This window comes from Lysobacter sp. CA196 (assembly GCF_052078695.1).
Classification (GTDB): Bacteria; Pseudomonadota; Gammaproteobacteria; order Xanthomonadales; family Xanthomonadaceae; genus Lysobacter.
This window is the reverse complement of the sequence record NZ_JBQJIN010000016.1, coordinates 55,947-113,617: the sequence shown is the minus strand read 5'-3', so window position 1 is coordinate 113,617 and position 57,671 is coordinate 55,947. Positions and strand designations below refer to the sequence as shown.

30 protein-coding genes (1 of these 30 only partly in view) are annotated in these 57,671 nt (G+C 65.2%); 24 read left to right on the top strand and 6 right to left on the bottom strand.

Going from position 1 to position 57,671, the window contains the following annotated elements; translation table 11 throughout:
• Nucleotide 1: 1 nt before the first annotated feature.
• From ACTOWK_RS15225 to ACTOWK_RS15205, 5 genes are all read left to right on the top strand, one after another.
• Nucleotides 2–220 carry a DUF6289 family protein gene (locus ACTOWK_RS15225; RefSeq protein WP_441330966.1) on the top strand — a complete coding sequence of 73 codons (219 nt, stop codon included), beginning with the start codon at nt 2–4 and terminating at the stop codon, nt 218–220.
• A gap of 201 nt (nt 221–421) precedes the next feature.
• Nucleotides 422–1,288, top strand: a complete 867-nt coding sequence (locus tag ACTOWK_RS15220) for a PhzF family phenazine biosynthesis protein (protein WP_441330965.1) — start codon at nt 422–424, stop codon at nt 1,286–1,288.
• An 872-nt stretch (nt 1,289–2,160) separates the two neighbouring features.
• Nucleotides 2,161–3,237 (top strand): collagen-like triple helix repeat-containing protein, encoded by a 1,077-nt coding sequence (locus ACTOWK_RS15215; protein ID WP_441330964.1) that lies wholly within the window; start codon nt 2,161–2,163, stop codon nt 3,235–3,237.
• 188 nt (nt 3,238–3,425) lie between these two features.
• A complete protein-coding gene (locus ACTOWK_RS15210; RefSeq protein WP_441330963.1) occupies nt 3,426–5,132 on the top strand; it encodes a ShlB/FhaC/HecB family hemolysin secretion/activation protein in 1,707 nt (568 codons plus the stop codon).
• Nucleotides 5,133–5,753: 621 nt separating this feature from the next.
• Nucleotides 5,754–5,888 carry a hypothetical protein gene (locus ACTOWK_RS15205; protein ID WP_441330962.1) on the top strand — a complete coding sequence of 45 codons (135 nt, stop codon included), beginning with the start codon at nt 5,754–5,756 and terminating at the stop codon, nt 5,886–5,888.
• Between the two features lie 468 nt (nt 5,889–6,356).
• Here ACTOWK_RS15205 and recQ read toward each other — a convergent pair whose 3' ends face one another.
• From recQ to ACTOWK_RS15190, 3 genes are all read right to left on the bottom strand, one after another.
• The gene (gene recQ / locus ACTOWK_RS15200; protein ID WP_441330961.1) at nt 6,357–8,171 is read right to left on the bottom strand and encodes a DNA helicase RecQ; all 1,815 of its coding nucleotides are present in this window, start codon (nt 8,169–8,171) and stop codon (nt 6,357–6,359) included.
• Between the two features lie 78 nt (nt 8,172–8,249).
• Complete coding sequence (locus ACTOWK_RS15195) at nt 8,250–8,690, bottom strand: nuclear transport factor 2 family protein (protein WP_441330973.1); 441 nt, start codon at nt 8,688–8,690, stop codon at nt 8,250–8,252.
• Nucleotides 8,691–8,695: 5 nt separating this feature from the next.
• Nucleotides 8,696–9,595 (bottom strand): nuclear transport factor 2 family protein, encoded by a 900-nt coding sequence (locus ACTOWK_RS15190; RefSeq protein WP_441330960.1) that lies wholly within the window; start codon nt 9,593–9,595, stop codon nt 8,696–8,698.
• Between the two features lie 206 nt (nt 9,596–9,801).
• Between ACTOWK_RS15190 and ACTOWK_RS15185 the strand changes: the two genes are divergently transcribed.
• Entirely contained in the window at nt 9,802–10,716 is a 915-nt protein-coding gene (locus ACTOWK_RS15185; protein WP_441330959.1) for a LysR substrate-binding domain-containing protein, read from the top strand.
• 120 nt (nt 10,717–10,836) lie between these two features.
• On the opposite strand, the gene ACTOWK_RS15180 is transcribed toward ACTOWK_RS15185, so the two are convergent.
• Nucleotides 10,837–11,418 carry a Dps family protein gene (locus tag ACTOWK_RS15180; protein WP_441330958.1) on the bottom strand — a complete coding sequence of 194 codons (582 nt, stop codon included), beginning with the start codon at nt 11,416–11,418 and terminating at the stop codon, nt 10,837–10,839.
• A gap of 135 nt (nt 11,419–11,553) precedes the next feature.
• Between ACTOWK_RS15180 and hrpA the strand changes: the two genes are divergently transcribed.
• The 5 genes from hrpA to ACTOWK_RS15155 all read left to right on the top strand — a co-directional run bounded on the left by hrpA (nt 11,554) and on the right by ACTOWK_RS15155 (nt 31,037).
• Complete coding sequence (gene hrpA, locus ACTOWK_RS15175) at nt 11,554–15,657, top strand: ATP-dependent RNA helicase HrpA (RefSeq protein ID WP_441330957.1); 4,104 nt, start codon at nt 11,554–11,556, stop codon at nt 15,655–15,657.
• A 418-nt stretch (nt 15,658–16,075) separates the two neighbouring features.
• Nucleotides 16,076–18,211 (top strand): peptidase domain-containing ABC transporter, encoded by a 2,136-nt coding sequence (locus ACTOWK_RS15170; RefSeq protein WP_441330956.1) that lies wholly within the window; start codon nt 16,076–16,078, stop codon nt 18,209–18,211.
• Nucleotides 18,201–19,586, top strand: coding sequence for an HlyD family type I secretion periplasmic adaptor subunit (locus ACTOWK_RS15165; RefSeq protein ID WP_441330955.1), 1,386 nt, complete (start codon nt 18,201–18,203; stop codon nt 19,584–19,586). Before ACTOWK_RS15170 ends, ACTOWK_RS15165 begins: the two co-directional genes overlap by 11 nt.
• Entirely contained in the window at nt 19,586–21,733 is a 2,148-nt protein-coding gene (locus ACTOWK_RS15160) for a type I secretion system permease/ATPase (RefSeq protein ID WP_441330954.1), read from the top strand. Before ACTOWK_RS15165 ends, ACTOWK_RS15160 begins: the two co-directional genes overlap by 1 nt.
• A gap of 73 nt (nt 21,734–21,806) precedes the next feature.
• Nucleotides 21,807–31,037 (top strand): C80 family cysteine peptidase, encoded by a 9,231-nt coding sequence (locus tag ACTOWK_RS15155; RefSeq protein WP_441330953.1) that lies wholly within the window; start codon nt 21,807–21,809, stop codon nt 31,035–31,037.
• A 49-nt stretch (nt 31,038–31,086) separates the two neighbouring features.
• Here ACTOWK_RS15155 and ACTOWK_RS15150 read toward each other — a convergent pair whose 3' ends face one another.
• Complete coding sequence (locus ACTOWK_RS15150; protein ID WP_441330952.1) at nt 31,087–31,653, bottom strand: hypothetical protein; 567 nt, start codon at nt 31,651–31,653, stop codon at nt 31,087–31,089.
• Nucleotides 31,653–32,177 carry a hypothetical protein gene (locus ACTOWK_RS15145; protein ID WP_441330951.1) on the bottom strand — a complete coding sequence of 175 codons (525 nt, stop codon included), beginning with the start codon at nt 32,175–32,177 and terminating at the stop codon, nt 31,653–31,655. The genes ACTOWK_RS15150 and ACTOWK_RS15145 overlap by 1 nt, the downstream gene beginning before the upstream one ends.
• A gap of 75 nt (nt 32,178–32,252) precedes the next feature.
• Between ACTOWK_RS15145 and ACTOWK_RS15140 the strand changes: the two genes are divergently transcribed.
• From ACTOWK_RS15140 to ACTOWK_RS15080, 13 genes are all read left to right on the top strand, one after another.
• Nucleotides 32,253–34,442, top strand: a complete 2,190-nt coding sequence (locus ACTOWK_RS15140) for a RelA/SpoT family protein (RefSeq protein WP_441330950.1) — start codon at nt 32,253–32,255, stop codon at nt 34,440–34,442.
• 240 nt (nt 34,443–34,682) lie between these two features.
• Entirely contained in the window at nt 34,683–36,305 is a 1,623-nt protein-coding gene (locus ACTOWK_RS15135) for a hypothetical protein (RefSeq protein ID WP_441330949.1), read from the top strand.
• A 262-nt stretch (nt 36,306–36,567) separates the two neighbouring features.
• Nucleotides 36,568–37,575, top strand: coding sequence for a glycosyltransferase family 2 protein (locus tag ACTOWK_RS15130; protein WP_441330948.1), 1,008 nt, complete (start codon nt 36,568–36,570; stop codon nt 37,573–37,575).
• 1 nt (nt 37,576) lies between these two features.
• Nucleotides 37,577–38,512: a glycosyltransferase family 2 protein gene (locus ACTOWK_RS15125; RefSeq protein ID WP_441330947.1), complete on the top strand. Its 936-nt coding sequence runs from the start codon at nt 37,577–37,579 to the stop codon at nt 38,510–38,512.
• Between the two features lie 355 nt (nt 38,513–38,867).
• Nucleotides 38,868–41,270 carry a penicillin-binding protein 1B gene (gene mrcB / locus ACTOWK_RS15120; RefSeq protein WP_441330972.1) on the top strand — a complete coding sequence of 801 codons (2,403 nt, stop codon included), beginning with the start codon at nt 38,868–38,870 and terminating at the stop codon, nt 41,268–41,270.
• 3 nt (nt 41,271–41,273) lie between these two features.
• Nucleotides 41,274–41,906, top strand: coding sequence for a hypothetical protein (locus ACTOWK_RS15115; protein WP_441330946.1), 633 nt, complete (start codon nt 41,274–41,276; stop codon nt 41,904–41,906).
• A 7-nt stretch (nt 41,907–41,913) separates the two neighbouring features.
• On the top strand, nt 41,914–44,037 hold the full coding sequence (locus ACTOWK_RS15110) for an ATP-dependent DNA helicase (RefSeq protein WP_441330945.1): 2,124 nt from the start codon (nt 41,914–41,916) through the stop codon (nt 44,035–44,037).
• Nucleotides 44,038–44,057: 20 nt separating this feature from the next.
• Complete coding sequence (locus tag ACTOWK_RS15105) at nt 44,058–44,489, top strand: VOC family protein (RefSeq protein WP_441330944.1); 432 nt, start codon at nt 44,058–44,060, stop codon at nt 44,487–44,489.
• Between the two features lie 89 nt (nt 44,490–44,578).
• On the top strand, nt 44,579–45,316 hold the full coding sequence (gene tsaB / locus ACTOWK_RS15100) for a tRNA (adenosine(37)-N6)-threonylcarbamoyltransferase complex dimerization subunit type 1 TsaB (RefSeq protein ID WP_441330943.1): 738 nt from the start codon (nt 44,579–44,581) through the stop codon (nt 45,314–45,316).
• Nucleotides 45,317–45,348: 32 nt separating this feature from the next.
• A complete protein-coding gene (locus tag ACTOWK_RS15095; protein WP_441330942.1) occupies nt 45,349–45,840 on the top strand; it encodes a hypothetical protein in 492 nt (163 codons plus the stop codon).
• Nucleotides 45,841–46,152: 312 nt separating this feature from the next.
• Nucleotides 46,153–46,632 carry a hypothetical protein gene (locus ACTOWK_RS15090; protein ID WP_441330941.1) on the top strand — a complete coding sequence of 160 codons (480 nt, stop codon included), beginning with the start codon at nt 46,153–46,155 and terminating at the stop codon, nt 46,630–46,632.
• A gap of 139 nt (nt 46,633–46,771) precedes the next feature.
• The gene (locus ACTOWK_RS15085; RefSeq protein ID WP_441330940.1) at nt 46,772–52,384 is read left to right on the top strand and encodes an IPT/TIG domain-containing protein; all 5,613 of its coding nucleotides are present in this window, start codon (nt 46,772–46,774) and stop codon (nt 52,382–52,384) included.
• A 67-nt stretch (nt 52,385–52,451) separates the two neighbouring features.
• Nucleotides 52,452–57,671, top strand: the 5' portion of a protein-coding gene (locus ACTOWK_RS15080; protein ID WP_441330939.1) for an RHS repeat-associated core domain-containing protein. Its footprint extends 177 nt past the window's final position; only the first 5,220 of its 5,397 coding nucleotides appear in the window; it begins with the start codon at nt 52,452–52,454; its stop codon lies off the right edge, out of view.

The window sequence follows — 57,671 nt, the reverse complement described above, 5'->3', positions numbered from 1 at the left end:
GATGCGTCTTATCGCAACTGCAGTAGCGACGATGATGTTGGGTGCGATGGTCCTGGCCGGCAGCGTCAACGCCTCGCCTCCGGGCCAGGGTTATTCGATTCTGTATTTCAATGACGCCGGCGAAGAAGTCGGCGGCGCCGTCGCCAACTGCGGCGGCCAGTACAGCTCCTGGGGCGAGCGCACCGCGATCTACCAGAAGCGGACCTGGTACTGCGACTGATCGCAGGCCATGACCCAAAGGCGCGGCCCGATGGCCGCGTCTTTGCCTTGCGCGCCTTGCCGCATCGTCGCGACGATCGCGCGGTGGCGCCGGTTTCGGCCGTATGCGCTCGCCGCAAGCGACGGTGACTTCGCCAGACATCGCGTCCATCGCGCCGACGGCACGTGAACATGCGTGCCGCGGCCTGTACGCTCGACATCCATGAGCCTGCGCCGCTTTCTGCAACTCGACGTCTTCGCCCATCGCATCGGTGCGGGCAATCCGCTCGCGGTGGTGTTCGATGCGCAAGGCCTCGACAGCGAGGCGATGCAGTCGTTCGCGGCCTGGATGCATTTGCCGGAAACGATCTTCTTGATGCCGCCCGACCAGGGCGCCGATTACCGGGTGCGCATCTTTACCCCGCGCCAGGAGCTGTCGTTCGCCGGTCATCCCAGCATCGGCGCGGCCTGGGCGGTGCTCGATGCGGGACGCGTGCCGCCGCGCAGCGAAGCCCTGGTGCAACAGTGCGCGGCCGGGCATCTGCCGGTGCGCATCGTCCACGATGCGAACGGCTTGCGGATCAGCATCCGCACCCCGCCTGCGCGGCGTTGCGTCACCGGCGACGATCAGCAGGCCTTGCTCGACGTGGCATTGGCCGGGTTGCCATGGGGCCCGCTGCTGCCGGCGTTGTGGGACAACGGACCGCGCTGGTGGGTGGCCGAACTCGCCGATGCCTCCGCGGTGCGCGGCATGCGCCCCGATCTGGCGGCGATACATGCACTGACCGGCGACGACGCACTCGGCCTGGCGGTATTCGCGCGCACCCAGGAGCCCGGATTCGCTTATGTCGTGCGGGCGTTCTGCCCGAGCGACGGCATCGCCGAAGACCCGGTGACCGGCAGCGCCAATGCGGCGATCGCGACGGCCTTGCTCGAGGCCGGTCGCATCGAGGTCGGCGCGGCCCACCAGATCAGCCAGGGGCGCGAAGTCGGTCGCGATGGCTGCATCGAGATCCGCATCGACGACGAGCGCGAGGTGTGGATCGGCGGACGTGTGCAGGCGGTGGTTCGCGGCACGGTCGAATGGTGAAGTCGGCACGCGTCCAAGTCGTGCATTACGCCGATAACGCTTACCGCGTAACTGTCGGAAGAAAGAAAAACCCACGGCCAAGCTGAGGCGCGCCGCGTCGGCAACGCTTGCGCCGACCCAGGTTGGGTGCCGCAGAGGACACGTTCGAGTGGTGTTTCCGGATTCGCGTTCAGCACACCGAAGGCCATGACCGTACGGTTGCGCAGGGCTTGTCCGTTGTTGCGTCCCATGCGCGTTCCAGCGGCAATCGATGAACGAAAATCACCGTTGCTCACCGATTTAACCGGCCATCGGAAATATGCTTACGTCTCTATATAAACGTGATGAACATCACATTTTATAAACGATGAATCGGAGCAGCCTTGATCCACTACACACCAGAAAGGCAACTGGAAGTGTGATAGGGGAGCTGGCCTGTCGCTTCATCGCGAATGCAGGCGTAGCGACAAAATATCCGGGCACGAGGCAGCTCAGGCTGCATTCGGAGGGACGTAATGGAATCTCAAAGCATTCGTAAAGCCCTTTCCTACAGCCTGCTTGCAGCCTGCATCCTGACGGTTACGGTATCGACCACGGGTTGCTCGGGCTCGGGCGGCGTCAAATCGAGTTTCAATCCTAATCCCGGGGGGGGCGGCGACGGGGGTGGCGGTTCGGGAGGCGGCGGCTCAGGAGGCGGCGGCACGGGTGGTGGAGGTTCCGGTGGCGGCGGCTCGGGTGGCGGCGGTTCTGGCGGTGGCGGTTCCGGTGGTGGAGGCGGCGGCCCGGGCACTCCCGGCGGCCCCGGTACGCCTGGCGGTCCCGGAAATCCTCCCGGCAGCACTACGACCCCGCCCGGTAACGTAATCGGCTCGGTCGGCACGACCGGCGGCGGTTTGCTCACCGGGGTCGGCGGCGCGATCAGCGGCCTCGGCGCGCAAATCCCGAACCAGGTCCTGCTGGGCGGCAATACCCCGACCACGCAAGGTCTCGCCACCGTCGTCGACGACATCGGCGACACCATCACGGCTCTAGGGCAGGCGACCAGCGCCGGCCTCGGCCAGACCGGCAATATCGCCAATCCGGTCGGCACGACTGCGGCCGGCGTCGACAACGTCGTGGTCAATGTCGGCAACACCGTCGACGACCTCGGCAAGACCGTAGCGACCGTGGGCGCCTTCCAGGGCTCGCCGATCCAGCCGTTGACCAGCACCGCCGGTGGCTTGATCTCCACCGTCGGCAACCAGGTCGAAGGCCTGGCGCCGAAGGTCGGCGGTCTGATCGAAGGTCAAACCGGACAAGCGCTGACCGGCGCGGTCAGCAACGTGTTGAACCCGGTTGCGGGTATCGGCCAGGCCAATGGCGGCACTACCGGCGGCAGCGGCGGCAGCAACCTCGTCGCCAATGTCTCGCGCAGCGTGGGCGGTACGACCAGCGGCGTAGCGGCGGCCGGCGGTACGGTCGGCGCGCAGCTCAGCGGCGTTCCGGTTCCGGGCGGCGCGGCCGGCGTGCTCGGTGGCGCGGTACAAAGCGTCAGCGGCAGCCTCGGCACGGTCGGTTCGGGCATCACCGCGGGCATGGGCAATGCCGGCAGCATCGCCAATCCGGTCGGCGTAACTGCGACCGGCGTGACCAGCAGCGTCGCCGGTCTCGGCGGTTCGGTCGGCGGCGTTGGTTCGACATTGACGACCACCGGCGCTAGCACGCCGTTGGCTCCGGTCACCGGCCTGGTCGGTGGCGCGGTGACCAGCGTCGGCGGTGGCGTGGCCACGGTCGGTACGACCGCGACCACGGTGGTCAACGGTCCTTTGCAACCAGTTACCCAGGGGCTGAGCACGGTCGTCAACGGCGTGGCCGGGGCGACCGGGCTCAATGGCACCAGCACCACGACCGGCCTGCTCGGCGGCGCACTGGGCGGCACCACCACCCAGGGCGGTTTGCTCGGTACCAGCCTGCTGAAGAAAGATCCTTGAGCGCAGTTTGTGATGCAACGCGCGGGAACGGGCAAGGCCCCGTTCCCGTCGCACAACAACGGCGTATGGTGACCGCATGAGTCTTGGGGAGGCGCGTTCCGCCGAACGGCGGACGCGCCATTCCAAGGCGGTTGCTCCTAATGGGGATCTTCCTCTGGATGGACCACGCTAAACGCAGGGGCGCGTGCATGCGAACAGGCCTTTCGGGAAAACGCTACTTACTCGCGCTGACGGTCACCGCGCTCTTGTATTCGACCTTGCCGGCGTATTCCCAGGACCGCCTGCCGACCGGCAACCCGCTGCAGACTCTGCCGCAAGCGCCGTTGCCGAAGACCGATCCGAAGGTCAGCACCACGGTCGCGCCGCAACAGAATCCCGAAATGGCCGCCTTGCTCGCCGTGCAGATCACGCCGAGCAAATTCGACGTGTCCGGAGTCAAGGCCATTCCGTTCGAGCAGGTCGCGGGGGTGTTCAGTCCGCTCGCCGGCAAGAACATCACCGTCGCCGAGCTGCTGCAGGCCGCCGAGGCCTGCAGCAAGCTGTATCGCGAACGCGGCTACGCGCTGTCGTTCTGCTATCTGCCCAACCAGGATTTCGCCAACGGCGTGGTCCGCGTGATCGCGGTCGAAGGCTATGTCGCCGAGCTGCGCCTGAGCGGCAAGCCGGGCAAGCTCGAACGCAAGATCCGCGCGATCGCCCAGCACATCCTCGACGATCGGCCGCTGCGCCAGAGCACGTTCGAGCGCTATTCGCAGATCCTGGGTTTCCTGCCCGGGGCGAAGATGGCGATCAACGTGCCCGCGCCGACCACCACCGACGGCGCGACCGCGCTGGAACTCAACGTCAGCGCCAAGCGCTACGACGCCACCTGGGCTCTGGAGTTCAACCATCCCGGCACCCAGGGGCTGATGAATCTGCAGCTCAATGCGCTGACCCCGCTGGCCGAACAATGGACCTTGTCGACCCTGTACCCGGACGGCCGCGGCGACGAGCGTTTCTATGGCGCCGGCTATTCGCAGTTGTTCGGCAGCGACGGCTGGATCGGGCGCGCCGACGGCTCGCGCTATCGCGGCGAACCGGCCAGCCGCACGCCGCTGCCGGATTTTCTCGACCACCGCGTCGAACAGGACCGCATCGCTTTCGGTGCGCGCTATCCCTGGCTGCTGCGCAACGAGCGCTCGATCTTCATCGGCGCCGGCGTCTACGGCGCCGACCAGGTCGACGCCTACCGCAACACCGCGACCGGCGCGACCCTGGAACAACGTTCCAAGACCCGCGTGCTGCAGGCGACCCTGGATTACACCAAAGCCAAGAAGAACAGCGCCCGCCAGATCAGCCTGTCGATCGCGCGCGGCCTGGACGCCTGGGGCGCCTCGGCGAGCACGGTCACCAACGTCGCCGGCGTCGAATTCGCCTCGCCGAACGATGTTTCGTTCCGGCGCTACAACCTCGGTTACGCACAGAGCCGGAGCTGGGCCGAACAACGTTACCTCGCGATCCTGCGCGGCACCGCGCAGTACAGCCGCAACCGCTTGCCTTCGTCCGAGCAGATCAGCTTCGGCTCCTCGCGTTTCGCCCTGGCCTACGACCCCGGCGAAGTATCGGCCGACAAGGGTTGGGGGCTGTCGCTGGAACTCAGCCGCAACTTCCGCCCGCAATCGCGTTGGCTGAAATCGGTATCGCCCTATCTGGTCGTGCAACACGCCCAAGTGTCGATGACCGAAGGCCGCCCGCCGATCGACAAACTCGGCTCGGTCGGGCTCGGCATTCGTTTGTCCGACAACCACCACTACAACGTCGACTTCGCCTACGCCCGTCCGACCGCCGACCTGCCGTTGGAGGCCGACGACCGCAAGGCGCGGTGGAATCTGAGTTTCTCGTATCAGTTGCAGTAGCGGTGTGCGCTGCGGTTGCTCTTGGGTAGGAGCGGCGCAAGCCGCGACCACGTCCTGTCGTGCTCCGGCGCCTCCGGCCGTAGGACAGCGAAGCAACATCAGGAGCAGAGCTTCCGTCCGCTGACGCGGCCGGGTTACTTTCTTTTGCTAAGCCCAAAAGAAAGCTAACCAAAGAAAAGGGCTCTCCTTGCAAGGGCACAAGCCCGCACGAGCGATGCCGACGCAGGGATGCTCCAGACAGGCCATCCATGGCCTGCTTGCGCACGGCCCGCATCCCTGCGGGCCGCCCTACGGGTCTTCATTTGACCGGCAAAGCGGAAAAGCAGACCAAAATCACGGCAACGGCAACATGGTTGCTCTTGGGTAGGAGCGGCGCGAGCCGCGACCGCGCTACGTTGTTCTTGCGGCGTATCTTTCGATCAAGAGCAAAGCTTCCGTCCGCTGACGCGGCCGGGTTACTTTCTTTTGCTGGCCCAAAAGAAAGCTAACCAAAGAAAAGGCCTTCCCTGCAAGGGCACAAGCCCGCGCGATCGGTGCCGACGCAGGGATGCTCCAGACAGGCCATCCATGGCCTGCTTGCGCACGGCCCGCATCCATGCGGGCCGCCCTACGGGTCTTCTCTTGACCGGCAAAGCGACAAGGCAACAAAGCAAAGCAAATCAAAATCTCGGCAACGGCAACGGCAACGGCAACGGCAACGGCAACGGCAACCGCAACGGCAACCGCAACGGCAACGGCAACGGCAACGGCAATTGAAGCTAGAGCTGTTGCTGTTGCTCTGTTTTGCTGTGCGCCGATTTGCATTCGCGAAGACCATCGAAGACCCGGAGGGCGGCGCGCAGGGAGGCGCGCCGTTTTTCATCGGGACAGGGATGTCCAGTATGTAGATCCCTGCGGAGGCATCGAACGTGCGGGTTGGTGATTCAAAACAAAGCAACTTCTTTGGTTACCTCTCTTTTGTTGCTTTAGACAAAAGAAAGTAACCCGCCGCTTTAGTGGCGGAAGCTTTTGGCGTTTGATCTTGCTTGAGAGAGACGCCGCAAGACCGACGCAGCGCGGTCGCGGCTCGCGCCGCTCCTACCCCCGCGTCGGCACCCCGCTTCGATAGGTGTCGTCGGCGTTGTTGATTCTGCGCGTCGCGCGGTTGCGACTCACGTCGCTCCTACATGAGCCCGGCTGAAGCGACGAAGCAAGGCAGCGCCCCCAGACCGCCAAGCTCAGCCTTCACCCCTGATCGAACAAATGCTGCAACACCGCTTCGCCATACCGATCCAACTTGCTGGCGCCGATTCCGGGAATACGCGCGAGCTCATCGAGATCGTCCGGCGCGTGCTCGGCGATGGCGCGCAGGGTGCTGTCGTGGAAGATCACGTAGGCCGGGACGTTCTGCTCGCGCGCGGTGGTCGAACGCCACTCGCGCAAGGCGTTGAAGCGCACCAGCGATTCCGGGTCGAGGTCGATCATCGGCGCCGCGCTTGCGCCGCCGCGCGACTTGCGGGCGCCGCGTGCGGCCTTCGGCGCTTCGGTGCGGAAGCGCAGGCTGCGTTCGCCGCGCAACACCGGGCCGCTGTCTGCGGTCAGGCGCAGGGCGCCGTGACGTTCGATGTCGGCTTCGAGCAAGCCGCCGGCGACCAACTGGCGGAACACGCTGCTCCATTGCTTGGCGTCGAGATCGCTGCCGATGCCGAAGGTGCTGAGCTGTTCGTGATTGAAGCGGGTGATCTTCTCGGTCTCGGCGCCGCGCAATACGTCGATGACGTGGCCGGCGCCGAAGCGCTGGCCGGTGCGGTAGACGCAGGACAGAGCCTTGCGCGCGGCCTCGGTGCCGTCCCAGCTTTGTGGCGGTTCCAGGCAGTTGTCGCAATTGCCGCAGCCGCCCGGGTGCGGTTCGCCGAACCACCCGAGCAGACTCTTGCGCCGGCACTCGGTGGATTCGCAGAACCCCAGCAAGGAGTCCAGCTTGCGCAGTTCCAGCCGTTTGCGCTCTTCGCCGGCTTCGCCTTGTTGGATGAGTTGGCGCAGGTTGACCACGTCGCCGAGGCCGTAGCACAGCCAGGCTTCGGCTGGTTCGCCGTCGCGGCCGGCACGGCCGGTTTCCTGGTAATAGCCCTCGATCGATTTGGGCAGGTCGATGTGGGCGACGAAACGCACGTCGGGTTTGTCGATGCCCATGCCGAAGGCGATGGTCGCGACCATGACCACGCCGTCTTCCTGCAGGAAGCGGCGTTGGTTGCCGGCGCGCAGCGAGGCTTCCATGCCGGCGTGGTAGGGCAGGGCGCGGATGCCGGCGGCGACGAGCTGTTCGGCGACCGACTCGACGCGCTTGCGCGAGAAGGCGTAGACGATGCCGCTGTCGCCGCGATGCGCGCTGAGGAAGTCGAGCAGCTGGCGGGTGCCGTTGTCCTTGTGGACGACGCGATAACGCAGGTTCGGCCGGTCGAAGGAGCTGACGAAGCGGCGCGCGTCCTCCAGATTGAGGCGTTCGGCGATCTCGCGCTGAGTCGGTGCGTCCGCGGTCGCGGTCAGGGCGATGCGCGGGATGTCCGGCCAGCGCTCGTGGAGAATGGTCAGTTCGCGGTATTCGGGGCGGAAGTCGTGGCCCCATTGCGAGACGCAGTGGGCCTCGTCGATCGCGAACAGCGAAATGCGCGCACGGTCGATCAGCGCCAGGCAGCGCGGGCTGAGCAGGCGCTCGGGGGCGACGTAGAGCAGGTCGAGTTCGCCGTCGAGCAGCTGCCGTTCGACCGCCGCGGCCTCGGCGGCGTCGAGGGTGGAGTTGAGGTAGGCCGCGCGCACGCCGAGCTGGCGCATCGCCTCGACCTGGTCCTGCATCAGTGCGATCAGCGGCGAAATGACCAGGCCGCAGCCTTCGCGCACCAGCGAGGGGATCTGGTAGCACAGCGACTTGCCGCCGCCGGTCGGCATCAGCACCAGGGCGTCGCCGCCGTCGATTACGTGTTGGACGATTTGGGCTTGTTCGCCGCGGAACGCGGTATGGCCGAAAACGCGATGGAGGAGTTCGAGTGCGGGCTGCTGCATGCGCCTAGTCTAGCGGCGCGGCGTCGCAGGCGGTCGCGGCGAGGTCGCGGCCGCTGCCATCGCCGCGATGGCGGCCGCTCAGCGCGAGCGCCGCTTGATGTGCCAGACGTTGCAGATCTTGTCGTTGCGGACCTGGTAGACCGTGAGCCCGTCGACGGTCTTGCCGTCGGCGGTGCCGGTGACGCGCTCACGCGCCACCACCATGTCGTCCAGCGACTGCAGGCCGAGGATCTCGACCCGTGGGTGCGGACGTTTGCCGAAAGCGGCGCGGTAGTAGCGCGAACGCGCCTGCGGCGAAGGGTCGGCGATCAGGCGCTGGCCGGGCAGACCCTCGTCGTCGCCGCGGCGCCAGGCGCCGGCATCGGCGGTGGCCTGGGCCAGGAAGGCCTCGGTATCGGCGTCGTTCCAGGCCTGGACGTAGCGGCGGACCACGACTTCCTGGGCGTTGTCGGCGGCGACGATGGCGGCGACGGCGGCGCCCGCCGAGAGCGCCGACAGCGCGATCAACAGGATCGGCATCCGCTTCACGGCCGTGCCCCGGCTGCGGCGACGGCCGCGTCGGCGGGGTGGGCGATCTTCTGCAGCGGCCACAGATCGAGCACCCGGCCGTCGCGGACGCGCAGGATCGCCAGCATCTCGTAGGTCTCGGCGGCGACGCTCGCAGTGCCGCGGGTGTGGATGCGCTCGTGGGTCACGACCAAGTCGCCGATCGCGAAGGCATCGAGCAGGTCGACGTGCACCGACGGGCCGTCCGCATACAGCGCGCGGTAGGTCTTGACGCGGCTGGCCTCGTCGACGACGGCGCGCGAGGGCAGGTCGGCGAGCTGGTGCGGGTCTTCGGCGCGGCGGAAGTGGCGGGCGTCGGCGGCGAACAGGGCGAGGAAGCGCTCGGCGTCGGCGCGGTTGTTGGCCTCGACCAGGGCGCGCGCGGTGGCCACGGCGCCGGCGGCTTGCGCGTGGTTGTCGGCGGTTTCCTTGCCGACGTGCCACAGGTCTTCGATCAGGCCGTCGCGGACCCGGTACACCACCAGCAGCACCTGGGGCTCGGCGCGCTTGGGGTCGGTGATGTGGACCCGCGACACCACCAGTTCGCCGAGCGCGACGGTCCGGGTCTGCTCGATATGCGGCGTGTCCGGTTGCGCCATGGCCTTGGCGAAATGCGCGCGCAGGCGTTCGGCGCCGTACATCTGCTCCAGGCGCCGGCCGACCAGGCGGTGCGGGTCGGCCGGCAGGCCGAAGATCTGCGCCTGCGGGGCGTACAGCGCCATGAAGGCGTCCAGGTCGTTGCGATTGAGCGCGGCGAAGTCGGCGGCGACCACGGCGGCCGGGATGGCGGGGGCGGTGGGTTTGGTGGCGGCGCTGGCCGCGACCGGGCCGAGGCCGAGCAGAGCCAGCGAAAGCAGGAACGGGAGTCGGCGCTTCATGAGGTACTCCGGGGAGGAAGGGATGGATGAATTGCCCAAGTCAGGCTTTTGCCAGATAGTCGGGTCGCGCAGGGGCTGATGGGGCGCGATACCGTTAGGCTTGAGGTGAGTATTGGGGTCGATATAGGCTGAAAGCCGACCTAGGCTAGAGGCCGGCCGGGGCCGCCGACAACGCGAAAATCGCGCCAGATACATAAGGTCAAATTATGGATGTGCCGACATTACCGCCGCTCAGCGCGATCCGCGCCTTCGAGGCCGCGGCGCGGCTGCAGAGCTTTACCCGCGCGGCCGAGGAACTGGACATGACCCAGGCCGCGGTCAGCTACCAGATCAAGCGGCTGGAGCAGCGGCTCGGCCTAGTGTTGTTCCAGCGCCTGCCGCGCAAGGTGGTGCTGACCCGGGCCGGGGAACGGCTGGCGCCGACGGTGCTCGACAGCTTCCAGGCGCTGCGCTCGGCCTTCGCCCAAAGCCAGGCGCGGTCCGAAGCCGAACTGGCGATCACGTCCTTGCCGACCATCGGCGCCAATTGGCTGGTGCCGCGCCTGGGCGGGTTCCAACTGGCGCATCCGCAGTTGGCGGTGCGCCTGGACACCGGGGTGCCGCTGGTCGACCTGGGCCAGGGCGAATTCGACGTCGGCATCCGCAACGGCCGCGGCGAATGGCCGGGCTTGTGTGCGCATTTCCTGTTGCCGGGGTTGTACACGCCGCTGTGCAGCCCGGGGCTGCTCGAAAGCGGTGCGCTGCGGACGCCGGCGGATCTGCTGAGCCTGCCGCGGATCGGCCGCGAACGCTGGTGGCGCAGTTGGCTGGAGGCGGCCGGCGTCGGCGATGCCGATCTGTCGGCGCGGCCCGGGGTCGAGCTGGGTATCGAGCAATACGAGGTGACCGCGGCGATCGCCGGGCATGGCGTGGCGATCACCTCGCCGCTGTTCTTCCGCAGCGAACTCGCCTCCGGGCGGCTGGTGCAGCCGTTCGAACTGGTCCTGCGCGACGAGCGCGACTACTGGCTGGCCTATCCCGAGGTGCGCCGCGGCAGCGCCAAGATCCGAGCCTTCCGCGACTGGTTGCTGGCGCAGGCGCAGGCCGATGCGCAGGGCTGGGACGACGGCGGGCGGCCATGAGTGGCGGCGCAAAACCCGGCGCCAGGCAATGAAAAACCCCTGTGCCGCAGGGCGGAACAGGGGTTCGGTACAGCGCGGCGGGCCGACGCGGACTTTCCGCGCCGCCTCGCTTTCAAGCGCTTACTGCAGCAGCGAACGCAGCATCCACGCATACTTCTCGTGGGTCTGCAGACGCTGGGTCAGCAGGTCCTCGGTCGGCGCGTCGTCGACGTCGTCGGCCTGGTCGAGTACCTTGCGCGCGGTGCGGCATACGGCTTCGTTGCCGACCACGAGCTGGCGGACCATCTCGCGCCAGTCGGCGCTGTCGGTCAGGCCCGGCTCTTCGGTGATCGAGGACAGCTTGACGAACTCGGCGTAGGAACCCGGTGCGTTGAAGCCCAGGGCGCGGATGCGCTCGGCGATGTCGTCCAGCGCGGTCCACTGCTCGGTGTACTGGGTCTCGAACATGACGTGCAGGGCGTTGAACATCGGGCCCGTCACGTTCCAATGGAAGTTGTGGGTCTTCAGGTACAGGGTGTAGCTGTCGGCCAGGAAGCGCGACAGACCTTCGGCGATCTTCTTGCGATCGCCCGACGAGATCCCGATATCGATCGAGGGCGCGCGGTCGGCGGCCGACGGCGACGCGGCCGGGGCGAGCGACGCCTTGTCCGATTTGGTCTTGTCCGTTTTGCTGGTCTTGGCGGGCTTGTTGGGCTTGGCCATGTGCGACTCCTTCTCCGATGCGGGCGATCGAATGGTTTCGATCGGGGATTTTTTAAACAATGCGGCGACAATAGGCGCAGTCGGCCGCGAAGTGAAATGGTTTGTGCCTAGCGTTGCGATACGAACGATCTATCGATGAAGAGTACCGATTCCAATCAGTCTAGCCACGAGAATGCTAGTGCCGCGTTACGGCAGGCGCGGCATGCGATCGATGGCGCCTTGAGCCGCGACCGCGGCCGCTTGCACGGCCTGTGGTCGCGGTGGAGCGGCAAGCCCGGCGACGAGCGCGCGCGCGCTGCATTCGCGCAGGCCCTGGCGGCATCGGTGGCGCAGCGCGAAGCGCGGGCGGCCTCGCTGCCGCGCGCGCCGGTCGACCCGGCTTTGCCGATCGCGGCCGAAGCCGAGCGCATCGTCGAATTGATCCGCAAGCATCCGGTGGTGGTGATCGCCGGCGAGACCGGCTCGGGCAAGACCACCCAGTTGCCGAAGCTGTGCCTGGCCGCCGGGCGCGGCGCCGCCGGCATGATCGGTTGCACCCAACCGCGCCGCATCGCCGCGCGCGCGGTCGCCCGGCGCGTGGCCGAGGAATTGCAGACCCCACTCGGCGAGACCGTCGGCTACCAGGTCCGCTTCAACGACAACGTCGGCGAGCGCACCGCGATCAAGTTCATGACCGACGGCATCCTGCTGGCCGAAATCCAGTCCGACCGTTGGCTGTCGGCCTACGACACGATCCTGATCGACGAGGCCCACGAACGCAGCCTCAACATCGATTTCCTGCTCGGCTATCTGAAGCAGCTGCTGAAGAAGCGGCCCGACCTGAAGGTCATCGTGACCTCGGCGACGATCGACACCGAGCGCTTCGCCGCGCATTTCGACGGCGCGCCGGTGGTCAGCGTCGAGGGCCGCGGTTATCCGGTCAACGTGCGTTACCGGCCTTTGGACGATTCGGGACTCGGGACCCGGGACCCGGGACTCGAAGGGCCGCGGCGAACCGCTTCTGCGAGTCCCGAGTCCCGAGACCCGAGTCCCGTAAGAAGCGTCAACGACGGCATCGTCGCGGCCTGCGACGAAATCACCCGCGAGGACCCGTGCGGCGACGTGCTGATCTTCCTGTCCGGCGAGCGCGAAATCCGCGACGCCCACCAGGCGCTGGAACGGCGCAAGTACCGCGAGACCGAAGTGCTGCCGCTGTACGCGCGGTTGTCGGTGCGCGACCAGGACCGGGTGTTCAACCCCGGGATCAAGCGCCGCATCGTGCTGGCGACCAACGTCGCCGAGACCTCGCTGACGGTGCCGCGGATCCGTTACGTGGTCGACCCGGGCCTGGCGCGGGTCAAGCGCTACAGTCCGCGCGGCAAGCTCGACCGCTTGCATATCGAGCCGGTCTCGCAGGCCAGCGCCGACCAGCGCAAGGGCCGTTGCGGCCGCATCAGCGAAGGCACCTGCTACCGCCTCTACAGCGAGGCCGATTTCGAGTCGCGGGCGCGCTATACCGACCCGGAAATCCGCCGCGCCGCGTTGGCCGGGGTGATCCTGCGCATGCTCTCGCTCGGCCTCGGACATATCGAGGACTTCCCGTTCCTGGAGCCGCCCGACGGCCGCGCCATCGCCGACGGTTGGCAGCAGTTGTCGGAACTCGGCGCGGTCGGCGAGGACAAGAAGCTCACCGCCACCGGCCGGACCATGGCGTGCTTGCCGGTCGACGTGAAGTTGGCGCGCATGCTGGTCGCGGCCAACGCCCACGGTTGTCTGCGCGAGATGATCGCGATCGCCGCCTTCCTCGGCATCCAGGACCCGCGCGAGCGCCCCGCCGACCAGCGCGCCGCGGCCGACAACGCACATGCCGAATTCGCCGACCCGCGTTCGGAGTTCGTCGGCATTCTTAAATTGTGGGACGCCTACCAGACCGCCCACGAAGACCTCACTCAATCCAAGTTGCGCAGCTGGTGCGAAAAACATTTCCTCGGCTTCCTGCGCATGCGCGAGTGGCGCGAGCTGCACCGGCAACTCAAGCTCGTGTGCCAGGAGACGGGACTCGGGACTGGGGACTCGGGACTCGCGAAAGCGGCTTTGCCGGGCTCTTCGAGTTCTTCTGAGGCTTCGAGTCCCGAGTCCCGAAACCCGAGTCCCGAAGGCTACGCCAGATTGCACCGCGCGCTGATCGCCGGCCTGCCGACCCAGATCGGTTTCCGTGGCGACCGCGGTTTCTACGATGGCCCGCGCGGGCGCAAGTTCCAATTGTTCCCGGGTTCGCCGCTGGCCAAGAAGCCGCCGCCGTGGGTGCTGTCGGCGACCCTGCTCGACACCGAGCGGGTGTGGTCGATGACCAATGCCACGATCGAACCGGACTGGGCGATCCAGGAGCTGCCGCATCTGCTCGCGCGCCGTCACCACGACCCGCACTGGGCGCGCTCGCAAGGGCGCGTGGTCGGCAGCGAACAGATCAGTCTGTTCGGCCTGGTGTTGGCGCCGAAGCGGCCGATCCACTACGGCGCGCTGTACCCGGAAGAGAGCCGCGCGATCTTCGCCCGCGACGCCCTGGTCACCGGCGAGGTCAACACCCGCGCCGGGTTCCTGGCGCGCAACCTCGCCACCCTGGCCAAGGCGCAAGACGAAGAGGCCAAGCAACGCCGCGCCGGCCTGGTCGTCGACGAAGAATGGATGGCGCAGTGGTACCTCGACCGCCTGCCGGCGCAGGTCCACAACGTGCAGGCGCTGGACGCCTGGTACAACAAGCTGCCGGCCGAGGAAAAAGCCAAGCTGGAATGGTCGAACGCCGATCTGATGGTCGGCGGCGAAAGCGAGGCCGCGCGGTTCCCACCGTATCTGCAGCTCGGCAACGCGCGCCTGGCGGTGAGCTACCGCTTCGAGCCGGGCGCGGCCGACGACGGCATGACCCTGGCGGTGCCGCTGCATCTGCTCAATGCGCTCGACCCGGCGCAGCTGTCGTGGCTGGCGCCGGGCTTCGTCGCCGACAAGGCGGCGGGGCTGATCAAGAGTCTGCCGAAGATCCTGCGCCGCAACTTCGTGCCGGCGCCGGATTTCGCCAAGGCCTTCCATGAGGCGCACGGCAAACCCGAGGCCGACGACCTGGTCGGTACGCTCGCGCGTTTCCTGCGCAAGCTGACCGGGGTCGAGGTGGCGGCGACGGATTTCGACCCGGCTTCGATCGAGCCGCATCTGCGCATGAACCTGCGTCTGCTGGAGCTCGCCGATGCGCGCGCAGGCAAGGGCGGCGGCAAGGCCCAGGCCGCGGTGGTGCTGGCCGAGTCGCGCGACCTCGACGAACTGCGTGTGCGCTTCGGCGAACGCGCCGCGCGTGCGTTCGCCGCGCGTGCCGCCGACGGCCTCGGCCAGCGCGGGCTGACCGCGTTCCCCGAGCAAGCGATCCCGATGTCGGTGCCCGGCGCGGCCGGCGTGCCGGCGTTTCCGGCCTTGCACGACGACGGCGACACGGTCTCGCTGCGCGTGCACGCCGAGCGCGAAGCCGCGCTGCGTGCGCATCCGGGCGGAGTGCGGCGGTTGCTCGCGCTGGCGATGGCCGACAAGCTCAAGCAGGCGCGCAAGCAATTGCCGGTGCAGGCCAAGACCGGCCTGCTGTATGCCGCGATCGAATCGGCCGCGCCGCGCCAGAATGGCCTGCGCGACAGCGACCGGCTGCGCGAGGACCTGGTCGACGGCGCCCTGCAATCCTTGCTCGGCGACGATGCCGAACTGATCGCGGTGCGCGATGCGGCGGCCTTCGAGGTCCGCCGCGACACGGTCGCGCGCAAGCTGTTCCCGGAGGCGACCGAGCGCCTGGCCCAGGCCGAGGCCATCCTGACCGCGGTCGCCGACGTGCGTTCGCGCCTGGAGTCGTCGTTGATGGGTTGGGCCAGCGGCAACCTCGACGACATGCGCGCGCAGCTCGCGCGGCTGACCCCGCCGGGCTTCCTGCGCAACGTCGCTACTTCGGCGCTGGCGGAGTACCCGCGTTATCTGAAGGCCCTGGCGGTGCGCAGCGAGCGGGCCTTGCGCGATCCGGTGCGCGATCAGGCGCGGATGCTCGAACTCAAGCCCTTCGTCGAGGCTTTCGACGCCGCCAACGCGGCCGGCCAGGCCGACACCGCCGGCTGGCAGGCGCTGCGCTGGGAGATCGAGGAACTGCGGGTGTCGCTGTTCGCCCAGGAACTGGGTGTGCGCGGCGGGGTCTCGCCGAAGAAGCTGGCGCAGCGGCTGGCGTCGCTGCGCGGCTGAGCGTATTCGGTTCGCGAGGGGCTTCCCGGAGAAGGCAGTTGCGCACGCCGCGATTGCTGATCAGTGGGTTGGCGCAGCTCACATTCGACTGAAGTCGATGGCGCGAGGAGCCGGCCGAGGTCGACAGCCGTCCGGCCGCCACTGCGATTTGCGCAAAAAGCGATCCGAGACTGCTCGTTCCGATTGCGCAACGGCCTGTGCGGCCGCAGCCAGCGCTTGCGCCGAACTGCACGGGCAAACCCGGCGAGACGTCGTCTATGTGCCACAAGGCACATTCCAAGAGTTGCTCTCTAAGACTTTTCCCTATTGCCAGGCCTCGCGGGCCGGAGGAGCTTCTTCGATATAGGGGACATACGTCACGTTTTTATAAGGCGCATCGGTCGATAGCGCGCCGTGACGGGTCCCTGGGGGAAGGGGGATGTCAAAAATCGAAGCTATCGACGATCGAGCCCATGAGCTGAGTTCAGCCCTGGGTTGTTGCCGCATTCTGCTCTCCCTGGTGAAAGGGAAGGAGCAGGATCCCGGCTACGCGGCATCGGTCGTCGACCTGAAACATGCGATAGCGCTGTATGGCCGGGCGCACGACACCAAGTTTTCCGTAGCCAGCCTGTGCTATTCGAGGCTGGGCACCGTCCGCTTGCCCGTGGCCTTTCGGACCGAGGCGGACGGGTACCAGGTGCTTCTGAACCGATCGCCCGCCCAAGCTCTGGTGTTCCGACCCGGCAGTGCAACCCCGAAAGTCATCAGTAGCGAGGAACTGCAAACGAGCTGGACAGGCGAGAGCATCAGATTGCTCGATTCGCCGCCGAAGTTCGATATCCGCTGGTTCATCCCCGAGTTCGCCCGCCACAAGCGCCTGTTGGCCGAGGTGCTGTTCGTCTCTCTAATCCTGCAGTTGCTCGCGCTGGGGTCGCCGCTGGTATTCCAGGTGGCGATGGACAAGGTGCTGGTGCACAAAGCGCTGTCGACGCTCGATGTCCTTACGGTCGCGCTGGTTGTGATCGCGGTGTGGGAAGCGGTCTTGACCGGATTGCGGGGGTACATCTTCACCCATACGACCAACCGAATAGACATCGCCATCGGCGTCAAGCTGTTCAAGCATTTGATGGGTTTGCCGCTGCGCTATTTCAAAGCACGGCAGATCGGAACGATCGTGGCCCGCGTACAGCAGCTGGAAGGGATTCGATCTTTCCTTACCGGTTCGATGCTTACTCTCTGCGTCGACGTGGCGTTCGCCTTCGTATTTCTGTACGTGATGTCGCGTCTGTCGTGGGGCCTGACCTGCATCGTTCTCGCCGGGTTGCCGTTCTACTTCGCTGTCGCTTATGCCAGCACCGGTCCGCTGCAGAGTCGGATCGAGCGTCAATTTCAGGTCGCTGCGCTGAACAAATCCCTGTTGGCCGAGTCGGTTGCCGGGGTCGAGACGATCAAGAGCATGGCGGTCGAGCCCGGGATGCTTCGCCGTTGGGAGGCGCAAGCCGCGGAAGCGGCGGAGGCGGGATTCCGGACCCAGAGTTTGAACAGCCTGGTCAGTCATGGAGTGACGCTCCTGCAGAAGGCGATCTCGGTCGCCATCGTTTGGTATGGAGCCCACCTGGTGACTTCGATGCAAATCACCATCGGGCAGCTGATCGCCTTCAACATGATGGCGTCGCACATCAATGGGCCGATCTCGAGGCTCACGGACCTCTGGCCGCAGTTCGTTCAAGCTCGGGTCGCGGTGGACAGGTTGGGCGACATGCTGAACTTGCCGATCGAGCAGAATCGGACGGCAATGGAGCCGGCCGGGCCGATCAGCGGTTCGATCCAGATACGCGACTTGGTGTTCCGCTATCAACCGGACTCGGAGCCGGTGCTGAAGGGGGTGTCCCTCAGCATCGAGCCGGGAGAGAGCATCGGCATCGTCGGTCCGTCGGGGTCGGGGAAGAGCACCCTGGCTTATCTTCTGCAGAAGCTCTATGCCCCGGATGCGGGGGAGATCCTTGTCGACGGAATACCGCTGCAGAGACTGAGCGCCAAGTACCTGCGCAGTCAGATAGGCGTGGTGCAGCAGGACAGCTATCTCTTCAATCGAAGCGTCCGCCACAACATCGCCATTCGGGACACCTCGGCGCCGCTGGACGATGTCGTAAGAGCCGCGAAGCTCGCCGGCGCTCACGAGTTCATCTTGCAGCTTCCGACGGGGTACGACACCGTCTTGGCCGAAGGAGGAAGCTCCTTGTCCGGCGGGCAGCGTCAGCGCGTCGCTATCGCTCGCGCATTGGTGGCCGATCCCAGAATACTGATATTCGACGAGGCGACCAGCGCCCTCGACGACGAATCTCAAGCGCTGATTCAGCGGAATATGGCGGAGATAACCAAAGGGCGCACCGTCGTCACCATCGCCCATCGTCTTTCCGCGGTGCGGCGATGCGATCGCATCGTCTCGTTGGAGCAGGGGCGCATTACCGAGGTAGGAAGCCACGACGAGTTGATTGCACGCGGCGGGTGCTATGCCAAGTTGCGCGATCTGCAACGTTCGTTCGGAAATCCGGGAGCGGGGCATGCTGGTTGATCGCGTCAAATCGGTTCTCAAGACCGTCCATCCCGCGGGTGGGACGGTGTCCTACCCGAACAAGACCCGGGACGAACACGAGTTCCAGCCGGGCTATTTGGAAGTCATCGAGCGTCCGCCGGCGCCTTGGTCGCGCCGCACCGCCGTAGTGCTGGCGGCGACCTTCGCCGCTGCGCTGGTGTGGTCGATTTTCGGGCAGCTGGATATCCAGGCCAACGCGACGGGGCGCCTGTTGGTCCCAAGCAATTCCAAAGTAGTCCAGTCCGTCGAAGGCGGCGAGATAGCCGCCATCCACGTGCGCGACGGCGCGCGCGTCGAAGTCGGCGACGTACTGGTCAGTCTGAACCCGATCGGCGCCGACGCAGAGCTCGGAGAGTTGCGCGGCCAGCTGAACTTCAAGTTGCTGGAGCAGGCCAGGCTGCAAGCGATGCTGACCGACGATCCCGTGGCCAACTTCATTGCGCCGCAGGACGCGCCTGCAGAGCAGGTGGCGATCGCCCGCGAACATCTGATCAGCATATCGAGAGAGATGCAGGCGAACGTAGTCGGCATCGAAAGCGAAATGGCGGTCAACCGAGCCAACCAGAACGGACGCGAAGCGGACATCGAAGCCCTGCAAAAGCTGGCGACGAACGTCATGCAGCGGTTGGATGCGTACCGCGTTCTGGCAGTCGACAAGCTGATTTCCAATGTGGAATTGCAGCAGCAAGAGAAAGAGCGTCTTGAGATAGAACGCGCGGTCTCGCAGCAGCGATCCGAACTGGCGGTGATGAGGGCCCAGTATCAGTCGCTGAGCAATCAGCGCAGCGGCTACTTGGCGAAGACGGCGAAGGAACGCCAGGACAGTCTGGCTTCGGTGCGGTTGGAGGTATCGAATCTGGCTCAGAAGCTGGTCAGGGCAAAGGAGAAACTGCGCTTGCAAACCTTGAGGGCGACCGTCGGCGGCGTGGTGCAGCAGCTTGCGGTGCATACCCGGGGCGGCGCGGTGCAAGCCGGCCAACAGCTGATGGTGATCGTGCCCGACGAAGAATCCCTGCAGGCCGAAGTCATGGTTCTGAACGGGGATGTCGGATTCGTAAGGCCGGGGCAATCGGTCGAGCTGAAGATCGACTCTTTCGCCTATACGCGATATGGCACGGTGCCGGGAAAGATACTCAACGTATCGCGCGATGCGGTGAAGGACGACCGGCTCGGGCTGGTGTTCCCGGCCAGGGTCGAGCTGCGCCGGCTGCATATGGCTTCGGATGGCAAGACGTTTCCTTTGCAGGCGGGCATGGGCGTGACCGCGGAGATCCGCACGGGCAGGCGACGGGTCATCGACTATGTTCTCGGTCCCTTGCGCGAGTACCAGTCCGAAGCGCTTGAGGAACGGTGATGTCCAGGTCGATTGAAACCTCTCGCCCCACCGAAGGCGTCGGCGGCGGCTTCGTCGATGGCGGCCTGGCGGCTCTGGCTTACGCGGCCCGCCATCATCGGATTTTGGTCGAAGCCGAGCAATTGTGCCATCAGCTAGGCCGAGCGCAGGGGGTGGCCAGCGGAGTCGATATTTGCCGTTGCGCGCGTTCGATCGGGTTGAGAGCGAGAAGCATCGACAGCGGCATCGAGCGGATCGCGGCCTTGCCGCTGCCCGCGTTGCTGAAGACAGCCGACGGATGGCGAGTACTGGAATCGGTGAGCGAGACCGGCGCGCTCCTGCGTGTTCCGGCAACGGGCGAGTGCCAGCATTCGTCATTCGACGACCTCGCGGCGCGGTGGCAAGGCCAAACGATCCTTCTGGGCGAAGCGGACGAACCGCCGGGACGGCGGGCGTTCGGCTTCGCCTGGTTCATCCCGTCGGTGATCAAGCACATCCGGCAATTCAGAAGCATTCTGTTGGTGTCGTTGATGCTGCAACTGATCGCGCTGGTGACGCCTGCGGTGTTCGAGAACGTCATCGATCGGGTCTTGGTGAACCGGAGCGTCTCAAGCTTGCAAGTTCTCGGGATAGCGCTGCTCGCATTGGCGGTATTCGATTCCGTCTATGGATTCCTGCGCTCCTGGTTGTTCTCCAATCTCGCGGCGAAGATCCACTCGGAGCTATCCGCCCGCGTCTATCAGCACCTGATGGCGTTGCCCATCGGCTACTTTCGCAAGCGGCAAACCGGCGAAATCATCGCTCGCATAGGCGAGATGGATCATATCCGCCAGTTTCTGACCGGTTCGACGCTGACCGTGGTGCTGGATCTGCTTTTCCTGGGGCTGTTCCTCGCGGTGATGCTTTCCTACAGCGTCAAACTGACTTGGGTCGTCCTGGGGACTTTGTTGGTCTACTTTTCATTGTGGATGCTGTTCGGCCCCGTGTTGCGCAGCCGGACCGAGCGGGAGTACGAGTCGAGCGCCGATAACACCGCGTTCTTGACCTCGTCGGTGATGGGCATCGAGGTCATCAAGACAACGGCCACGGAGGAGAGTTTCCTGCGCCAATGGGAGAGCGGTTTCGCCAGATTCGTACGCGCCTCGTTCCGGGCCAGCGTGCTGGGCATATCCATCGGTCAAGCGGTGGGCTTGGTGCAGAAGCTGTCCAGTGCGTTGCTGCTGTGGTGGGGCATTAGCCTGGTGATGGAGGGCAAACTGAGTCCGGGCGAGCTGGTGGCGTTCAACATGCTTGCCGGGCATCTCACACAGCCGATTCTGCGCCTGGCCCAGACTTGGCAAGACTTGCAGCACACGACCATCTCTCTGCGCCGCATAGGCGACGTGCTCGATGAGCCGACCGAGCAAGGCAACGGCGGGCTGGCTTCGATCCCGGCGCTGCAGGGCGGCGTCTGCTTTCGGAATGTTCACTTCCGCTACGGCGAAGACGGCCAAGAGGTGTTGCGAAATCTCTGTCTGGACGTGCGCCCCGGCGAGTTCGTCGGCATCACCGGGCCCTCCGGATCGGGCAAGAGCACGATCAGCCGGTTGTTGCAGCGTCTCTACGTGCCCCAGCGCGGCCAGGTACTGGTGGACGGTATCGACATCGCGATCGCAGATCCGGTTGCGCTGCGCAGGCAGATCAGCGTGGTCCCGCAGGAAAGCGTGCTGTTCTCGGGAACGGTGAGCGAAAACATCGGCTTGTGCAGGCCGCAAGCTTCCGAGGCGGAGATCGTCGAGGCAGCCATCCTGGCCGGCGCCGACTCGTTCATACGATGCCTGCCCCAAGGGTACGACAGCCAAGTCGGCGAAAAGGGATCGAGCTTGTCGGGCGGACAGCGCCAGCGCATCGCTTTGGCCAGGGCGTTGCTCGCCCGTCCCAGGCTGCTATTGCTCGACGAAGCCACCAGCGCGCTGGATTACGAATCGGAGGCGGCGATCATGGCCAATCTGGAGGCCATCGCCAGCGGACGCACCGTCATCAGCATCGCGCACCGGCTAAATACGCTGCGTTATGCCGACCGCATCCTGGTGGTCGATCGCGGAGCGGTCGTCGAAAGCGGATCGCATCGCGAGCTTGTCGCGCGCGACACGGCTTACGCCCGATTGTGGCGATTGCAGATGGGCTGAACGGAAGCGGCGGCGAGCGGATCAGGCAGCGAGCGCGAAACAACTAAAACCGATCGGCAACAGGGGTTTCGTCATGGGATACGTATTTTTCAATGAGACGCTGAGGAACGGCAAGGCGGTCAAATTGGTCGCCTGGGAGGGCGTGTTGCCGCCCGGTCACACCCAAGGACTGCGGAACAGACCGTGGCAGGGGGGCGAACCCCGCTCCGCCTTCAGCTTCTACGATGCGACGAACGAATACATGCGCAACGACTGGGCGCGCCTGAACATGCAGCCGCAGTCGTTCACTTTTCCGTCTGCATCGGGAGAGAGCGCTGCCACTGTGATGTTGTACTACCACGCCGAAAGCAACACCTGGCACACCACCGATGCACTCGACATAGACCACATCGTGCAGTGGCGCGACTATTTCGGCCAGCTTGGGGTGGCGAATCACGCCGAAGCGAATATGGCCTTCAACGATGTGCGGAATTTGCGCATGCTGCCGTCGGTCATCAATCGCGCCCGCGACAGCGCCGATCGGATACTGGCCATCTTCGGCGCCGACTCGAGGGAGTGGCGCGCCTGGGTCGATAATCACTTCGCATTCGATCCGACAAAGAATCATCCGGACTTCGACCCGGACCTGGACTGGGCCGGCCGGACGGCGGCCACGCGGAACCAGCACTGGGTGCCGGAGGACGGCCGCGCCGGACTGAGTTTCGATGCCAAGGTGCTCGGGACGTGGTTCGAGGCCGAGCTGCAGAGATCCTATGTGTACAGTGTGACGGTGACCAATGCCGCGGGCCAGACCCAGGAAGTGCGGCTGTTTCGCTGCGCCGCCTCCAAGCAACTTGTCACTCGCGACGCGTTCGACATCGATCACAACGTGCCGTTCGACGTATTGTCGAAGAAGATGCACGAGGACGCGGTCGCGGCGGGCCGCAGTGTGACCCGGGCCGAGATTCTGGATGCCTATAACGAGGTGAGCAATCTGCGCTTGGTCAGCCGCAGCGTCAACAGCTCGCACGAGTTCGAAGTCGACGCCCACAACGAGTTTTCGGACGACGAAGTGCCGGAGATCCCCGGCGAGTTCGACGACTTCATCGAGGATAGTCCGCAGCTGGGCGTCGCACCGCGGTTGGTGGCCGGAGTCAATGTCGACCAGTGGGCTACTGCGCAGGTAGGTAAGAGCTACGAGGACAGCGATAGCCGCTATGGCCGGCAGATCATTGTTCAGATCGAGAACGACCCGGCCGCGGCCGAGGCCGCCGCCCGCCTTGCGGCGAAGCATCCCACTACCAGCGTTATCGTCCAACTGGACGAAAGGGGCAATTACCGAGTGGTCTACGGCGATATGTCGGCATTGGCCCGCAGCGACGCGCCGATGCGTTGGCAGATAGTCGGCCATGGCCGCAGCGATGCGGCCGGCCAACGCACGTTGGGTGGGATGGGGGCAGCGAACCTGGCTAAACACTTGACGGCTTTCCACGCCAAGCTGACCGAGACCATCCAGAAGAATGTCGGCACGCCAGCGCGGATCAGCCTGGTGGGTTGTACTCTGGAGCGAAACAGCGAGCAGGAAGGCTTCGGCCACCGCTTCGCCAGTGCGCTCAAGTCGCCCTTGATCGAGGTGTCGATCCATACCTCAGACCTGGCGATCGACCGTGAAGGCCGCAAGTGGCCGACCTCGTCGTCGGGGGAAATCGCGTCGGTCGTAGACGACAATAAAGTGGTCTATCGATGGCGCTGGGAGGATGGGGTCGTCCAGACCCGCGAACAGTCCAAGCGGATCGTGCTGATCGGACCGGACCGGATCAACGTCGAGGAATTGGTCGAGGACATCCGCTCCTCAAACAAGCCGCTGTCGGAGCTCAACGCTGTCGAGAGGGCGGCCCTGAGACGTTTCTACCCGAACGCGGCGGGGACCGACCTCGACGAAACCGGGCTGCGGGCGGCGCTCGCGAGCCCCGTCGAGTACGCCAAGTTGCTTGGTGCCATCGAGCGTATCGGCAGGGTTCAACTTGGCTTGCCCGGTGTGGTCGGCCTGGGCGCGGGTCCGCTGGTAAACGCCGAGGACGACCCCGCGTATCGGTCCGTTGCACGTGGGCACCTGGCGTCCAAGGGAACGGTCAGGATCGATGGAGCGGATATTCCGCTGGCCCTGTTGTTCGAGCTGGGAGCGACGTTCGATGGAAGTCCGCTTACTCCGGAGCTTGCGGCAACATTCGGTGCGGAGGTTTCCGGCAAAAAGATCGCCTTCGACCCGGTTCGGCTGGTCAGCACGATGGCTGAAGTGCCGACGCAGGTAGAGCTCGAAGCATTGGCGAAGATCGTGAAACGCCAGTTGTCCGGCAACGGAGGCAATATCGCGACGTTATTGCGCGAGGGGCCGTTGACCGATCCGCGAGCCGCCCATCTGCTTGAAACACTCAAGAACTCGAACCCTTCGGCCCTGGAGGTGGAGGTCGCCGCCAGGATAAAGGGTTGGTACGGCGACAGCGCATCGGTGCGCGCGAACTGGTTGTCCATGGCGCATGGCTTGGATCCGACGCAGCGGCAACTGGTGCAGAAACTGTATATCGAGGCCAGCGAGGCATCCGGCTTCGATAACGCAGAGTTCAAGAAAATCCAGGCCTCCTGTCCCGATCTGCCCAAGACCGAGATCCTGCAGAGGATGGCGATGGATGCGGCCGAAAAGAGAGTCCGATACGACAGCGATGCCAGCGCAGCGATGAAGATCGCGGCATGGAGCGAAGACGATGCCGGGCAGTTCCTGGTTCATTCCAGACTCGCCACGCGAAGCGAAATCGGCGGGATCAGCATCGACGGCGCGAAAATCAGTCAGTTTATGGACTCGGCCAGCGCGATGGATAGCATCCGCATCACCGCGGCGATGCTGAAACTGTCTGGCGACGCATATCGGACTCTGCGAGAGCAGATGGAAGGGGCGGGCACCAAGGCTTCGAAGGAATTCTTCAGCAAGGTGGATGGCGAACGTACCGTCCTATCCAATCACGGCAAGGAGATCGCAATCAGTCGAGCCGGCCACGCGCTGAACGCGTTCGTGACCTTGAACTCGGTGCGCCAGCTGGTAGGCGATTGGAATCGGATGAACGCCACCGACAAATCCCTCGGCCTGGCGATGGCCGTCGGCGGTGTTGCGATGTCGCCGCTGAGCACCGGGATCGCGAAAGCCTTGGGCCAATTCGGCAAGGCGGTCAACGCCGTCGACAGGTTCGGCCAAGCCGCCAGGGTGGTGGAAGCCGGCATACTGGATCTCGCACTCGCGCCAGTGACGTTCGCCGCGATCGGTCTGCAGTGGAAGTCGTTCTGGGCCAATAGCGGAGACCTCGGCAGCTTCGAATACAAGTCCTTGGTGGCCAATACGGTCATGACCACGGTGACCACCGCGGTAAGCCTGGCCCTGACCGGGGTATCGATCGCCGCTTCGCTCAGCACCGCGGTGGCCGGTTCGGTGCTGGGCGCCATCGCCGCGTCGGCGGGGCCGATCGGCGTCGCCATCGCCGCAGCCGGATTCATCATCAACGGCATCGTCCAGGGCGCCCTGGTGGTGGCCGAGTACGACCAGTACTTCGCCAGCACCTCGGCCAAGGTGGAAGCCTTTTTCGCCGCCTGGATCGGCGTGGAAACCGACGGCGTCAAGCGTGCGCGCGAAGAGCGTGCGGCGCAACAGGACGCGACCCAGTTGCAGCAAAGCCTCAACAGCGAGTGGGAAAAGGTCAAGAGCTATTTGTCCGATCTGTTCTCCAAGGACGGCTACAAAACCCTGCACTACCGCGAGCGCTCGCATGAGGTACTGCATGGCACCATCAAGGCGCAGAACGGCAACTTCACTCATGTGCTGCAAGACCGTCTTAACTTTGGCGCCATGGGCAAGGTCGTGTCCGACCGCATTGCCGACGGCGGCGGCGTCTGGGCCGATCTTGGTGCTGCCGACGAAAACTACGAGGCGCTCGGGGTCGTCGACAAGAACAACCTGTTCAATCTGAGCGGCGCCACGTTGAAGAGCGCAAAGGGAGGCGACGAGGCCGATGCCTTCAATCTGGATGCCGCGACCAAGATCGACATGATCGACGGTTCGGCCGGGCGCGACACGCTGGTCCTGGATGCAGGCGGCCTTGGCGTCCACTTGGAAACATTCGGCATAGGGAACAGGCTGGCTTATTTAGGCGATACGGTCATACTTGAGCATGTGAGTCAGTCCGGGGACTTGGCGCACGAGGCTTCCAACTTGACCAAGCGGGTCAGCCGCATTGTCGACATACGCGGCATCGAGGCCTATGTCATTAATAACGCCGGCGAAAAATCCCTTATCAAGGGCGGGGCTGGCGACGAGTTCTTCGACGTGTCCGGAACCGATGTGGCTATCTCGGGCGGTGCCGGCAACAACACCTATTCGTTGAACCAGGGAAATCGGATTTCCAGTGCCGGCAACGATATCGTGTTGTGGAACGGCAAGGTCGATGCGGCCGTCACCTTGCTCGGCGTGCCCGACAAGGCCTCGCAGACCCTGCTTGTCGATCTGCCCGCGGATTATCGCGATATCAGAGTGCGCCGGGTCGGCAACGACCTTCAGCTGTCCTACGAGACCGAAGTTCGAAGCCTCAACCCACTTGCGGTCGCCCTGCCGTCACGTGTCCAGATCCGCACTCTTACGATCCGCGGCCTGTATGCGGAGGACCGCGGGCTCGACGCCAGCAAAGGCATTCGTTTGCGCGATCCCCACGGCAACGACTTCGCGCCGACCTCACTCGGCCTGATCGACGACCATTGGCGGTCGCTGTCGGCGGTGGCCAAGAGCTTCGTGTTCGCGGCGACGACCGGCACGGAACCGCGAAAGTTGATAAGCGACGCGGCAAGCAGTACCTATTCGTTGAAAGCGGGCTCTGGCCGCTTCGTCGCCGAGGCGCATACCAATCAATCGATGCAGTTCGTGTTGGAGGCCAGCCTCGACGATCTGTACTACAGCGTCTACAGGGGGACGCTGACCATTATTTCGGCTCCCGGCAAACCTAAACTGGAGCTCCAGATATCCGGCTATGCCGAGGCCGTCAAAGCGGGCGTGATCGGCGTTTGGCTGGTGCCTCCACGCACCGCAGGCCAGCAGTCGAGCATCATAGGCGTCGAGCTTCCGTCGTCGACCGTCGACGCGATCGGCCAGTTGAAGGCGATCAGCAACCCGCTGGTGCAAGCGCGAACGGATAGCCAACTGACTGCGGCCGCCCAGTCGGGGTATGCGCGCATTTACGACGCTGCAAAGGATTTTCAGATCGAACTGGACGCTGTCGGCGACCAGCCCTATACGCAATTGCGAATCGGCGCCGACCTGGTGTTGTACCAGGGCGAATTTTCCGCTCTCGAAAAGGTGCTGATCGCCGGCTATTTCAATCGCCCTAACCAGCCTTCGATCAGTGTTCGACGCGGCGCCATCGTCAGCAAACTGGCGATCAACCCATCGGCGTATGTCGGCGATGCTCTTGATAACGAATTGCATGGAACCGACGAGACCGAGTTCGCGGGTCTGGACGGCGCCGATACCTATCATCTCCCAACCGACTCTGGGCAGAAGCGCTGGGTCATCGACAATATGGCCGCGGATCTGAAGATGGACACTCTGGCCCTCGGCTCTATGCCATTGGACGCTATACGCGGCGTGAAGCGCGTCGGCGACGATCTGGAGATCCTGTTGTCCGTTGCTTCTGGCAACCGTGATGCTCCGATCGAAAAGACCATCGTTTTGCGAAACTACGTGATCGATCCCCGCGCCAGGCATTTGCAGCTCAAGGTCGACGGAGTCGTGTTCGCCCTGCCGTTGGTGGACGCCGACACCGGCTATTTCCTCTACGAGACCGGAAAGACCGCCCTGGTCGCGGGCGAGGGCGTGCACCAATTGCGGGTGCCGAGGACGGGGAGCTTGCATCTCTTCACGGCCGATGGGCTGCCCCCCGCAAACTATCAGCTGACGGTGGAGGGCTACGACCTTAAGCTAGTCAAGAACGGCCAGACCATCTACCTGCGCGATTACTACCGCAATCCGGGCAGCGTGCATTTCGTTTCGCCGCGGGCCGGGTCGCACGCTGAAGACGGCAGACAACCGACCCTTATTCCGAGTGGCTTCGCAGCCGCTGCGCAGGCACTGTTTGCGCGGCATGGCGTGCCGCGCGACAAATGGGTCCCTTACATCCTGAATGGAGTCGATAGCGAAGCGGAGTTGCAGTCGATCGCCGCTCTGGCCGGACAGGCCGAGAAGGCCGCGGACTTCAATGAGTTACCTGATCAACGGGACTTCACTGTCTATCTGAAGGCCCGTCCTGGCTTCGGAAGTACGGAGCGGGTGTTGTTCGCGACAGGAGGCCAAGGCAAGAACGGCTTCAAGCTCTACCTCGATGCGCAAAACTATCTTTGCTACAAGGCCTATGTCACCGCGAGCGGGCGGGATGGGGTCGAGTTCAAGCCTTTTTCCGAGTCCGTGAGAATTTACTCGGTCGGGCCTGTCGCGCGGGCGAGCGATGATGAGTTCGTATTCAAGTTCCGAGACGGTAATACCCTGGACGTGACCGCGAGCGGGCCGAACGGTCCGACGACGACGAACAGTATCAGCCTGAATCCGCCAGGCGCTGCGCCCTACCCTTTCAGTTTGACCCGAGGTCTGAACAAGGTTTTGCTGAACGATGCCAATCTTGTTCGCAAGGTCCTGCCGGTTTTGGCCGGCGCCGGCGAGGTCGCGAGCATTTTCGATACGGACGGGGCGACCTGGGCGACCGATCCGCAGGTCGCGATGGATTTTGCTCGGTTGCCTGTGTCTGCGGACTTTACCGTTTATTTGAGGACGCCTTCGAACCCTGGAGATTCCGAGCGGGTATTGTTCGCGACGGGAGGCGTGGGGCAGAACGGGTTCAAGTTCTATCTCGATAAGGACGGTTATCTCTGTTACCAGGCCTATATCTCCAAGGCTGGGTTGAACGGCGTCGCGCAAACCCTCTTTTCCCAGTCCGCGAGAATTTATCCAGGCAGGCCGGTCGCACGGGCGAACGACACCGAGTTCGTGCTTACCTTCAAAGGCGACAACGCTCTGGACGTGATCGCGCGCGGGCCGAATGGACGGATGATCACCCGCGAGATCAAGCTGGATCCGAGCGGGGCCGATGCTGAAAGCTATTTCAGCAAAACCCGAGCGTTGAGCAGTGTCTTGTTGCCGGATCGCAACAGCGTTCGCAAGCTCATGCCGGATTCGACCGGCAGCGACCAGATCGACGGCATTTTCTGCTCGAACGGACAGGCATGGAACTCCATTCCCTCGCATATCGAGCTGTACTACAAGGTTAACGGCTTCTCCGAGGAGAAGGCCGATGCGGCGATCCGCGCGGGGTTGATCTCGTTGCCGGACATCGACGCGGCCTGTCTTGCGCTCAGGCAGTCCGAAGGGCGGCTGTCCGAGGATTTCGTCATCGCCTACGCCAAGGCGAGGCAGAGTTGGCTGTACGTGCAAGGTGGATTGGAGTACGCCGAAGCCTTGGAGGCGCTGGGCTACCACCCCGAGTCCATCCTGGACGCCTACCGTTATGGCCTGTCGGTACACGACATGCGGGTCTACGCCTCATGGGAGAAGCAGCGGCCGGCCGAGGTGCGCCTGGTCGATTTCGCCTTGGCCTTGTACGCCGAGAGCAAGCCTTATCTGATGGTCCATGCCAAGCCCGTCGAGTTCTTGAACCTGCACGACGAGCAGTTGCTGGGGTCGCTGCTGGATGCTTTGAACGTACCCGACTGGGACCGGCCAAGGATGTTTCACGGCGTGGCCGCGAACGCCACCTCGGAGGCGCTCGGGAAGTTGGAAGTCATGATCGGCAGCAGGTATGCCTCGAACGATCAGAAGAAGCGGGATCTGGAAGACTGGCTGGTCGTGGCCATGGGCGGCAGTCTGGAGCAGCAGGCCCGCTTCATGCCGGACTCGCCGCCGGCCGAGCGCGCGGAGTTCCTGAAATCGGTGTTGATCTACAAAGGCTTCCTGCCCCAGCGGGCGGCCGTCCTCGCCACGATGATGGCCTTGGCCGAGGTTTTGGACTACGAGATCGTCGAGAGTTTGTTGAATGCGGGGGTCGAGGATGCGGGACAGCTCGGCCGGTTGGCCAGGGCCGGACTGGATGGCGGCGACCTGATCGCGGCCAACAGCCAGCGTTTGGGTTACGAAGCCGACAATCGCGGCGCTTTGATCCAGGTGTCGACCAGCCTTCCGCTCTTGCAGCGTACGCCGTCGGAATGGGACACCTATTTGGCGCTGGAATTCCTGGGCATCGGGCCGCAGGGGCAGGTCCACAAGCTCGGCGACGATCTCGAGCAAGCGAACCTGAAGATGGCAGAACTGGGTTTAGTGCAGCTCATTCATCCCGGCCCGGTACTCAGCTTGGGCGGGTCGGTTCCGTCCCCTGTGAATACGCAGGACGGGCTGGTTTGGATGTGGCAGCAAGGTTATCTCGTTCACGGGCTGAGCCACGCCGACTCGACCGAAACCGGGTTCGGCCGGAGCCATGTCCGCAACCTGGTCGATGGCAGCGGCTTTAGCGGCGAAGCGTTCTCGTGGCGCGGCGCGAACGAGACCGAGACGGTCACGGAAGTCCGGCAGCAGGACGGGCAGAGCGTCGAGAAGCGGGTAACCAGGATCAAGGATCTGTCCCTCGCCCAGAGCGATCCGACCAGCAGCGAGATCGTGGCCATCCGCTTCGATATGAAGCACAAGATCGCGCTTTCGTCCTTGACGCTGAAGACCAGCTACAACCCGGCCGATACGACGCAACTGGATACCACCCGTAATGGCACCTACATCGTCGAAGCGCTGGGCGCCGACAATGCCTGGGTGAAGGTGTCCAGGCAGGATCTGCAGTGGATCGCCACGCCGGGCGAGCAGGTGGGCGATAAGACGCCCATGACCGTCGCGCTGGATACCGGCGGCATTCCCTATCAGAGCTATCGCATCCGCGGCATTTCGGGCAGCTATGACCGGGATCGCTGGATCGACGAAGTCGAGTTCACGACGGCGCCGATCGAGCTGGTGCAAGCGCCCAGCGACTTGCCCGATGGAGCGGCCTTGGTCGGCGACGGGCCGGAGCCCGGGAGCACCGAGGTCGAGACCGGGCCGGGCGAAGTGGGGCCAGCGTCCGATTGGTCGGCCGACAAGTTGTTCGACGATATTGCCGCCTTCGATGCTGAGGCCGGCGTCGATCCGGGCATTCCGCGCGGGGGGAGAAACGCCCCCAAGACCGCCATGCTGGCGCCGCCATTGGCCGACAACTTCGTTCTGCAGTGACGCACGAAGACGGCCGAGGGATCGGCCGTCTTCCGGGGCAATTGCCCGCTCAATCCAGGCGCTTGACCTTGGCCTTCGGGGTCTGGCCTTCGACTTCCAGGAACCAGCCGCCCATCAGGCCGGGCTTGATGGTGACCTTCGGCGGCGGCACCGGCTTGCCGATGAACAGCGAACCTTCGGTCACGCGCCAGCGCTGGCCGTTTTCGAGCTCGAACACGGTGCCGACCGACCAGCCGCGGAACTCGCCCTTGAGCGCGCTGCGCACCGGTTCGACGTCGCCGCGGTCGAGCAGGCCCTTGCGTTCCGAACGCACCGCCTTGGTGGCCTCGGCGACGGCCGCGGTCTGGTCCTGCGACAGCAGTTCGTTGAGCAGGGCCAGTTGCTGCGGCGACAGGGTGTCGAGCCCGGTGGCCTTCATCTGTTCGGCATTGAAGCGTTGTTCGACCGCGACATAGGGACGCTCGGCGGCGAACGCGGCGGGCGCGATCGCGAGCAGGACGGCAACGGTCAACGAGGACAGCACACGCATGTCGGACTCCGGACGGGGCAGCAGCGAAACGAAGGAGAACGCCGGCGCGCCGACGCTCTGCGGCGTCCGCGCACGGGCGCGGGGCATTACTTGACGCGGGTGACCTTGGCGCGGGTGTTGTAGCCGTCCACCGCGAGGAACCAGGCGCCGCCGATCACGCTGGGGCTGATCCGCACCTGCGGCGAATCCAGGTGCACGCCGGGCAGGTCGACGCCGTCGACCTGGCGCCATTCCTGGCCGTTGTCGAGCACGTAGACCTGGCCCTGGCCGTAGCCGTCGAACTTGCCGCTGAGGCGGGCGACCACCGCTTCGCGCGAGCCCGAACCGAGGAAGCCGCGGTTCTCGTGCTTGACCAGTTCGCGGGTTTCTTCCTTGGCCTTGACCGCGGCCTTGCTGGTCTCGGCGTCGAGGGTGCGGTTGAGCCAGGCGTTCAGATTGACGAGTTGTTCCGGGCTGAGCCGGTCGAGGCCGGCGGCCTTGAACTGTTCGGCGCTCATCTGTTGTTCGATCTTGGACTGGGCGAGGGCGGCCGGCGCGCTCAGCGCCAGGGCGATCGCGACGGCGGCGGCGATCAACAAGGGACGCAATGCGGAAGGGTGAATCGCGGACATCGTGCTGTTCCTCGGGGCGGTTGCTCGCTAGTGTAGTCGCTCGTCCCTTGCGCTTCGAACCTCTTCTCCCCCGCTGTGAACGCGTCTCCCACCGAGCCCCGCCATTCCCTTGCCGACGTGCTGGCCCTGCCTGCGGCGGCGACCATCGCCGGGCCCTTGCGCAAGGCGCTGGAAGCCGCTGTGCAGGGGCCGGAGGCCGGCGAGGGCGCACTCGATTCGCCGGCCGTCATCGCCGCCACCCTGGACGCCCTGGCCCTGCTCGACGCCGACAGCGACACGGTCGCGGCGGCGATCCTGCATGCCTACCCGGGCTGGGCCAAGGCGCTCGGGCCGGGCTTCGAACGCGAGCATCCCTTGTTGGCGGCCTTGCTCGACGGCCAACGCGCCGCCGGCCAGGTCTGGGCGCTGCACGCCGAACAGGGCCGGCGCTCGGGCACCGAGGGCCTGCGCCGGCTGTTGCTGGCGATCGTGCGCGACCTGCGCGTGGTGCCGATCCTGCTGGCCCGGCAACTGGCGCGCATGCGCCATGCCGAACGCCTGCCGCCGGACACCCGGCGCGAACTCGCCGCGCTGACCCGCGACATCCACGCGCCGCTGGCCAACCGCCTCGGCATCTGGCAGCTCAAGTGGGAGCTGGAAGATCTGGCCTTCCGCTACCTGGAGCCGCAGACCTACCAGAAGATCGCGCGCCTGCTCGACGAGAAGCGCGGCGACCGCGAGCGCTACATCGAACAGGTCAAGCGCACCCTGCGCGAGGCGATGGCCGCGCAGGGGCTCAAGGCCGAGGTCGCCGGCCGGCCCAAGCACATCTACAGCATCTGGAAGAAGATGCAGCGCAAGGACGTGCCGATCGGCGAGCTCTACGACCTGCGCGCGGTGCGGGTCATGGTCGAGGACCTGGCCTCGTGCTACGCCGCGCTCGGCGTCGTGCACGCGCAGTGGGCGCCGATCCCGAGCGAGTTCGACGACTACATCGCCCGGCCCAAGCGCAACGACTATCGTTCGCTGCACACCGCCGTGGTCGGGCCCGAGGGCAAGACCCTGGAAGTGCAGATCCGCACCGAGGAGATGCATCGCCAGGCCGAACTCGGCGTGGCCGCGCATTGGAAATACAAGGAAGTCGGCAGCCACAGCGCCGACGCCGCGTTCGACCGCAAGATCGCCTGGATGCGGCGCCTGCTCGACGCCAAGAGCGAAGGCGGCAGCGATGGCGCCGACGCAGCGTTGGCGAGCGAGCTGGACACCGAACTGGTCGAGGACCGGGTCTACGTGCTGACGCCGAAGGGCGAGGTGATCGACCTGCCGACCGGCGCCACGCCCCTGGATTTCGCCTACCACGTGCACACCGAGGTCGGGCATCGCTGCCGCGGCGCCAAGGTCGACGGCCGCATCGTCCCGCTCGACCACAAGCTGCGCAGCGGCGACCGGGTCGAGATCCTCACCGCCAAGACCGGCGAGCCGCGCCGCGACTGGCTGGTGGTGGCGAACGGTTTCCTGGCCAGCAACCGGTCGCGGGAAAAGGTCCGCAACTGGTTCCACAAGCTCGACCGTTCGCGCAACGAACAGGCCGGGCGCGAGCTGCTCGACAAGGAACTGCGCCGGCTCGGCGTGCTCGGCGCCGACCTGGCGCCGGCGCGCGCGCGTTTCAACCTGGCCAACGACGAGGACTTGTACGTGCAGGTCGCGCTGGGCGACATCGGCCCGCACCAGATCGGCCGCGCCCTGCTCGAACACGAACGCGCGCTGGCCGCGCCGCCGCCGTCGGCCGCGCCGACCTCGACCACCACGATCCCGCCGGCGCCGCGCAAGACCCCGGGCAAGTCCACCGACTTCACCGTCGAAGGCGTCGGCAACCTGCTGGTGCAGATCTCGCGCTGCTGCCAGCCGCTGCCGGGCGAACCGATCGCCGGCTACCTGACCCGCGGCCGCGGCGTCAGTGTGCATCGCCCCGACTGCAGCGCCTTCGCCCGCCTCGCCGCGGCCCAGCCGCAGCGTGTGCTGCCGGTCGAATGGGGCCGCAAGGGCAGCGGTTACGAGGTCGACATCGAGGTGCTGGCGCTCGACCGCAAATGGCTGCTCAAGGAAGTCACCAACGTCATCGCCCAGGCCAACGCCCACGTGATCAGCATCCGCAGCGACGTCGAACGCAGCAGCGCCCAGGTCCGCCTGCGCCTGCGCCTGCGGGTGGCCGACTACGGCCAGCTCTCGACCCTGCTCGGCAAGCTGTCCTCGCTGCCGGGCGTGGAGTATGCGCAGCGGCATTGAGTCGTTTGCGCGATACCGCCTCTGCCTCGGGTAGGAGCGGCGCAAGCCGCGACCGCGAATCGGCAGGTAACCGCGAACCGATCCTGCGCGCAAAACCAGCCGAGCTTCCTTGAGGGGGCCGCAAACCTCGACGGTAACGTCGTAGCTCCATTGGCGCGGTCGCGGCTTGCGCCGGTGCTACCCCCAAGCGGGTCGATCCTGGAGACAGCCGGCACATGCACCGGCGAAGACGCGGCAGTCATGCGGCGGCGCTATCCTGTCGCGGTGAAGCACGATCCGCCGTCCCCGTCCGACACCTCCGCCCTGCGCATCGAGCCGGTGGCGGGGGACTACAGCGCCTTGCGCTTCGATCGGGCCCCGCCGCGCGAGCGCGACCATGCGCTAGGTGTGCGGCGTTGGGGGCTGCGCGGTGCGATCGTCGTCGCTGCGGTCTTGTTGTTGGCGCTGATCCTGGGCCGGCAGACGCTGTCGGATTGGCTGTGGCCGGACACCCGCGCGCAGAGCCTGCGCGAAGAAGCGGCGCGGGCCTTGAGCGAAGGCCGGTTGAGCTCGGCCGACGGCCACGGCGCGCGCGAGTTGTTCGAGGCCGCGCTGGCTCTCGATCCCGACCGGAGCGACGCTCGCGAAGGCCTGGTCAAGGTCGGCCGGGTCGCGCTCGCTCAGGCCCGCCAGGCGATCGACGGCGGACATTTCGACTTCGCCCGGCAGCGGCTCGATCTGGCCCGCCAATTGGCGACGCCGCGCGACCAGGTCGAAGCGATGGCGCGCCGGTTGCGCGAACGCGAAGCGGCCCATGCCGGGCTCGACCGGCTGGTCGCCGATGCCGCGGCCGCGCGCGCGCAGGGTCGCCTCGACGGCACGCCCGATGCGGCCCTGCCGCTGTATCTGCAGGTGCTCGCGTTGCAACCGCAACGCAACGACGCCCTCGAAGGGCGCGACGACACCCTCGCCGACCTATTGCAGTCGGCGCGAAAGGCCTTGACCGACGGCGAACTCGCGCGTGGCGCACTCGGCATCCAGCGGGTGCAGGCGGCCGACCCCGGCCATGCCGATCTGCCGGATGCGCTGACTTTGCTCGAAAGCCATGTCGAACGGCGCCGCCGCGAAAGCGACCTGGCCCTGCGCCGGCAGCGTTTCGACGACGCGCTGGCCGGTTACAGCGACCTGCTCGCGGTGCATGCGGACGACGAGGCGGCGCGGCGCGGGCTGGCCGCGGTCGCCGACGCCTATGCCGCGCGCAGCGAGCGCCTCGCCGCGGATTTTCGGGTCCCCGAGGCCGAGGCCGTGCTGGCGCGCGCGCGCGGCATCGCCGAGAGCGCAGCGATCGAGGTGCCGGCGGTCGCGACCGCCCAACAACACCTCGACCGGGCCCGCGAATCGCGCAAGCGCTTCGAGCAGCAGGCGCCGGCCGCGCAACGCCAATCGTTGCGCCGCTTGTTGAGCGAAGCCGCCGCCGCCGAACAGCGCGGCGACCTGCTGACCCCGCCGGGCGACAGCGCCTACGACAAATTGCGCGCGGCCCAGGCGATCGCACCGCAGGACCCTGCGGTGCGCGCCGCCGCGGCGCGCCTGTTGCCGGCGGCCAAGCGTTGTTTCGACAAGGAGTTGAGCGCCAATCGTCTCTCTCGCGCCGGCGAATGCCTGGATGCGCGGCGCGCCCTCGAAGGCGGCGGCGCCCCGGCGCGCGAAGCCGCCGCGCGCCTGGCCCAGCGCTGGATCGCGGTCGGCGACGAACGCCTGGGCGCCGGCGAACTGCGCGCCGCCCGCAGCGCGCTCGACGCCGCCCGCTCGCTCGACGCCCGCGCCGCCGGTATCGAAGAACTCAGCGCCCGCGTGCGCAGCGCCGAGGCGGCGTCGAACTGAGGCGACATCGAACTGAGTCGGACGTTTGGGGCTTTCGCAACGCCCGGCATCGGTCGTCATGGCGCGAAGCCGGCGAGTACCGGCCGTTTCCCGGATTTGCGCGGGCCGGGTGGGGTTCGGTACAGCGTCGCGGCATCGCCTGAGCGATAATGGCGCGATTCCTGCCGAGCCTCGATGCGCCCTTGCCCTTCGACACGCCATTCGCCGTTGTTCGATCTCCGCTGCCGCGGCTTCATCGCCCGCGCGCCGAGCGCGTGCCGGAATGAGCGCAGCCGATCCGCGCGACGGGGCCGCGGCCTTGGTCGCGACCGTGGTGCTGTGCACCTATAACGGCCTGCGCTATCTGCCGGCCCAGCTCGACAGCCTGCTCGCCCAGCAACGGCTGCCGGACCGGATCGTGGTCGCCGACGATGCCTCGACCGACGCGACCTGGGCCTTGCTCGGCGAGTTCGCCGCGCGCGCCGGCGAGCGCGGCATCGAGGTCGATCTGCACCGCAATCCGGCCAACCTCGGTTACCTGCGCAACTTCGAGGCGGCGCTGCGGCGCGCCGGCGACGGCGTGGTGTTCCTGTGCGACCAGGACGACGTCTGGCACCCGAACAAACTCCAGGACTTTCTCGAATCCTTCCGCCGCCGGCCGGCGTTGACGGTCTTGCACGGCGACTCGCGTCTGGTCGACGGCGAGGGCCGCGAGCTCGGCCAGCGCATGTTCCAGACCCTGGAGATCGCCGACTGGGAACTGGCGGCGGTGCACGGAGGCGGCGGTTTCGACGTGCTGCTCCGGCGCAATATCGTGACCGGCGCGACCATGGCGATGCGCCGCCACTTGCTCGACCGCGCCTTGCCGATTCCGGACGGTTGGGTCCACGACGAATGGTTGGCCTTGATCGCGGCCGCGACCGGCGAGATCGACTGCATCGAGGCGCCGACGGTCGACTATCGGCAGCACGGCGGCAACCAGATCGGCGCGCGCCGGCGCACGTTGCTCGAGCGCCTGGGCGGCGGCAGGCAACGGCGCGAACACATGCAGGCGATGGTCGCCAAGCTCGACGCGCTGCGCCGGCATATCGATGACGCGCGTCTCGAGGTCGGCACGGACAAACGTGCGGCGATCGACGAACGTTGCGCCCATCTGCGCTTGCGTCTCGCCATGCCGGCCGGTTTCGGCCAGCGCCTGCCGCTGATTCGCGAAGAATGGCGCCAGGGTCGGTACCACCGTTATTCGGCCGGGTTGCGCTCGCTGGTCTGCGATCTGCTGGGGCTGCGCTGACATGACCACCGCCAGCCCGGCCGCCGCATCGCAGCGCATCGACGTCTGCGCCGCCATCGTCACCTATCAGCCGCAGATCGACCTGCTCGAGCGCGTCATCGCCTCGGTCAAGGATCAGGTCGGGCGGGTGCAGATCTTCGACAACGCCAGCACCGGCGAGCCGCTGGATGCGTTTTTCGAGCGGCTGCGCGGGCAGGGCATCGAGGTGTTCCGCTCCGAGCGCAACGTCGGCCTGGGCTGCGCGATCAACCACGCCGCGCGCGCCGCGCGCATGGCCGGGTTCGGCCGGGTGTTGTTGATGGACCAGGACAGCATCGTCGACGCGGACATGGTCGCGGTGTTGATGCATCACCTGCAGGCCTTGCGTGAGCAGGGGCCGGTGGCCGCGGTCGGGCCGCAGTTCCGCGACGAGCGCACCGGCGAGGTCGCGCCGTTCGTGCAGATCGCCTTCCCGATGAACCGCAAGCTCTACGGCGGGCCGGGGCAGGTGGTCGACTGCGACTTCCTGATTACCTCGGGCACCTTGCTGCCGCTGGACGTGCTCGACACGGTCGGCGGCATGGACGAGGGCTTGTTCATCGACAACGTCGATATCGAGTGGAGCGCGCGCGCGCGCCATCGCGGCTATCGCCTGTACGGCATCTGCGACGCGCGCATGCAGCACCGTATCGGCGAACTGGTCCAGGTCTCCCGCCTGATTCCCTACCGCACCGTGGTGCACAGCCCGACCCGGCTGTACTACATGATGCGCAACCGCGTGCTGTTATACCGCCGCGTCGAAGTGCCGCGCCGCTGGATGGCGCAGGACCTGCCGCGCCTGGTGCTGAAATTCGTCGGCACCGCCGTGCTGTTGAAACCGCGCCTGGCCTATCTGCGCGCGATGCTGCGCGGCCTGCGCGACGGTCTGCGAGGCCGCGACGGGGTGATGCCAAGTTAACCCGGCTGAAAAACAAAGCCGAAGCGCCTGTCCAAGCGCGACATCGCTCCGCCAAAACCAGCGGCAGCCTGCGACCCGGCAGCCCCAGCGTGCCCACCCGCCGCCCGCGTCGCCCCAGCCCCCTCGACCGCCACCTCGGCCCCCGCGCCCTGGCCATCGCCAGCTCCGGCCGCTGCCCGCGAACCACCCCACCCAGACCGCATCGCATCCACCCCCGCCGGCCCCTCCAGCTCAGCCTCAGCCCGCATTCACCGGGTATGAACGCCGATGCCGCCGCCATGGGCCCCCGGGCACGGCTTCCGGATGCCTGCGCTAGACTTGCCGCGACTCCCTGTGTTGCATATCCGTGGCCCGAATCGATTACGACGAAGACGAGCTCGACAACGACGGTAATGACGGCGACGGCCATGCGCCGACCTGGCGCCGCCGACTGGTGACCTGGGCCTTGGCCGCGATCGGCCTGGGGCTCGGTTTCCTGATTCCGTACACGCTCTATCTCAATCACGAGGTCGGCCAGCGCTTCGGTCAGTTGCGCTGGCAGATTCCGACCCGCGTCTATGCGCGTCCGCTCGAACTGGCGCCGGGCCTGGCCCTGGATCCGGGTACGCTGAAGACCGAACTCGACGCCGCCTCCTACCGCGAGGACAGCGGCGAGCGTCCCGGTACCTATGCCCGCCAGGGTGGCCGTTTCACCGTCGCCAGCCGCGGCTTCAACGATGTCGACGGCGCCGTGCCGGCACGGCGCATCGAAGTCGTGGTGTCGGGCGGCCGAGTCGCCAGCCTGCGCGACCTGACCTCGCGCAAGTCGCTGAAGACTGCGCGTCTGGACCCGGCGCGCATCGCCACCTTGTACGGCCAAAAGCAGGAGGAACGCCGCCTGGTGCGGATCGAGGAAGTGCCCGAGCTGCTGGTCACCGGCCTGCAGGCCGTCGAGGACCGCGACTTCGCCCACCACATGGGCATCGACCTCAGCGGCATGGCGCGCGCGGCGTTCAAGAACGTCGCCGCCGGCCGCGCCAAGCAGGGCGCCAGCACCCTGACCCAGCAGCTCGCGCGCAGCGGCCTGCTCGGCATCGGCCAGGAGCAGACCCTGACCCGCAAGGGCAAGGAAATCATCTACGCCCTGTTGATGGAGGCGCGCTACGACAAGCGCACCATCCTCGAGGCGTATTTCAACCAGGTTTATCTCGGCCAGCGCGGCTCGCAGGCCATCCACGGCGTCGCCGCGGCCTCCGAGTTCTGGTTCGGCCGCGACCTGCGCGATCTCAACACCGAACAGATCGCGCTGTTGATCGGCATCGTGCGCGGCCCGTCCTACTACGACCCGCGGCGCAATCCCGAACGCGCGTTGGAGCGGCGCAATTTCGTCCTCGGCGAGATGCACGAAACCCAGCTGATCGACGACAAGGAATACCAGCGCGCGCTGAAGACGCCGCTCGGCATCACCCAGAACCCGGGCAACATCGCCGCCAACCGCTTCCCGGCCTATGTCGACCTGGTCCGCCGTCAACTGGCCCGCGATTACCCGGCCGACGCGCTCGCCGGCGCCGGCCTCAGCGTCATGAGCGGCATGTCGCCGTCGGCGCAGGCGCAGGCCGAAGGCTCGGTCGCGCGCACCCTCAAGAGCCTCGACAGCAAGCGCCGTCCGCCGTTGCAGGCAGGTCTGGTCGTGACCGACGTGCACAACGGCGAAGTCGTCGCCGTGGTCGGCAGCCGCGAGTTCACCGAGCACGGCTTCAATCGCGCGGTCGAAGCGCAGCGCCCGGTCGGTTCGTTGTTGAAGCCGTTCGTGTACCTGCTGGCATTGGCGCAGCCGAACGAATTCAGCCTGGCCTCGTGGGTCGACGATTCGCCGGTCACGGTCAAGCTCGGCCGCGGCCGCAACTGGAACCCCGGCAATTCCGACGGCCGCAGCCACGGCCTGGTGCGCATGGTCGATGCGCTGGCCATGTCCTATAACCAGGCGACGGTACGGATCGGCATGAAGGTGGCGCCGGAACGCGTCGCCGACCTGATCAAGACCCTGGCCGGCATCGAAGCGCCGAACAACCCCTCGCTGATCCTCGGTGCGGTCGACCAGAGCCCGTACGCGATGGCGCAGCTGTACCAGTTCCTCGCCTCGGGCGGCGAAATTCAACCGCTGCATGCGGTGCGCGGCGTGCTCGGCAGCGACGGCAAGGCGGTCAAGCGTTACGACAAGGAACCCGCGCCGGCGCAGGAAGGCGACGCGATCGCCGCGCGTCTGATCACCATCGCCCTGCAGCAGGCGGTCAGCAACGGCACCGGCCGGCAGTTGATCGGCGATGGCCTCGGCCGTCTCTCGCCCGCGGGCAAGACCGGCACCAGCAACGACGGCCGCGACAGCTGGTTCGCCGGCTGGACCGGCGATCATCTGGCGGTGATCTGGGTCGGCAACGACCAGAACCAGACCACCGGCCTGTACGGTGCGACCGGTGCGATGCGGGTGTGGTCGGCGATCTTCTCGCGCCTGCCGACCGCGCCGCTCAAGGTCACCGACAAGGGCCTGGATTGGCAGGCCGTGATCGGCACCCACACCACCGACGCCAGCTGCGTCGGCGCGCGCCGCTTCCCGTTCGTCGCCGGCTTCGCGCCCGAGTACGCACCGTGTCCGGCGCCGCAAGCCGAAGGCGAAGCGTCCGGCGGCGGTTGGCGCGAATGGTTCGGCATCGGCAAGGACAAGGAAGAACCCGCGCGCGAACCGGCGCCGTCTCCCGATTCCCCGCCCCCGGAGCAGTAAGTCATGCAATGCAGCGATTACACGAGCGCCTTCCCCCGAAGCGCCCGGCTTAAAGGCATCGTCGTGGTCGCGCTGGCCAGCCTGGCCAGCGCCTGCGCGGTCGCGCCGCCGCAGCCGACCCAGTTGGCCGAAGCGAGTTTCAACGGCGAGGCCGCGGTCGCCGCGGTGCGCGCTGCCGCCGGCGGCGCTGCGCGCGAGCTCGACGTGCAACCGATCCGCGATCCGCAAGTCGAGGACCTGCGCCAGCAGGCCGCGCAACTGGAACGCGCACGCAAGTACGTCGAAGCCGCCGCCGCGCTCGACCAGGCGCTGCAGATCAACGCCGCCGACCCGGCGCTGCTGCAGGAACGCGCCGAAGCGGCGCTGCTGCAACACCGCCTCGACGATGCCGAACGCTACGCGCAGAAGGCCTTCGATTCCGGCTCCCAGGTCGGCCCGCTGTGCCGCCGACATTGGGCGACCATCGCCCAGGTGCGGCAGGCCAAGCTCGATGGCGTCGGTGCGGCGATGAAACTGGCGCAGCGGCAGGAGCATTACGACGCCCTGATGCCGCAGCGCAACCAGCTCACCGAGGCGAAGAAGCAGGCACAGGCTAAAATCGACGTCTGCACGGTCGCAGCGCCAGCGCGGTATTGAATCGGATATGGAACCCAGCCGCCTTGGCGTAGCCAGTCGTGCCGCGCTGAGCGAGGGCGGCGACCTCGCGCGCAATATCGCCGCGTTCGCGCCGCGCTCGGCGCAGCAGGATTTGTCGGTGGCGATCGCCGACGCCTTCGAATCGCGTACCACCCTGCTCGCCGAAGCCGGCACCGGCACCGGCAAGACCTTCGCTTATCTGGTCCCGGCGCTGTTGTCCGGGCTCAAGACCATCGTCTCGACCGGCACCCGCGCGCTGCAGGACCAGCTCTATCACCGCGACCTGCCGCGGGTGCGCGACGCCCTCGGCGTCGGCCTGAAGACCGCGCTGTTGAAAGGCCGCGCCAATTATCTGTGCAAGTACCGCACCGAGCAGGCCAAGGGCGAGCCGCGTTTCACCAGCCGCGAATACGCCGCCCAGTTCCAGCGCATCGTCAGCTGGGCCGGGCGCACGCGCATGGGCGATCTGGCCGAGCTGGACGCCTTGCCGGAAGACTCGCCGCTGCTGCCGATGGTCACCTCGACCGCGGAGAACTGCCTCGGCAGCGAGTGCCCGATGTTCGGCGACTGCTTCGTGATCCAGGCGCGCCAGCGCGCCCAGGCTGCCGACCTGGTCGTGGTCAACCATCATCTGTTGCTCGCCGACCTGGCCTTGAAGCAGGAAGGCTTCGGCGAAATCCTGCCGGGCGCGCAGGCCTTCGTCGTCGACGAAGCGCATCAGTTGCCCGACCTGGCCTCGCAGTTCTTCGGCGAGGCGATCAGCGCACGGCCGCTGGTCGAGCTGGCGCGGGATGCCCTGGCCGAATGCAAGCAGGTCACCGGCGCGCTCGCCAGCGTGCAGGGGCCGGCGCGCGAACTCGAACAGGCGGTGCGCACGGTGCGCGCGGCCATGGACGAATTGCCGGTGCGCGCGACCCGCCGACGCGCCGCCGAATTGCCGGAGGTGGAAGCGGCGTTCGATACCCTGGCCGCGGCCTTGCGCAGCATGCGGTCCACCCTGGAACCGCTGCGCGCCGCTGCGCCGGGTTTCGACAGTTGCCATGCCCGCGCCAAGGACTTCGAGGTCAAGCTGCGGCGTTGGCGCGGCCCGGCCGTCGCGCGCCCGCCGACCGAGGTCGAGGTCGTCGAAGAAGACGACGATTTCGAGCCGCCGCGCAGGCCGGTGGAGGAGGTCGCGGTCGAAGCGGTCGACACCGGGGCGGCCGTCGACGAGGACGAAGAAGAACAACAAACGCCCGCCGGCCCCGACAGCAGCGTGCTGTGGTACGAACTGACCGCGCGCGGTTTCCGCCTCAGCCGCACCCCGCTCGACGTGGCCGGCCCGCTGGCCGAGCATCGCGAACGTTCGCGTGCGTCGTGGGTGTTCACCTCGGCGACCCTGGCGATCGGCGGCCAGTTCCAGCATTACGCGACCAAGCTCGGCCTGGTCGAACCCAAGACCCTGCTCGCGCCGAGCCCGTTCGATTGGGCGCAGCAGGCGCTGTGTTATCTGCCGACCGGCCTGCCCGACCCGGTGGTGCGCCATTACAACGAGAGCATGGTCGACAAGCTGCGGCCGGTGCTCGAAGCCTCGGGCGGGCGCGCCTTCGTCCTGTTCGCCTCGCACCGCGCCCTGCGCGAAGCCGCCGAACTGTTGCGCGGCGGCCCCTGGCCCTTGTTCGTTCAGGGCGAAGCGCCGCGCCACGTGCTGCTGGAGCGCTTCCGCGCTTCCGGCAACGGCGTGCTGCTCGGCGCGGCGAGCTTCCGCGAAGGCGTCGACGTGGCCGGCGAGGCGTTGAGCGTGGTGGTGATCGACAAGCTGCCGTTCGCCGCGCCGGACGACCCGGTGTTCGAAGCGCGGCTGGATGCGATCCGCCGCGGCGGCGGCAACCCGTTCCGCGACGAACAGCTGCCGCAGGCGGTGATCGCGCTGAAGCAGGGCGCCGGGCGCCTGATCCGCAGCGAAACCGATCGCGGCGTGCTGGTGTTGTGCGACCCGCGCCTGATCTCCAAGAGCTACGGCAAGACCTTCCTCGATTCGCTGCCGCCGCTGCCGCGCACGCGCCGGGTCGAGGACGTGGCCGGCTTCTTCGCCGGCGAGCCCTTGAGTCTAGAATCGTCCTCGTCGGTCGATGAAGACCACTACCGCTGATCCGCGAGGAGGGTAGGAGCATGACGGAGCGCAAACCGCGTGTGCACGGCCTGGGTGGCGTGTTCTTCAAGGCCGACGACCCGGCCGCGCTGGCGGCCTGGTACGCCAGGCACCTCGGTGTCGGCGTGGAGGACTGGGGCGGTGCCCTGTTCCCCTGGGGCCGGCTCGATGGCGAGGGCCGGCCGACCGGCGAGAAGGGCTATACGCTGTGGTCGCCGTTCAAGGCCGATACCGAGTACTTCCAGCCCAGCAGCAAGTCCTACATGGTGAACTTCCGCGTCGACGACCTCGAAGCGACCCTGATCGGCCTGCGCGAAGAAGGCTGCCAGGTGCTCGACCGTTTCGAGGACGGCGAGCAGGGCAAGTTCGGCTACGTGCTCGACCCCGAGGGCGGCCTGATCGAACTGTGGCAACCGAACCCGAACGATCCGGCGGTCGCCGACGGCGAGTGAGGCGCATGCCGTGGGCGCGCAAGCGGCTTCGGCATCGCCCGCATGAGACAATCGCGGCGCGCGACAGCCGTCCGACATCATCGAGCCCCATGAAACTGCTAGCGTTCGAAACCGCCACCGAAGCCTGCTCCGTCGCCTTGTGGCTGGACGGAGAAGTGCGCGAGCGTTTCGAGCTGGCGCCGCGGCGCCACGCCGAACTGTCCTTGCCCTGGGCCGAGCAGTTGTTGGCCGAGGCTGGGGTGCGCCGGTCCGAACTCGATGCGATCGCGATCAGCCGCGGCCCGGGTGCGTTCACCGGCGTGCGTCTGGCGATCGCCATCGCGCAAGGCATCGCCCTGGCCCTGGACCGGCCGATCGTGTCGGTGTCGACCCTGGCCGTGCTGGCCTTGCGCGCGCATCCGCTCGCCGCGACGAGCGCCGGCGGCGACGCACTGCGCGTGTACGCCGCGATCGATGCGCGCATGGGCGAGGTCTACACCGGCGCGTTCGAACTGCGTCATGGCGATGCGCTCGCGCTCGATGAGGAAGTGGTGATCGCTCCCGATGCTGCGGTCGTTCCCGGCGATGCCGCCGGCTGGCTCGGCGTCGGCACCGGCTTCGCCGCGACCCACGGTGCTTTGCAACAGCGCGTCGGCGCGCGCTTCGCCGGCATCGATGCCGAAGCCTTGCCGCACGCGGCCGATCTCGCGCGCTTGGCGGCGTTGGCGTATGCGCGCGGCGAAGCGGTCGCACCCGAACTCGTCGAGCCCGCCTACCTGCGCAACAACGTCGCCCTGACCATTGCCGAGCAAGTGGCTCTGCGCAGCGAACGTAAGGCCGCGTCCTGATTCACGAATTCGCGCAGAAGGAGTGAGCTGTCATGTTCCGATACATCCTTAAAAGCGAACACGACACCTGCTTCGATCCTTACTTCGACTACATCGCCGGCCTAAAAGGAGCGATCGACGAGGCGCTGTACGAATTCGTCGCGGATGTGGGGCGCTACGACCTTCGCTCGAAGGGCTCGTTGCACGACGCGTGGCTGCGCCGCCTGACGCTGACCATGTCCGAAATCGCCGAGCATCCGGTGCGCCAGAACCTGCACATGGAACTGCTCGGTCCGTATCACGACCGGGTCTTCCATCTGTATTACGGCGATGTGCTGAGCTATTCGTACTCTCAGCAAGCTAGACGGCGCTCGGGTCAGCAGGATCTGCTGGTGCACGAGTTCCGCCTGGGCGCACAGGGCGAGTTCGAACACGTATTCGAGTTCGACGACGGCCTGACGATCTCGATCGTCTGCCGCTCGATGCGCTTCGAGGAAATCCCGCTTGAGGTCGAAGCCGAGACCGAAACCGGTCCCGACGCTTGAGCCTTTACTTGTCTACGAGCGACCAGTCCGGAGGGCTTCGCAACTGGACTGCCTAGTTCCGTTCGCCAGCGTATCTATTGGCATTCCGCGCGAAAAGCAAGCTAGGGCAGACGTAGGCGTCCGTAAGACGAGTAGACCACTGGAACTAGCGATTCACCTCCATTCAGGTGTGGCGCGGACTTCCTGCCTTTTGTCTTTCTGAGGTCATTCAATTGGAGGCATGCTAGATCGCGCTTTCGGGGGCTGCTGGCGACCGATCGCGTCGGGAAAGAAAATGTAAGATGCGGCTCTTCAGTACGGGGGAATCGATCGATGGGTAATGCGAAGCTTCTACTGTCTGCAGTTCTGGCCACGTCCTTCTTTGTGACGGCTTGTGCACAGAAGGCCGACGGTGAAAAGGCTGCGGACACGAAACCCGCGCAGGCCAAGACGTCGGCTCTGAGCTTGTTCGCGCTGAATGTAGGCAACAGCCAGCAAACGGATGGCTCGGTACTCCCTTCCACGCTGTTTCTTCCAGACGACAAGCTCATTGCCTCGATCAACACCAAGGGCAAAGCGACGTCCGTTCCTGTGACCGCGACACTCACCGCGATGACCGATGGTCGGGTATTGGACGAAGTAGCCAAGAGCATCACTACATCGGTGGATGCCACGTCCAACTTTGAGTTCTCCAGGCAAGCGCCTGCCTGGGCCATCGGTCGCTATCTCATTGTGGTCAGCATCGATGGAAAGAAGGTCGGGCAACAGGAGATCGAAGTGGTTCAGTCGTTACCCGAAGGGGCCCGGCCCTAAACCGGGGCGATGACTGGCCATCCAGGCATCCTCGATCCACGCAATGAACGAAATGCCGGGATAGCTCCGGCGTGCCGCAAACGGACGCAATTCGAATTCAGGAAGCCTGGTCCGCCGGGCTGCTCTTGGAGAGAGCAATATGGAAAAGGACGTGGGGTTGGGCCGTCGGGTGACGGGCGATGAGGTTCGGCGCGGAATTTTTTCCGCTCGCCAAGGCAGGGCGGCCTCCAATGGCTTCGCTAAATGGCTGGCCTTGCTCCTCGGCATTGTCGTATTGATCGGCGGCTCGTTCGCGTTGGCGGCGAAGTACGTATACGACGATAACGGCCGACTGGTCGTGACCGTCAACGAACAGTCCGGCGAAAGCGCGCGCTATGTCTACGACAAAGTAGGCAATCTGCTGCGGATCGAACGCCTGGCAGCCGGTCAAGTCGCCATTTTCACGTTCCTGCCTGCCCGTGGCGGCATCGGCGTTCCGGTCAGGATCGAGGGACAAGGATTCGGCGCTACGCCGGCCGAGAATATCGTGCGCTTCAACGGCACCGCGGCGACCGTAACCCGCGCTGCGACGACGGAACTCGACGTGCTGGTGCCGGCTGGTGCCAGCACCGGGCCGCTGACCGTAACGGTGGGCAGCCAAACGGCGACGGGTCCGTCCGATTTCGTGATCGACGAGAGCGCCCAGCCTCCGGTAATTACGGGCATCAGTCCGTTGATCGGCCATAGTGGCACGGCGGTGACCGTTGCCGGCAGCCGGCTGTATCCCGCGCCGGATCTTACGCGTGTCCTCCTTGGCAGCCGTGTTGCGGTACCGAGCAGTACCAGCGATACCCAATTGGTTTTCTCGGTTCCGCTGCGGGCCGGTTCCGGGGGAGTCACCGTCAGCACGCCCTATGGCAGCGCACAAAGCGCCGAAGAGTTCGTCGTCTTGCCGGGTGAGGTGAATGCCGCCGATGTCGTCAATGCGGGCCGGCTCTCACCCGATGTGCAGCGCACGTTGTCGACGACCGCGGCCAACCAACAGATCGCCCTGTTACTGGATCCGACAGCCAAAGACCTGACGAGCCTCCAGTTCGGCGGCTTGTCCACGGTGCCGATGGCATATGCCTTGTATGGACCAGATAATCGGAATCTAGCGAGCGGCAACGTCAGCGTGACGCAACCGTCCGTGCATCTGCCTCGTTTGAGCGCGGGTGTGCACCTTTTGTTGCTCAAGCCGGTCGAGCCGTCGTCGTGGAGCCTGGTCTGGGAAAATAATTCACTACTCGGGCCCCAGTCCGAGTCCAGCACCGTAACCACGGTCACTCCGTACCAAAGCAAGCGACTGCTGCTGAATGTTGCCGCGGGAGATAATCTCGGCATTGGCGTGCACGACTTGGTTACGCCGGGTTCGACGCGTTCGATCCGAACGACGGTATTCCGTTCGGATGGCAGCCAACTGGCATACGAATTATGTTTTGCCGAGAACGATGGCTGCGACTTGAACTTGCCGCTGTTGACTATGCCGGGGCAGTACAGCGTCGTGTTCGAGCCCGCTTCCGATGGGGCCCGGACGTACTCGTTGAAAACTTCGCTGAGCGCCGATCAGGCGGTGGCATTGGTGCCCGATGCGATCGTTCCGCTCTCATTGGGGCGGCGCGGCGAGAATGGCCGGCTGACGTTCGCAGCCCAAGCGGGGCAGACCTTGGCATTCAATGCAAGCAGCCAAGTTACATCGCCGGTAAACCGCGATGTGTACTACACGGTGTACAAGCCGGATGGAAGCGTCTTGCAACAAGGAAGTACGAAGACCGGTCTTACCCAGAATATGCCGAAGCTGCCGGTCGGCGGAAATTACTGGATTTATGTCGACCCGAATTATGGAGAGACCTATTCGGCCCAGGTCGTGCTGGTCTCCGGTCAAAGCGGCGAACTGACGTCTGGGCTACAGTCGGTCGATTTTGCGACTCAGGCACCGAGTCAGAACGTTTACTTCAACTTCGTCGCGGGGCAAGCAGCAAACCTCGGGCTTGGCATCAGCGATCTGGTGACGCCGGACAGCGGCGGGGCGGTTGGCGTCTATGTCTATCGTCCCGATGGCAGTCAACTCACTTACGAGTACTGCTATGCCGATCAGACCGGCTGCGATGTGAATCTCGCCAACCTCGTTGCCGGCACTTATAGCGTGATGGTCACGCCACCTTCCACCGGGGCACGAACGCTAGCGTTCAAGGCGACTCTAAGTGCCGACGAGGTGCTGCCCTTGAGCTTGGACGTGTCGTCGGCGGTGACTTTGGCGCGTCGCGGACAGAATGCGCGACTGACCTTCACTGCGCAGGCGGGGCAGACTCTCGCCTTCAATGTGGCGGGGCAGTCGACCCAGCCTGCGGGTCGAGACGTGTACTACACCGCGTACAAGCCAGACGGGACTGTGCTCCAGCAAGGCAACACGGTCGCTGGCTTGACGTTGAATCTGGCTAATCTGCCCTCGACCGGCACCTATCAGGTCTTCATGGATCCTGGCCGAGGCGAGACGGCGTCGGCTCAGGTCAAGCTTGTGCCTGGCCAGGTCGGCGGTCCGGACCCTGGTGGTTCGCTCGGCAATTTCGACACGCAGGCCCCGGGTCAGAACGTCTATTTCAACTTCGTGGCCGAACAGGGGGCAAACCTGGGGCTCGGCATCAGTGACCTGGTCACGCCGGGGACGATCGCATTCGCGACGGTCTACGTATACCTGCCGAACGGAAGTCAGCTGACCAACAAACAATGCTCCGCAGAGAGCAACGGCTGCGACTTGGATCTCGCCATCCCCGAAACGGGAACGTACAGCGTCACGGTGACGCCACCGGCCACCGGCAACCGAACCATGGCATTCAAGGCAACCTTGAGCACTGACCAAGTTCGGTCCTTGGCTATCAATGCGCCCGTCAATCTTGAGCTGATACGGCGCGGCGAGAATGCGCGTCTGAAGTTCGCGGGCGTTGTCGGACAAACAGTTGCATTCAATGTCTCCGGCCAAACCACAGGTCCGGCCGGTCGCAACGTGTATTACACGGTGTACAAACCGGATGGGACGACGCTCCAGCAGTCCTCAACCACCACCGGTTTGACGATGAATTTGTTCGAGCTGCCAGCGAATGGCGAGTATTCGGTGTTCGTCGATCCGGAAAAGGGTGAAACCCTCAGTTCCCAGGTCGCCTTGTTGTCAGGCGAGGTCGGAGCCTTGGAGCTAGGAGCAGAGCCAAGAAGTTTTGCGACAATGGCTTCAAAGCAGGACGCCTATCTCACGTTCAACGCGCAACAGGGTGCCGACCTCGGGCTGGGCATCAGCGATCTGGCTACGCCGGGTTCTACCAGTTCCGTATCGGTTACCGTCTTTGGTCCGAACGGTGCGCAGATTTCGCACAAGACTTGCTACGCCGTGGATGACAGCTGCGAATTGGACTTGTGGGATCTTGCTGCGGGTAAACATACGGTGACATTGGTGTCGCTCGGGAACGGCACCATGAGCTTCAAGGCCACGTTGAGTCCGGATGCAGTTCATACATTGACGCCGAACTCGCCATTGAACTTGGCGCTCGCTCGCCGGGGCGAGAACGCAAGGCTCATGTTCATGGCAAACGCGGGCCAGACGTTCGCTTTGGGTATAGCGGGCCAGAGCACCAGCCCGGTCAATCGCACGGTGACCTACACCGCATATAGGCCGGATGGGACGGTGCTGCAACAGCGATCCGGTGCTGCCGACGTCACCATGAATCTGAATGACCTGCCGGTCAGCGGTCAGTACATGGTTTTCGTAGATTCGAACCGGGGCGAAGCACTGGCGGCAAAGGTGACGTTGATCCCCGGCGAGGTGCAGTCGGTTTCTCCAGGTGGCGATCCCGTCAGTTTCTTGACTCAAGCGTCGCAGCAGGAGGCTTATATCCTGTTCGACGCGCAGCAAGGAGCCGATCTGGGGCTGGGCATCAGCGATCTGGCTACACCAGGTTCTACCAGCTCGGTATCGGTCACCGTCTATGGCCCGAACGGGGCCCAGATCTCAACCAAGTCTTGCTATGCAGTGGATGGAAGCTGCGAACTGGATCTATGGGACCTTGCCGCAGGCCGTCATAAAGTGAAGTTGGTGTCGATCGGGAACGGCGCCATGAGTTTCAACGCCACCTTGAGTCCGGATGCGGTTCATGAATTAGCGCCGAATTCGCCATTGAATTTCACGCTCGCTCGCCGGGGTGAGAATGCGAGGTTGTTGTTCACGGCAACTGCGGGGCAGACCTTTGCATTCAATGCGTCGGGGCAGGCCACCGATCCGATCAGTCGTGAGGTGTACTACACCGTATACAAGCCGGACGGGACGGTGTTGCAGCAGCGCCCGAGCAGCGCCGATCTGACCATGAATTTTTATGATCTTCCGGTCAGCGGTCAATACATGGCATTCGTAGATCCGAACCGTGGCGAAACGCTAACGGCGAAGGCGACCCTCATCTCCGGCGAAGTGCGATCGGTTTCTCCTGGTGGCGCGTCTATCGATTTCCTGACTCAGGTATCGCAGCAGGAGGCTTACATCCTGTTCAACACGCAACAAGGGGCCGACCTAGGACTGGGCATCAGCGATCTGGCTACACCGGGTTCTACCAGCTCGGTATCGGTCACCGTCTATGGCCCGAGCGGTGCCCAGATCTCAACCAAGTCTTGTTATGCAGTGGACGGAAGCTGCGAACTGGATCTCTGGGATCTTGCTGCCGGAAATCACATGGCCAAGCTGGCGGGGGTCGGGAAGGGCGCGATGAGCTTCAAGGCCACGTTGAGCCCGGATGCGGTTTATACGTTGACGCCGAATACGCCACTGAGCTTGGCGCTTGCTCGCCCAGGGGAGAACGGCAGACTGATGTTCACCGCAACAGCGGGGCAGACATTTGCGCTGAATGTCTCCGGTTTGACGACCAATCCGTCCAGCCGAGAGGTGTCCTACACCGTATACAAGCCGGACGGAGCGGTGCTGCGGCAGCTTCGGACAATCGGCAACCTGACCATGAACTTGACCGACTTACCTGTTGGTGGCGACTACATGGTGTTTGTGGACTCGAGCCGAGGGGAAACATTGGGTGGTCAGGTAACCCTGGCGTCCGGCGCAATAGGCGTCGTGGAGACAGGCGCCGAGCCGAAGAACTTCGCTACGCAGGTGCCAGGTCAGGAGGCGTATTTCAACTTTACCGTTGGCGCGGGAGCGAACCTGGGCATTGGCCTGTCGGACCTGCTGACCCCGGGAGCACCCTATCCGGCGAATGTCTATGTGTATGGGCCGACCGGAAGCCAAGTGTCGAGCAAGGCCTGCGCCGCGTCGGATGGCGGTTGCGAGATCGATCTGTGGAATCTGGCCGCAGGCAACTACAGCGCAAAAGTGGTGCCACACGCCAATGCCAGTTCGATGAGCTTCAAGGTGTCGATCAGCGCCGATTCGGTAGTGACCTCGCCGCTGGGTACACCGCTGAACTTCGCAGTGGAGCGGCGCGGACAGAACGGACGCTTCAAGTTCACTTCGACGGCTGGCCAGAGTTTCACCTTCGTTATCTCGGGTCAGAGCACGAACCCGGCCGGGCGCGATGTGTATTACACGCTGTACAAGCCCGACGGAACCATGTCGCAGCAACGCAATACCAAGACCGGTTTGACGATGAGCTTCCCCAATCTGCCGGTTGCGGGCGAGTACATGGTCTTCATCGATCCCATGTACGGCGAAACAGTCAGCACGCAGCTGTCATTGAGTTCGCCATGACATACGGATCGACGACTCAGGCAATGTTTGGATCGCAACACCAGCGCACGGATCGAGGAAGCAAGCGATGAGCCACATCGGACAGGGAAAGCGCAAGGGCTGGCGGATGGGCGCAGCGGTGCTGGCGCTGGGTTTGGCATTAGGCATGACGGCAATGCGTCCGGGCGAAGTCGGCGCGGCGCTGCAGCCGCTGCCGTCGCCGTTGTCCCAGCAGTTGGCGTTGGATGCGCCGCAAGCGCGAGCGCAGATGCCGGACGGTCGCTGGCTGGTGCTCGTGCGCGACGGTCGCTCCCTTGAACTCCGCGATGGCAGCGAGTCGTCCAAGGCATTGCGGCGCTGGTCGCTGCCGGCTGTCCGTCGCTTGGCCAGCCTGAGTTTGCTTCCGAGCGGCCGTGCATTGGTATGGGGCGGCATTGACGAGCGGGGTCGCGCCCAACCGCAGGGGCTGTGGTTCGACTTCGGGACGCAGACATTGGCGCCGACCGTATCGCTGGCGCTGGTGCCGCGTGCAGGTCATGCGGCGACCGTTCTCAGCGATGGACGGCTGCTGCTGACGGGCGGTTGGTCGCCGGGCGTGGCGGGAGTGACGAAGTCCGAACTGTGGGACGAGCGCGACGGTAAGGTGCAGGTGGCGCAAGGCGTGTGGAGCCCGCCGAGACTCGGCCATGCCAGTACCTTGGGTGCTGACGGCCGGGTGCGATTGTCGGGTGGCGTGGACGCGCAAGGGCGGCGCCTAGTGAAGGAGGATCAGTTCGATCCCGAGCGCCAGATATTCGTTGCGGCGGCGAAGCAGGCTGCGTCTACGGGTTCGAGCGTGCCGGTGTTGTCCGGGTCCTGGCCTGCGCCGAAGTCGGCGGAGGTGTCGCCTGATGCTCGTTTGTGGCTGCGTTTCAACGAACCCTTGCGGATGTCGGAGGTGAATGCCAGCAGCGTGGTGCTGTTCGGCCCCGGCGGACGTACAGCGGTGCGAGTGGTGCCGGTGGAAGGCGGTCGCCTGGTCTTCGCGACACCGCAGCAGGCGCTGTTTCCGGGCTCGGCTTACACCTTGCTGATCGATGGGGTGCGCGGTCGCAACGGCCAGCCGCTGGCGGCGACCGCGATCGACTTCCGGACGGTTGCGCTGAATGCCGATGAGGTAGCGGCGACCGCGCCGACCGAAGTACAGGTAACCGGCCAGGGCGCCGTCCGAGTCTGCACGCAAAAGGGCGCGTGGTATGCGCCGTGCCGCGCGCGTTCTGAACTCAAGGACGGCGTGTGGTACCCGGGCGCGGACAACACCGACAGCAGATGGCGAATCTACACGCCGGACCAGCGGCCGACGCCGAATGCATCGATGGCCAAGACTGCGGCGCTGTACGGCGTAACGGCTGTGCGTGGACGAGTAGTGCGGGTCGATGAGCAGCCCGTGGCGAATGTGGAGGTCAGCATCGGCCGCCAGAAGGCGCTGACCAATGCGGACGGTTGGTTCACATTGCTGGATGCGCCTGCCGGCTGGCAGGAGCTTTATGTCGATGGCAGCACGGCCAACGGACCCGAAGCGGAATACGGCCAGTTCGTGGTCGGTGTGCGGGTCGCGAAGGCGCAGCTGACGGAACTGAGCTATCTGCTGCACCTGCCGCGGATCACCGCGCGCGACAAGATACGCATCTCTTCGCCGCTGAAGCAGGAACTGCGGGTAGGCCATCCCGATATACCGGGTCTGGAGCTGCGGATCCCCGCCGACACGGTGATCCGCGATCGCAAGGGGCGCCTGGTGACGGAGCTGGCGATCGTTCCGACGCCGGTGAACCGCGCCCCGTTCCCGGTGAAAGAAAACCACCCGATGGCGTTCACCCTCGAGCCGGGCGGCGCGCAGGTGCAAGGCCTGACCCCGGCCGCTTCGGGCGGCATCCGGGTGTTTTACCCGAATTACGACCGCAAGCCGGCGGGTACCGTGGCGGACTTCTGGATCTACGACCCGCGCGAAGGCTGGCGGGTCTACGGCCAGGGCACGGTCTCGGAAGACGGCAAACAGTTCGAGCCTGAGCGCGGCGTAGCCCTGCACCAGACGATGGGCGGGATGTACAGCGTGCCCAGCAACGATCCGCCGCCGAAGGACGGAATGCCGCCGGAACAAAGCGGTGAATGCTCCGATCCTGGTTGTGCGGACCAGAACGCCAAGAGCGGTGGCGCAGGAACCGAAGGCGACCCGGTGGATCTGCACACGGGCGACTTCATCTACAGCGATACCGATGTGACCCTTGCCGACGTGGTGCCCTTGTCGCTCAGCCGGCACTACCGCCCACGCGACATGGCGCGTCGCGAGTTCGGCCTGGGCATGTCGCTCGGCTACAACTATTACCTGCAGCGTACGTCGGAGGACTATGCCGCGATCCGCATGGTATTGCCGAACGGATCGGCCGTGCAGTTCGACCGTCTGTCGGGAACCGGCGCACAGGGCGAATGGCGACAGAACGGGTCGCGTAGCTCGTTTGCCGGTGCCGTGATGCGCACCGTCTACGACGCCGACCCGGAGCAGCCCTATGGGCGGGCCTATCGCGTGACCCTGCGCGACGGCTCGACGATGCAGTTCGGCAGCTACAACAACACCAAGCTGCAATGGGTGCAGGACCGCTTCGGCAATCAGACACGCCTGGGATATACCGCAGGGCTGCTGACCCAACTGGTGTCGCCGAACGGGCGCATCCTGACGTTCGTTTACGACACCAAAAACCGGATCAAGACTGCGACGGATCATACTGGCCGAGCGTGGGGGTATGAGTACGACGAGCGCGACCTGCTCAAGAAGGTGACCTACCCCGATCTGACGACGAAGAGCTATACCTATATCGTCGGCACATTCGCCGACGATTTCGATGTCTGTCCGGCCGGGATCAACGTGGATCCGCGGTTCTGCATGTACGCGAAACAGCACAAGCAGTTCGGAACGACTCTGCTGCAACACGTGATGGAGTCGGTCATCGACCGCCGCGGCAACCGGGTGGTGTTCAACGAGTACCCCCGTCACGGTAGCTGGATCGGCCGAATTGCCAAGCAGACGCTCGCGGACAACAGCGTCTATACCTACAACTACACCACGACGCCGGAGGGCCATTTCGCGGTTCTCGTGACTCGCCCGAACGGCGTGAAGCGACGGGTGATTTTCGACGAATCGGCTACGCCGTATCCGATCAGCGACACCTACGGCTACGGCACGGCCAAGGCGCAGACCTATCTGTTCGAGCGTTACTCGTCGGGTCAGGTGAAGCTGCGGACCGATCCGCTGGCGCGTAAGACTGCCTATCAGTACAACGCTGCCGGTCAGGTGACCCAAGTCACCGCACTGTTCGGTACGCCGAAGGCACAGACGGTGAAAATGGCCTACTACCCAGATGGGCATATCCAGAGCGTGATCGACGTTTTGAACCGGAAGACGACTTTGGAATATGCGGACGGTTGTTTGAGACGGATCATCGATCCCTTAATGCGCAGTACCGAAATTGAATGCAATGCGTCGGGTCAGCCGCTGAAAGTGACCGATCCTCATGGCTATGTTACGACCTACCGGTACGATGCGGGCCAACTCACGGCAGTAGTGGACCCAATGGGGCGGGCGACCGGACTGGCATATGACGCGCTGGGCCGCCTCGTGGTGGTGCGTGACGCGGACGCCCGCATCAGGCACCGCAGTTACGACAGCAATGATCGGGTGCGCAAGGTGATCGACCCGATGCAGCGCGTGGCGGAGTTGAGCTACGACAACAACGGCAATGTCGAGGCGGCGCTGTTACCGCACGGTAATGGAATGACCTATCTATATGACGTTCGAGATCGGCTGAAGGAACGACGCGATAGCCTAGACCAAGCGGAGACCTGGACCTACCAAGACGATCGCTTGAAGAGCTATAAGAATCGTGGCGGCCAGATGACTAGCTTCGCTTATGACGCCTTGGGACGCCCGGAGACCGCTACGCTACCTGATGGGAGCACGCGAACTACCGAATACGACGAAGCGGATCGTCCGCGTCAATTGATGGATTCGATGGCGGGTACGGTCAGCTGGGAGTACGACGATTTCGACCAACTAAGCCGAGAGACGAGCGCGGCCGGCGTCGTCACCTACGAGTACGATGCCATGGGGCGGCGGATAGGCATGACCGCAGGCAGCCAGGCGAAGGTCGAATACCGTTACGACGACGGCGATCAACTCAAACGGCTCTGGCAGGGCAGTGAGATCGTCGAGTTCGACTACGACGAGATCGGCCGTCGCAAGAACATGACCCTGCCCAACGGGGTGACTGCTGCGTACTCGTTCAACGATGCCAGCGATCTGACTGGCCTGGCCTATGCGAAATCCGACGGCACGGTATTGGGTGCTATGGGCTATGGCTACGATCGGGTGGGGCGACGCACGGCTCAGACGGGCTCGTGGGCAAACAGCTTGTTGCCTGCCGCGAGCACGGGCAATGCATTCGACGATAACCATCGGCAGACTCAGTTTCAGGGTCAGACTTTGAGTTACGACGCCAACGGCAATCTCATCGGTGATGGCGTTCGGACATACGTCTGGAACGCTCGTAAACAATTGGTGGCGATCCAGCAGGGCGGGCAGACGATCGCAAGTTACGAATACGACCCGTTAGGCCGACGCATCGGTAAGACCGAAGGCGGGCAGGCGATGCAGTACCTGTACGACGGGCTCGATGCCGTGCAAGAGACCCGTGGAACAACGGTTGGCGGAATCTTGACCGGGTTGGGGATTGATGAGCGGTATGCGCGGACCGACACTTCAGGCCGTACTTATTTCCTTACCGACGCATTGGGTAGCACCAAGGCGTTGACGAATGGTAGTGGTGCGGTAGTGCAGCGTTATGACTACACGCCATATGGACAGACTCTGGCGACTCAGAGCGGATTCAATAATTCGTACCAGTACACCGGGCGCGAACTTGATGCGAGCGGCTTGTACTATTACCGGGCGCGTTACTACCATCCAGGGATGGCACGGTTTATCAGTGAGGATCCGATCGGGTTGGCCGGCGGTTTGAATGCTTATGCCTATGTCGGTGGAGATCCAATTGAGAGTGTTGATCCTCTTGGTTTGGCTGAAATCTGTTATCGGGCGCTTGATGCCCCTGGAGGCAGAGCGCTCTTTGCATTTGATCGGGCTGGAGCCAAGCTGGGAATGAGTGGGCCAGACGACGCGAACAATACCCGCTTAGGTCATGAGCACATTTTCTATGTGGATGGAACCGATAGCGGATTTGGGGATAAAGGGCTTATGAAAAATTCCGAGACTGCGCGGAAA

Coding starts and splice junctions, on each gene's coding strand:
- hrpA (WP_441330957.1), top strand. CDS start 11,554: ATGAAGAGTACCGATTCCAATCAGTCTAGCCACGAGAATGCTAGTGCC.
- ACTOWK_RS15210 (WP_441330963.1), top strand. CDS start 3,426: ATGCGAACAGGCCTTTCGGGAAAACGCTACTTACTCGCGCTGACGGTC.
- ACTOWK_RS15125 (WP_441330947.1), top strand. CDS start 37,577: ATGACCACCGCCAGCCCGGCCGCCGCATCGCAGCGCATCGACGTCTGC.
- ACTOWK_RS15180 (WP_441330958.1), bottom strand. CDS start 11,418: ATGGCCAAGCCCAACAAGCCCGCCAAGACCAGCAAAACGGACAAGACC.
- ACTOWK_RS15220 (WP_441330965.1), top strand. CDS start 422: ATGAGCCTGCGCCGCTTTCTGCAACTCGACGTCTTCGCCCATCGCATC.
- ACTOWK_RS15185 (WP_441330959.1), top strand. CDS start 9,802: ATGGATGTGCCGACATTACCGCCGCTCAGCGCGATCCGCGCCTTCGAG.
- ACTOWK_RS15145 (WP_441330951.1), bottom strand. CDS start 32,177: ATGTCCGCGATTCACCCTTCCGCATTGCGTCCCTTGTTGATCGCCGCC.
- ACTOWK_RS15130 (WP_441330948.1), top strand. CDS start 36,568: ATGAGCGCAGCCGATCCGCGCGACGGGGCCGCGGCCTTGGTCGCGACC.
- ACTOWK_RS15160 (WP_441330954.1), top strand. CDS start 19,586: ATGTCCAGGTCGATTGAAACCTCTCGCCCCACCGAAGGCGTCGGCGGC.
- ACTOWK_RS15155 (WP_441330953.1), top strand. CDS start 21,807: ATGGGATACGTATTTTTCAATGAGACGCTGAGGAACGGCAAGGCGGTC.
- ACTOWK_RS15105 (WP_441330944.1), top strand. CDS start 44,058: ATGACGGAGCGCAAACCGCGTGTGCACGGCCTGGGTGGCGTGTTCTTC.
- ACTOWK_RS15225 (WP_441330966.1), top strand. CDS start 2: ATGCGTCTTATCGCAACTGCAGTAGCGACGATGATGTTGGGTGCGATG.
- ACTOWK_RS15165 (WP_441330955.1), top strand. CDS start 18,201: ATGCTGGTTGATCGCGTCAAATCGGTTCTCAAGACCGTCCATCCCGCG.
- ACTOWK_RS15135 (WP_441330949.1), top strand. CDS start 34,683: ATGCGGCGGCGCTATCCTGTCGCGGTGAAGCACGATCCGCCGTCCCCG.
- ACTOWK_RS15170 (WP_441330956.1), top strand. CDS start 16,076: ATGTCAAAAATCGAAGCTATCGACGATCGAGCCCATGAGCTGAGTTCA.
- ACTOWK_RS15195 (WP_441330973.1), bottom strand. CDS start 8,690: ATGCCGATCCTGTTGATCGCGCTGTCGGCGCTCTCGGCGGGCGCCGCC.
- ACTOWK_RS15090 (WP_441330941.1), top strand. CDS start 46,153: ATGGGTAATGCGAAGCTTCTACTGTCTGCAGTTCTGGCCACGTCCTTC.
- ACTOWK_RS15110 (WP_441330945.1), top strand. CDS start 41,914: ATGGAACCCAGCCGCCTTGGCGTAGCCAGTCGTGCCGCGCTGAGCGAG.
- ACTOWK_RS15115 (WP_441330946.1), top strand. CDS start 41,274: ATGCAATGCAGCGATTACACGAGCGCCTTCCCCCGAAGCGCCCGGCTT.
- recQ (WP_441330961.1), bottom strand. CDS start 8,171: ATGCAGCAGCCCGCACTCGAACTCCTCCATCGCGTTTTCGGCCATACC.
- tsaB (WP_441330943.1), top strand. CDS start 44,579: ATGAAACTGCTAGCGTTCGAAACCGCCACCGAAGCCTGCTCCGTCGCC.
- ACTOWK_RS15150 (WP_441330952.1), bottom strand. CDS start 31,653: ATGCCCCGCGCCCGTGCGCGGACGCCGCAGAGCGTCGGCGCGCCGGCG.
- ACTOWK_RS15190 (WP_441330960.1), bottom strand. CDS start 9,595: ATGAAGCGCCGACTCCCGTTCCTGCTTTCGCTGGCTCTGCTCGGCCTC.
- ACTOWK_RS15085 (WP_441330940.1), top strand. CDS start 46,772: ATGGAAAAGGACGTGGGGTTGGGCCGTCGGGTGACGGGCGATGAGGTT.
- ACTOWK_RS15095 (WP_441330942.1), top strand. CDS start 45,349: ATGTTCCGATACATCCTTAAAAGCGAACACGACACCTGCTTCGATCCT.